Genomic DNA, 57,671 nt, shown 5'->3' with positions numbered 1-57,671 from the left:
ATTTTTTCAAAATGGGTTGGAGAAAGTGAAAAAGCCATTAGAGAAATCTTTAGAAAAGCTCGACTTTCAGCCCCCTCGATTATATACTTTGATGAGATTGATGCAATTGCCGCCAATAGGGGAGGCGGGATGGGCTCATCTGGTTCTAATGTTGGTATGCAAGTAGTCAACCAAATATTGGTAGAAATGGATGGAATTGAAGATCGTAAGGGTGTTATTGTTGTTGCCAGTACAAATCGACCAGACATACTAGATCCTGCATTACTTCGACCGGGACGCTTTGATCGTTTAATTTATGTTCCAGCTCCTGATCTAAAATCTCGAATAAAGATTTTAGATGTTCATACAAAGAATATGCCACTTTCAAAAGAAGCTAAAGCGAATCTTCACTCTATTGCTGAACGAACTGAGTTATATAGTGGTGCAGATTTGGAAAATGTTATCAGAGAAGCGGGTATGCAAGCAATTCGGGAAAAATTGGAGGATTTTGAGACAATTGAATATTCTCACCTTGAATTTGCACTTTCAAAAATTGCTGCTTCATTAACACCAGATTTGATTCAAAAATATAATGAAATCTCCGAAACTCTTTCACGACAACGAATTCGTGCTGCCGCACCATTCAAAGAACCAGGATTATTTTCATAGTTTGATTAATTTAGTAGTAATGATCAGACCTGTTCATCAATATTGATCAAATTTTGAATATTATCCAATATTATCTTTTTTTTGGAGGATAACTGTTTTATGAATTTTTCTACTTGGACCAACCACTTAATTGATGCCGGAAAAAAAGCATTTTATGCATTAACTGATATTTACGGAACTGAATTGGCTCGACGTAAACTTTCAGTGGGTGCTGGAGGAGATATAACTGCATATATCGATAAAGTTGCTGAAAATATAATTATTTCTTCGTTGGAGTCATTAAAAAAGCCATTTGTAATGATTTCTGAAGAGATAGGTATATATTTTTGGGATGGTAATAATCGACATACAATCTCTTCTTTAGATAAAATTAATTTAGATGATTACCCGCCATTATATATTATTTTAGATCCAGTTGATGGTTCAAGTAATGCAATGCGGGGAATTCCTTTTTCATGTGTATCAATTGCAATAGCCACTCAACCGCGTATCTCAGCAATAGAAATTGGCGTATTGATCAGTCTTCAAACAGGGGATGAGTATGTTGCTGAAAAGGGAAAAGGTGCGTATCTTAATGGCAAAAAGATTTTTAGCTCACTTATTACTGATATTCATAAAGCTGTACTAGGAACTGACTTAGATTCATCTGAAATGTGTAAAGATTTAATTATTCAAAATGAGAATCTCTTTCGATCTGTTTCAAAACGACGAATTCTAGGATCATGTGCTTTAGAACTTGGTTTTATCTCAGCTGGATTCATGGATTTATATTTTGATGTGCGGGGAGTTCTTCGGATTGTTGATATTGCAGCTGGAATTTTAATACTTTCAGAAGCAGGTGGATTTATCATGAATTCAAAAGGTGAATCAATATCAGATGAAATATTTACATTAAAATCTAAATATAATCTTATTGCAGGTTGTCCAGGATTATATTCAATCATGGTCAAAATATTGAAAAATTCTTAATATTTACCATTTTTAACAATTTAATTTTACAAAAAATTATTAAAAAATTAAAAATAATCAAAATTCTATCGACCAGCTAATGCTATAGCAATGATTACAGAGATTAATACAACTAATATTATACTGTAGGCAATCCACTGTCTTTTTGCTATAACTTTTTGATTTCGATTTCTTTTTCGTGGACGTCGAGTTGGTGCTGGGCTCATATTCAAATATCTCCAAATTTTTTAATTATTTTAAGTTTTAGGTATATTTTTTGATGTCTTTTTTAATCAGATCTTTTTGTTATTTTACTGAGAATTAATTTTTTCAGAAATTGTAGAATCTGATTCTGCAAAAGGTTTTTCTGCTTGCTTAATTTCGAGAAATTTCTTCTCTTCCTTTTTGACTTCTTCAATTTCTTCTGCTGTCATATTCCTAAATAACTCTATTAAAACTACTCGGTTGTGGCTCATGAGAATTCTTGGATATAAATCTTCTTTTCTGTACATACCATCGGGTATGGATTCTTCTAAAGTATATAATTTTCGTTCTTTAATCAATTCCCCAAAATATTTTTTGTAAGTTTCATGATAACCATATATTTCATTTCCGACAATGACCATTTCACGAATAGAGTTTTCTGGTACCTCTAATTTTTCTAATGTTAGCAATATTTTTTCAAGAGACATTTCTTCTAGTAAAGCTTCATCTTCTACTCGACCTTCATATGCTGGCCCAGTCTGTTCTTCTTCATAATCTATCGCTTCTTCCAATCCAATCAAGATTTTAAACGCTTTAGGTTCATCATCTTCTTCAATAGTAGAAATTTTAATTGCAGGACCGATTTTGTCTCTAATTCTTGTAGCGGCATTTGCCGCGATAAATTTCATTCTAGTACTTGCTTGAGAACCTGCCCAAATAAAAGATCTAAATGTTTTAGGTTGAATAAAATAAAGAACTACATCTGATTTTAATAATTGTGATATTTCTACATTTTCATCTAAGTCAAGTTCTTCAAATTCCGCTTTTTCGTCATTTAACTGGAATATTCGGATTTTATTTTTGTTATCATCAGAATTTGGGTCTTCCACAGTCGTTCTTCTTCTTTTTATTTTTCTTTCTTAATAAATTTTGTTAGTTCCTTTAGTGATTAAAAAATCATTTCATTATTCTTAGCGAACGCATTTTAAAAAGATTTAAAATTATCAATAACGAATTTAAAATATCTTTAGGAAAAAAATGATCCATTTAATTAATAATTGGATTAATTATGATCCTTTTACTTAATATTTAGAAAATTTGTGATCATTTTCCAACATTAAGAAGGAATACTCATGACACTAGTTATAGATTATAATCTTAGAGAGAAATTTCTCAGATTTAATGTCTCATTAAATTCTTGTTATCAATGTGCGACTTGCAGTGGTATTTGCCCTGTTGCTCGAATTACAGATGGTAAATTTAATCCTAGGAAAATAATTGAAGCTGCTTTATTAGGATTAAAAGAACAGCTAATTGAGTTGCAACAACCGAATGTGTGGTATTGTCTAACATGTCAAAAATGTGTGGAAAGTTGTCCTCAGAAAGTAGAACTAGTTGAAATTTTTGATGTAATTAAAAACACCATTGTTAGGAACGGAAAAATACCTGAAGCATATAATTCTCAAGCTAAAACCATATTCCAAACAGGAGTTGCTTTACCTTTTTCTGATGCAATTTTGAAACGTAGAAAGAAGTTAGGACTTGAAAAATATAAAACTGCAGATATAAACGAAATTCAGACTCTATTAACCAATATTGGATTCAAGAAATTAATAAGATTTGAAGATATTGATTCAGACATGTCAAAGGAGAATGAAGAAGGGGATAAATAATGTTAAATTCAAGTGAGAAAATAGAAAAAAAAGTAGATTTGCAAAAAATTTCAAATATTGAGAAAAACAGTCCCAAAGTAAATGAGCACAAGTTATTTTTAGGGTGTGTTATTCCTGCTCGTCTTCCATTTATTGAAAGTTCTGCAAAGAAAGTATTTGATAAATTAGATATTCCTATGTCAAATATAGAAAATGCGTCATGTTGCCCTGATCCTACTGGAATTTCTGCTGTTGATCAAACTACTTGGTTAACATTAGGTGCAAGAAATTTGACCTTAGTAGATAACCAGAAAAACGATATTGTCAGTTTGTGTTCCGGATGTGTTGAGACATTAAAGATGGTTGATCATATTTTAGCTAAAGAACCAAAGAAAAGAGAAGAAATAAATTTAAATTTAGCAAAGATAGATAGAAGATTAGATGGAAGGGTAGATGTAAAGCATGCTGCTCAAATTATGTATGAAAATCTTGATTTAATCAAATCTAAAATTACTAATCCGCTAAAAGGATTAAAAGTTGCAGTACATTACGGTTGTCACTTTTTAAGTCCATCTGATGTTATTCAATGGGATGATCCTTTTGAACCAACCACAGTTGATGAAATAATTAATACTTTAGGTGCAGAAAGTTTAGACTATGATAGAAAACTGCAATGTTGTGGAAATCCTTTATTAAAAACTGATAAAGATCTCAGTTATGAATTGCTTTATCAAAAGCTATTAGAAATGAAAAAAGCAGGAGTCCATGTAATTACAGTTGTTTGTCCTTCTTGTTTCTTGCAATTTGATTATCAACAAAAGACAGTAAATAAAATATATGGAACTGACTTTAAAATTCCTGTATTATATTTGACAGAATTAGTTGCTCTCGCTTTAGGATTTAGTGATAAGGAAATTAGCTTAAAATTTCATGGTATTAAACCAAAGAAAATTTTGGAAGAACTAAATTTAATTGAAAATCAATAAGATAGGAACAGAAGTGAGTAAAATTGGAAGAGCACACAAAAAGAGTGATGATCATCGGAGGTGGAATTGCAGGAATTCAAGCATCTCTCGATTTAGGTGATATGGATTATCAAGTTGATCTGATTGAACAAAAACCGTGCATTGGGGGTAGAATGGCTCAGTTAGATAAGACTTTACCAACCAATGACTGTTCAATTTGTATACTTGCCCCAAAACTCTCTGATTGCTTTCGTCACCCCAAAATTAAAATTCATTCTTTAACTCAAATTGAAGATGTGAAAAAGATTGGAAAAATATTTGATGTAACATTAAAGCGACAAGCGAGATTTGTTGATGAGGGTGCATGCATTAATTGTGGGCAATGTGTTGCAAAATGTCCTGTTAAAGTCGATGATCAATTCGATATGGAAATGAGAAAACGGAAAGCTATTTACTTGTATTATCTACAAGGAATTCCAGCAGTTATGGCAATTGATAAGGAACACTGCTTACGCTTGAAAAATTTGGATAAAAATAAAGAAGTCTGTGGTCTTTGCCAAAAGGTTTGCCCAAAAGATGCTATAGATTTTATGCAAACTGATCAGTTATATCATTTAAAGACTGATGCAATTATCGTTGCAACTGGATCAAATCAATATGATCCAAGTCCTTTGCATCTTTATGGTTATAAAAATTACAAGAATGTAATTACTGGTTTAGAATATGAACGAATGATTAGTGCCTCTGGTCCAACTAGTGGTCACATACGAAGATTATCGGATAATATGCCTCCAAAGACGATTGCATTTATACAATGTGTAGGATCACGGGATATACGTACAAATTCATATTGTTCATCAATTTGTTGTACATATTCAACAAAACACGCAATTTTATCAAAAGAACATGACTCTGAATTACAATCATATATTTTTTACATAGATCTTAGAGCTGGTGGGAAAAACTTTCAAAAATATGTAGAACGAGCGAAAAATGAATATAATGTCAAGTATATTCGAGGTAAAGTGGCTGAAATTAAAATTGATGAAAATGATAATCCTATTCTGTATTATGAAGATTTGAATACATTTGAAATAAAAACAAAAAAAGTCAATTTGGTTATATTGGCTTCAGCTATGATCCCAACAAAAAATTCGGATAAAATAGCAAGTATATTAGATTTAGAATTAGATGAATTTAATTTTATAAAAACTAATATCGAAACTCCTGTTAGCACTAATGTTACTGGAATATTTGCGTGCGGAACTTGCCTTGGCCCTATGGATATTCCTCATTCTGTTGTGAATGCTTCAGGGGCAGCTGCAAAAGCCTCAGAATATTTATATAAATTGAATCGGTGATAATTATGAATGAAAAAGAAGAAATTCGTATCGGTGTTTTCATTTGTCATTGTGGGACAAATATCGGCGGCATTTTAGATGTTCCCTCTTTAATTGAATATGCTAAAACCTTGGATAATGTGGTTTTCACCCAAAGAAATTTATATACATGTTCTGAAACCGGATTATCAGCAATTAAAAAAGGAATTAAGGAAAATAAATTAAATCGCGTGGTAGTTGCAGCTTGTACTCCGCGCACTCATGAACCTTTATTTCAAGGTATTTGCAAAGAAATGGGACTAAACCCTTATTTCTTTGAATTTGTTAATATTCGCGAGCAATGTTCTTGGGTTCATCAAATGGATCACGAAAAGGCGACTTCAAAAGCCCGCGATTTAATTCGAATGGGTGTAGCCAGAGCAAGTTTATTAGAAGCACTCGAAAAACATCAAATCGATGTTAAACCATCTGCCTTAGTTATTGGTGGAGGAATTAGTGGAATGAGTGCTGCTGAAGTATTAGCAAATCAAGGATTTCAAACAATTATTGTAGAAAAAAAAACGCAATTAGGCGGTCAATTACTTACCCTTCATAAATTATTTCCGAATAACATGGATCCCCAACAAATATTAAGAAAAAGGGATGAAATACTTTCCAATCCTTTGATTAAAGTATACACCTCTTCAGAAATTTCATCTATTGAGGGATATATTGGAAATTTTGATATTAAAATTCAATCTACTGAAAAGAAAATAGGAGAGGAGTCAAAACAAGAGAGACATGTGAAGGTTGGAGCTATTATTGTCGCTACAGGGGCGGATGTATTAAAACCTAAAGGCTATTTTAATTATAATGGCAAACGGGTTATTACACAGAAAGAATTAGAAGAATTACTAAAACAAGATCAATTTTCTTATCGGAAAGTAGTAATGATTCAATGTGTAGGGTCTAGAATACCTGAACGACCATATTGTTCTACAATTTGTTGTATGACTGCTATGAAAAACGCACGAATTATTAAAAAGAATAATCCAGATACAGAGATCTTTATTTTAAACCGTGATATTTATACTTCTGGAACATATCAAGAAGAATTTTATCGAGACACTCGAAAGGAAGGAATTATTTTTTCTCGATACGATGAAACACATCCTCCAGATGTTACTGATCATAGCGTTATTTACTACAACTCCTCCCAAAATGGTAATATTGAGATTGAATGTGATTTAGTGGTGTTATCCACTCCTTTAATTCCATATCCAGAGAGCGAATCACTTTCTAAAATGCTAAAAGTTCCAATCGATGAGTATGGATTTTTCCTTGAAGCTCACATAAAATTACGACCTGTAGATTTTTCAAATGATGGAATATTCGTATGTGGTACTTGTAGATGGCCCGGTAATATTCCAGAATCTATTTCACAAGGTTATGCTGCAGCTTCCAGAGCCAGTCGGATACTAAGAAAAGGGAAATTTAGTGTTGAAGGAGGAACTGCATGGATTGATCAAGATAAATGTATTCAATGTGAAGTTTGTCTGAAAAAATGTAATTATAAAGCGATTTCAAGAGATGAAGATGATAAGGTGGTCGTTACTGCAGTATTGTGTAAAGGATGTGGTGCATGCGCTACGACATGTCCCGAACATGCTATTGTAATGCGACATTTTACCGATAATCAAATTGAATCTCAGATTGCAGCACTATTGGAGGGGGCAACAAGTGACTGAAAGTAAGGATAACATTGAGCCAAATAATAAATCTGAAGTTAAAAAAGACTTTGAGCCTAAAATATTAGGATTTTTATGTAATTGGTGCTCTTATGCTGGAGCAGATTTAGCTGGAGTCAGTAGACTTCAATATCCTCCAAATATTCGTGTAATTAGAGTTATGTGTAGCGGTCGGGTTGATCCTGTTTTCGTTGCTGATGCTCTTTTGAAGGGAATTGATGGGATTCTAATACTTGGTTGTCATTTAGGTGATTGTCACTATGGTGAAGGAAATTACGAAGCTAAAGCAAATTATGAAATGCTTCAAATTTTATTAAAAAATATCGAGTTAGAAAAGAGGGTTGAATTAAATTGGGTTTCAGCTGCTGAAGGCACATATTTTAGCCAAATTGTATCCGATTTTACTGAAAACATAAGGACAATGGGACCTTCCCCACTTTCACCCAAAAATATAGATTTTCCAGATAAATCTCTGATTTTAAAGATGGAAGCAATTAAGCGAGTCGTATCAGATGGAAGAATTCGGAAATTGGTTGGAAGGGAACGAAGTATTTTAAATTTAGGAAATGCTTATGAAGAAAATGTCGATGAAGATAAATATGCTAAAATATTGGGAGAGGCAGTTCAAACTGAATACATCCGTAATTATATTTACGTAACTCTTAAAAATAATCCCAGTTCTGTACGAGAGCTCTCAATAAAACTTAAACTCGAATCAAGCGAAGTTTTAAGCCATATATTAGTTTTACGGCAGAGGGGCTTGGTTAATTTAACAACAATTAAGGATTTGAGTCCAATATATATTGCAATTGAATAAGGTGAAGTAATGTGGAAAAAATTGGTGCAGTTTTAGTTGTCGGAGGTGGAATTGCTGGAATTCAATCATCATTGGATCTAGCAGAATCCGGATTTAAAGTCTATTTACTTGAAAAAAGCGCAGGTATTGGAGGTGTTATGTCTCAATTAGACAAGACATTTCCAACCAATGATTGTTCGATGTGTATACTTTCACCAAAACTCGTAGAGACTGGGCGCAATCCAAATATAAATCTTATAATTAACTCACAAATTCTTGGTTTAGAGGGCGAAGCGGGGAATTTTCAAGTTCGTTTATTAAAAAATCCACTATATATTAACCAAGATGCTTGTACTGGATGTGGAGTTTGTGCTCAAGAATGTCCCATGGAAAGTATCGATGTATATAATGAAAAAATGGTCATCAATCATGCAATATCTGTAAAGTATCCCCAATCTGTTCCTTTGATTTTTTCTATCGATAAGGAAAAATGTATCGGTTGTGGAATATGCCAAAGTGTTTGTAAGGCACATGCAGTAGAATACACTCAAGAAAAGATTGAAGAAGTAATTAATGTTGGTGCAATTATCTTAGCTCCTGGTTTTGACGAATTTGATCCTACTCCATTAAAAATGTATGGATATGGAAAGTATAAAAATGTTGTATCAAGTATTGAATTTGAACGAATTTTAAGTGCTAGTGGCCCTTATTCAGGAATGGTTTTACGGCCTTCTGATGGAGAAATTCCTGAAAAGGTTGCATTTATTCAGTGCATCGGATCAAGAGATGTTCATCATGCTCATCCGTACTGTTCTTCTGTTTGCTGTATGTACACAGCAAAAGAAGCTGTAATCGCCAAAGAACATCAACACCAAGTTAATCCTACAATTTTCACAATGGACATAAGAGCCTACGGTAAAGATTTTGATAAGTATATTGATAGAGCTAAAGATGAATATGGAATCAAATATATACGCTCCCGGATTTCTTCCATTGTTGAAAATCCTGATAATGATAATTTGTTCTTAAATTATGAAGCTGAAGATGGCACAATAAAAACTGAAGAATATAACATGGTTGTTCTTAGTGTTGGTTTAACTCCTCCATCTGATGCGATAGAATTAAGCAAAGTATTAGGTATTGAACTTAATGAATATAATTTCTGTCAAACAGATAATTTCGAACAATCTAAAACATCAAAACCAGGAATTTTTGTATGTGGAGCATTTAGTGCACCAAAAGATATTCCTGAAAGTGTTATTCAAGCAAGTGCAAGTGCTGCACATGTAAATATGTTATTAAACTCTGTTCGAAATACGCTTATCACAAAGAAAGAATTACCTCTTGAAAAAAATGTTCAAGGAGATCCCCCAAAAATCGGTGTATTCATTTGTCACTGTGGGATCAACATCGGAGGGGTCGTTGATGTGCCTGGAGTGGTTGAATATGCGAGTAAACTGGAGAATGTAGAATATTCTGAAGATAATCTTTATACATGTTCTGCAGATACTCAACAAAAAATAGTCGAAAGTGTTCAAACTCATGATTTAAATAGAGTCATTGTAGCGTCTTGCACTCCTCGAACACATGAACCGCTTTTCCAGCAAACACTACAAGAAGCTGGGTTAAATCCATATCTTTTTGAAATGGCAAACATCAGAGATCAATGTAGTTGGGTACATATGCATGAACCTGAAGCAGCTACTCAGAAAGCAAAAGATTTGGTTAGAATGGCTGTGGCTAAGGCGAATAAAATTGAACCGCTCAAAAGAACTATTTTAAAAATGTCACATAAGGTTTTAGTAATTGGCGGTGGAATTTCTGGCTTAACTGCTGCCTTAGGATTTGCAAAACAAGGATTTCATACTTATATCCTTGAGAAAACTAATGAATTGGGAGGATTTGCAAAAAATATTCATGAAATGCTAACACATGAGAGTGTTCAAGATTATATTTCAAATCTGATTAATCAAACAAATTCAAATCCTAAATTGGATGTATACTTGGGAACCGAAATTGAATCGATCGATGGATTCATTGGAAATTTTAAAACAACCATCCATTATATTGATAACGGTGAACGAAAAGAAACAACTTTGGAGCATGGTATTATCATAGTTGCTACTGGTGGTGTACCTTATGAACCTACAGAATATTTATATTCTAAAGATCCAAGAGTAATTACTCAAATCGAGTTTGAAAAACAATTATTCAAGAAAGATATTGGATCAGATGTTCAGAAAATTGTGATGATTCAATGTATCGGCTCTCGAAATGATGAATATCCATATTGTAGTCGAGTTTGTTGCTCTGAAGCCATTAAAAATGCATTAAAACTTAAAGAATTATATCCAAAAAAGGAAGTAATTATCCTTTATCGTGATATACGCACTTATGGTCTTAAGGAAAAATTCTATCGGGAAGCTCGAATTAAAGGTGTTTTATTTATCCGCTTTGAACCTGAATCCCTTCCTGAGCTTGAAAATATAAATAACAAATTAATTCTTCATGTAAGCTCACCCAATATTGGCTCACTTGACTTATTTCCAGATCTTTTAGTATTAAGTGTAGGAATCAGGCCTCCTTATGAATCTAATGAAAAATTGGCACCCATGTTGAAAGTTCCACTTAATGATGATAAATTTTTCTTAGAAGCACATGTTAAACTTCGACCTGTAGATTTTGCAACAGAGGGAATTTTTCTATGTGGTTTAGCTCATTCTCCCCGAACCATTGATGAATCAATTATGCAAGCTAATGCAACTGTTTCCCGTGCTTTAACATATTTGAGTAAAGATGAAATTGAAACAGAAGGTATTGTAGCATCAATTAATGCTGTAAAGTGTTCTGGTTGCGGTTTATGCATAGAAATTTGTGCATATAATGCTATAACGATGAATGAGGATCGAAATATTGCTGAGATAAATTCTGCCTTATGTAAAGGATGTGGTGCTTGTGCAGCTAGTTGTCGAGGTTCAGCCATAGATTTATTCGGATTTACCAATGAGGAAATATATCTCGTTATTAACGAGCTAAAATAGTGGAGGGCCATAGATTATGAATTCAAATAATATAAAAAATCAAGAAAACATGCATAATAATATAAAAAATAAAGAAAAGCAAGCCGTAGATATCAAGAATATTGGGCAAGCATCTATTTTGGAAGAAGAGGAAATTAATAAGATTAAAAATAATAACGAATTGAGCACACTTAATGAAATTGAAATTACTAATACTTCAGATGAATCGTGGGAACCAAAAATTCTGGCTTTTCTATGCAATTGGTGCAGTTATGCAGGTGCTGATCTCGCAGGGGTAAGCAGAATTCAATATCCCCCTAATGTTCGAATTGTTCGAGTACCATGCTCAGGTCGAATTAATCCACTTTTTATTTTGAAAAGTTTGCAAGTCGGATGGGATGGGGTCCTTGTTAGTGGTTGTCATCCAGGCGATTGTCATTACATATCTGGAAATTATTATGCACGCCGAAAATTTTCCATAATCGAAGATCTTTTAGAATTCATGGGAATTGAGAAAGGACGTGTTAATTTTTCATGGGTATCTGCTGCTGAAGGAGTCGCTTTTGCAAAATTTATTAAAAAGGTTACTGAACAAGTAAAGAAATTGGGTCCCAATCGACTTTTTACCCAAATGAAGAGTGGGGGTGATTAAAATGGAACAAAAAGAAGAGAATAAAGAAATAGAAAAAATTGGAAAAATGGAAGAAATACAAAATTCACTGAAAAGAATTGTAAAGCAGATTCTACTAGAAGAAGAAGTGGAGTATATTTTAGGATTTGAACCCGGGCCTTTACCATTAACTGCAGCACCTCTATTTATTGAATCAGAAGATGATATTGAGCGCTTAATTTGGACAGAATACTGTAATTTAAATCTTGTAAAATTTCTTTTAGAACAACCTCATACCAAAAAAGTAGGAATTATTTTAAAAAACTGTGAGATTCATTCATTAATTGTTTTAATAAATGAGAAGCAAATTAAACGAGAAGATGTTATTATCATCGGTGTACCTTGTGATTATGGAATTATTGATTTAAATAAAATTAAGAAAATAATTGGAAATCCTGAAATAGTTAAGGGAAGTATTAAAGGAACTAAGATTAAAATATTGACTCATAAAGAAGAACAAATCATAAATTTTGATAAAATTCTATCTGATTCTTGCTTATTCTGTAAAAACAAAATACCTGATGAATTTGATTACCAAATTGAAGTTTCTGCCAATAAACTAACAGTTAATTCTGAAGAATTAATTAAGTATCAAGATATTGATGAGTATCAAGATGTTATTGAATTTGAAGCAAAATCTTCCCAAGAAAGATGGAATTATTTTACGAATGAATTGGAAAAATGTACTTTATGTATGGCTTGTAGGAATGCTTGTCCTCTATGTTATTGCAAAATATGTTTCATAGATCAAAACCAACCTCAATGGTTTGATAAAAATGACGATCTTTCTGAAAAGGTTTTATTTCATATGACACGAGCACTCCACTTAGCAGGGCGTTGTGCAGGATGTGATGCTTGTTCCCGTGCTTGTCCAGAAGGAGTAGATATTCAGTTAATTTATAAAAAACTACGAAAATCTGTACGAGATCGTTGGAACATTGAAAAGGTAGAATTAGGAAGTAAATCCGTACTGGGATCTTATAATAATGAAGATCCTCAAGAATTTATTATGAGTGAGGAATAGGTAGGTGTGAAAAGATACATGGAAGGGACAAGAAATCAGAATCAAAATAATCAAGATTGCTTAAAAGTTATTCCAAAAGAAGAACTAAAAATATTCTTGGAAAGATTAAGTAAAGAATATAGACTCATACTTCCGACTCATAAAAATAAAGAAAAAAGTAAAGAAAAAAGTAAAGAAAAGAGTAAAGAAAAGACAAAAAAACAAAACAAAAACTATGAGTTAATTTTTGATTATGTTGATATTTTAAATGAAGAATATGAATTTCCAGAATATCAAAATATTCGTATAGCTCCAAAAAAGTTTCTATTCCCACAACATGAAGTGCTTTTTTCCTATGAAATAGAAGGTAACAATGTTAAGATTACAGAAAAAGAAGCAGAGATTAATAATCAAATCATTTTTGGGATAAGAAACTGTGATGCACGGGCCTTTAAAATATTGGATATATTTTTCTCTTCTGGAAAATATAGTGATCCTTATTATTTCAATAAACGAAATCATACATTGCTGATTGGATTTGCATGTAATGAGCCAATGACTACATGTTTCTGTACATCTGTAAATGGTGGACCATACTCAGTAGAGGGTTTCGATGCAGTTTTATATGAACTGCCTGAAAAGTATCTTTTTCAGATTATTTCTCCTAATGGTGAAAAATTTAAGCCTTATGTTGAATCTTTCTCAAATGCTTCATTAGAAGATTTAAAATTAAAAGATCAAAATGCTTCTCACGCCTATAAGCAAATTCGAGTTTCTCTTAATTTAGATAACATTGAAATGGAACTTGAAAGTCTTTACAACCATGAAATATGGCAAAAAATCGCCCGTACATGTTTAAAATGTGGCGCATGTAGCTACATTTGTCCAACATGTCATTGTTTTGATGTGCAGGAAAAAATTGAAAAAACTGATATAGCTGGGAAATCTATAGGAAAAAGAGTTAGAATTTGGGATACATGTCAAATTCCTTTGTTTACATTGGAAGCATCAGGGCATAATCCCCGGGCTGCTGGAGAAAAAAGAACTCGGCAAAGAATTTATCATAAATTCAATTATTATCTTAAAAATTATGAAATTTTGGGTTGTGTGGGCTGTGGTAGATGTATTCAAGTTTGCCCAGTAAATCAAGATATTAGAAAAACTTTAATTAACGTTCAAGAAATTGCAAAAAAAGTTCAAAAAGGTGAGTAATAGTGCTAAAAGAACAACAAAATCATCAGCCAATTCAAAATCCCTATATTCCAGAAATTGTTACAATAGAAAGTATTACTACTGAAAATGATGAAAAAGATTTAAAGACATTTAAGTTAATCTTTGATGATCCAACTGCTAAAGAAAGATTTTACAAGTTTTTCATTCCAGGTCAATTTGCAGAGTTAAATATTTTTGGTGTAGGAGAATCTCCCATAGGAATTGCCAGTTCTCCAACTGAGGAAAATTATTTATTATTTACTGTGAAGAAAACAGGAAAAGTTACAAGCCATCTTCATTCTGCTAAAATAGGTAAAAAAATCGGAATAAGAGGCCCATTTGGTAATGGGTGGCCAATGAAAGAAGCTGAAGGAAAAAATCTTGTTATAATTGGAGGTGGTTTTGCTTTTACTACCTTGCGCTCTTTGATTGTTTTTATTTTAAGTTCAGAAAACCGAAAGAACTTTCAAAATATCACAATTATTTATGGATGTCGAAATCCGGGAGAATTCTGCTATAAATCAGAGTTATCTGAATGGGAAAAAATGAATGATATTAAAGTTCATCTGACTATTGACAGATTTCATCCAAATTGGGATAAAAAAGTAGGCTTTGTGCCAACAATTACTAAAGAAGTTGCGCCTTCACCTCAAAATGCTCTTGTTTTTGTGTGTGGGCCACCAATCATGATTAAATATACTCTTCCTATTCTTCGAGAATTAGGGTTCACAGATCCACAAATCTATCTCTCGCTTGAGCGAAGGATGAAATGTGGGATTGGAAAGTGCGGACGTTGTAATATAGGTAGTAAATTCGTCTGCATCGATGGACCTGTTTTTTCTCAAGCAGAATTAAACACACTTTTAAGTGATGAATAAAATGCTCAAAATTTTTTTTTTGCATTACAATTATATATTTGGGGTCTATTTCATAATGTGGTATCGTTCCATCAATATGGAAATAATGAATCAGAAAAAAAAAGGAGATTTCCATGCAAATCGAAAATCAGCCAGATAATTCAGCTGGTAATTCAGCTGAGAAGTCAAATAAAAAATTAAGATGTGAAGAATGTTATTATTTCTTTAATTGCCAAGTAGAAGGTAATGATATTCATGAATATTGCTCTGCTAATCCCGAGGCGTTGGGATATTGTGAATTATGGTCTGGTCCGCTTTTCAATTATAATGCGTGCCATGGTTTTACTCCAAAAAAGCATGCAGACCAAAATTCTATTTAATATCTTAAAATATTAAAAAGATCATATCAGATCTAAAGATAATTTAATATTTTACGCTTATTCAAGAATCGCTACAGCATCAATTTCAATGTTCCATTCTTCATACATGAGTTTCCCTACTTGAACAGCTGATCGAGCAGGAAGCTCTTTCTCAATTCCATTTTTCTTAAAAAAATCGATGTAAGCACTATTCATTTTAGCATAATTTCTAATATCTGTTAAAAAAACTGTAATTTTAACGATATCAGAAACATGACCGCCTGCTTTTTCTAAAATTATTTTAATATTTTCCAAACATTGAGTAGTTTGACCTTCTATTTTCGGATCCCATGCTCCTGTTTGAGGATTCTTTGGAATTTGTCCAGAAATATATACAACGTTCCCTATTTTTACCGCATCACTAAACGGGGCTCTTCCATTAATCACTTCCTTTTTATTCATATGATCATCTCTCTTTACATAATTTGGAGTTTTATCTTAATATAATTAACCCTCTTAAATTTTGAATTAATAATTTAAATTTTTTTCATCTTTATTAGGTTATTCTCTTTTTTTATTGAAATATGGACTTTTCTTTTGATAAAGTTCTTGATAAATAGAGTTTCAAATAAATAATTTATTTAAATGATAAAATCAGAGTTAAAAATTCACTTTTTATTTATCTAGACGAAGAATTCTAAAATTATCAATTAAAATATTAATTTAAATTTCTAATGCGGGGAGAGAGCTTCGAACTCTCGCGGCGCTATGCACTGGATTCTGAGTCCAGCATCGTGGACCAGACTTGATTATCCCCGCTTTTTTTTTCCAAGATGAATATGAAAAATGTTCTTCAATAGATAATGCTACTGGAATCAAGAATATAAGCAAGCCATTTCATAAAAAATTGCTGGTTCCTATGATGCAATAAATTAAATTAGAATAGAATAAAGTCCATTTGTGAATAATTTAAAGAAGTATACTTAAATTGAAAGTATTATAATAATATCTAATTATTTAACTAAATATTCTAAAAGAAAAATTTCTTAAATGTCTATTATTGATGTGTAAAAATTTTGATGATTTAAACCCATTTAAATGGGAAAAATCTTAAAATATTGCTAATTCAGTCAAAAATAATAAAGATAACAATCTTTACGAATAGGATTTGTTGGAAATAACTTTATATGTTGTTTGTTCTACAATGTTTACTTGACAATTATATAAATAATTGTTTGATTGATTAGATATTTGTTTAATGTGATTACAAAAAATACTGAAAATACTTTTTAAAGAAGAATTGACTGACAATGAATCAAAAATTACTTTTAACTGCTGTCTTTGGTCCTTATGGTGTAAAAAATCAATATGTTGAAGGTCTTGGGATGCAGATGGAATTATTAAATAATCAAATTACACGCCAACAAGGGATTCACTCTCCCCGACAGCACTATTGGACTTTCGCCTTATATCTATTAGCTGAAAATATTTCCATTCCAACTACCATTTTAGATTTTCCTAGATGGAAAGATTTTACAAAAGAATTAGCTAAAAATGAATATACACATGTTGGAATCAATTTTATTGTGCCAAATGTCTTAAAAGCCAAACGAATGACAGAATACATTCGGGAAAATTACCCTAACATTAAAATTATATTAGGTGGTTATGGTACAACTATTCCTGAATTGGATAAAATCCTTCCATTTGATGAAAAATGTATAGGTGAAGGAGTGCGCTGGTTACAGCAATATTTTGGAGAAAATGACAGATTATCACAACCAATAATTCATCCGGTTATTCAAAATCCAATATCTCAAAAAGTATACGGCTATCAAACTATCCCTCACGCTTCAGTTCTTTTACCTGGTTTAGGGTGCGAAAATGGTTGTGAATTTTGTGCAACTTCACATATGTTTAATAAACATTATGAACCGCTGCTTACAGATGGAAATGCTTGCTTTGAAGCTTGTCTTAAATCAGAAAAAGAAATAAGAGCGACAGGTTTTTCTATTATGGATGAGAATTTTCTTAAGCAACCAAATACTGCCAGAGATTTATTAAAAGCCATGGAAAAAAATATGAAAAATTATGCTTTTGAAATCTTTTCTTCTGCTGAAACAATAACTAGAATGGGTATTGATTTTCTTGTTCGTTTAGGTGTAAAAATGGTTTGGATTGGAGTTGAATCAAAAAAATGGTCTCATAAAAAGGTTAAAAATGTTGATTTTAAGAAATTATTCAAAGAACTTCAACAGAAAGGAATTTCTGTTAATTCATCTGCAATTCTATTTTTAGAACATCATGATGAAGCTGAGTTGCAGGCAGATATAGATTGGGTAATTAGTTTAGGTGCAGATTTAACCCAATTTATGAATTATACACCAATGCCACGGACAACACTTTATAATCGATTAAAAAGCAATGGTTTGCTTAAAAGTTTAAATCAAGTACCTTATACTCGATATACAGGAGCTGAAGAATTAAATTGGATACATCCATACATTACAGATCCAAAAAAACACTTTTTATACTTGAAACGCGCATTTAGAAAAAAATATCTACATACTGGAGCAGGACTCCTCAATATGACAATAACTGCTTTGATGGGATTGAAAACAGCCAGAAATGATTTCAAATTTAGAGAAAAAAATGGATATAATTGGAATCATGAAACATTAAGATACGAAAAAGTCGAAAATCCTCATCATGATGCTTATTTCAAATATCGTATTAGAAAAATTGAAAGAGTGGCTATGTTGGCTCGACCTACACTTTTAACTTTATACATCTTCGCTCCAAATAGAAGAATTCGAAAAAAAACAAAACAAGCAATTCAATTAGCAAGGGAAGTATTAGGTAAACCCACATACTCAGATAGATTAAAATCAATTTTCCTTTTTATCTCTGCATTAATTGAAGAAATAAAGTATATTTTTATGCGAATCACAGGTAGAGAAACGATTATTTATCAACCAAGGATGCAAAGACTGGAATACAATCAAGGAACTCACACTATTTTAATAATCGTGAAGAGTATGATTCAAGACTGGATTAAGCAAAATAAATCATATCAATGGGTCCGTTCACAACTAAAAAAAATCCCTAGTAAAGAAATGCTCTTAGCAAAAATTCAAGAAAACTCAAGGTTACGCCATTTAAAATTATCAATAACTGAAGTGCAAATGGCTTGGCGCCAAACCTTTTCGAAATCCAGAAATATTAAGATGTATTGGAAAAAAGCTGGAGGGAAAATCTAAATTTCTACTGAATTAAAAAAAAAAATATTTTTGTTCTTTTTTCTATTTTTCTGTCTCAGAATCTCAGAATCTATGCATTTCAATAGTCAAATTTTCAAGATAACATGTACTAATAAGTGCGAATTAGTTTTCAATGATTTTTGAATAGTCAATATTTTCTGTAAGAAATTGTTTAGCTAACAAGATTCTAGGTTGAAATATAGGATTAATATAGAAGTTGAAAAAAAATTTGTGTGATGTAATTTACTTTCGATTAAGAACCTTCATCCGCTGAATTAAAACTTTAGTTGCATAAGCAGCTTCATGAGGTGTTGAATAAATAGGAACTCCTTCATGGGTCGCTACTTCCTTGACCTTTTCATATCCACTTCCGAATACTAATAATGGAATTAATGGTTTTTTACGACCAGTTTCATCCCAAGCACGTATCATTCCTTCAAGATTCTTTTCAAATTTCATTCCTAAGAATGGCGGATAGACACCACAAGGCACCACAATATCAATTCCAGAGTCTTCTTCCAACATTGCTTTAGTAACACGATAATAATTTTCTTCATTGGCACCAGCGATCATATCTAAAGGATTTACCATTTGAACTAAATCGATTACTAAAGGTTTCAATTTTTCTTTAAGATGCTCAGAAAATGGTGCTAATTTTAGACCTAATTCTTCAGCGCTATCAGAATATAAAACCCCAGCACCTCCGCTATTTGTTAATACTCCAATATTAGCACCTTTCGGAATAGGAAGCAAAGAAAATGTTTTCAAAGCAGTGATATAATCTTCAATATTTTCACACATAATACCCCCTGCTTGATCAACAGCTGCTTTAAGAACAGTATAATTTGATGCAAGAGAACCAGTATGACTTCCTGCAGCTGCCATTCCTGCTTGAGTTCTCCCTCCCTTCAAAACAACTGCAGGTTTATTTGGGGCAATTTTTTTCATTACTTGATAAAATGCGGCTCCGTCTTTAACTGCTTCCAAGTATATTGCGATTACATGTGTATTTGGATCGATATTAAAGAATTCTAGAATTTCATCGAAGGATACATCCATTGCATTACCGATATTGGCAAACTTCGACATTCCCAAATCATTCCACTTTAGACCATCCATGATCGCACAACCAAATGAACCACTTTGGGAGACCATGCTAATTGTCCCAGGAAGAGGGTCTTGAATAAATGATGCATTCATACCAATATCAATATTTTGGATTCCTACACAATTTGGACCAATAACTCTAATTCCAGCATTGCGACATTTTTGTGCCATTTTTTGTTCAATTTCTTTACCCTTGGGGCTGATTTCACCAAAACCTGCTGTAACAATAATAATACGCTTAACTTTTTTTTCAATGCAATCATCGACTACACTGGGGACAAATTTTGCAGGAACAAGAATAATGGCTAAATCCACTGACTCTGGAACATCTAAAATGCTACGGTAGGCAGTTAATCCAAGAATTGTTGAGCTGGATCGAGAGATAGGAAAAATCTTCGCAGATAGTTTTGGATTTTTAACAATATTTGAAGTAACTGCGTTTCCAAATTTTTTAGGATCTTCAGTTGCGCCAATAATGGCGATTGAATTTGGTGAAAAGAATAAATTAGTCATTTTTTTATCACGATTCCATAATGAAAGAAATAAAAAACAAATTATTAATCATTTTCTTGTGTTCTAAAAATTAAATAATAGAGAATGATTGAATAATTATTTTTCTACATAAAATGCTTGCTGAGGGCAGATATAGATACATGTTTTACATGATCGGCATTGAGACTGATCAATATAGGCTTTTTTGGTCTCAAAATTGAAATTAATTGCAGGACAACCAAATTGCCGAACACAAATTTGACATCCTATACATTTTTCAGGATCAACTTTTACAACTGGAAGAACTACTTTTTGCTTTTTAAATACCCGTAATTCTTGTAAAGCGCACATATGACGATTGATAAACACCCTAACTCCACTTGCCTTAGCTGCTTCTTCAAATTTTTTCATTAATCCTTCCATATCATAAGCTTCATGGATCCATATCTTATCTGCTGGAACACCACATCCTTTTACTACTTCTTCAATGGGAATTTGCGTTCCAACTTCTTCAGTTAATAATATTCCATTTGATGGATTATTCTGACCACCTGTCATGCTCGTAAAACTATTATCACTAATTACTATTAAAATATCATTTTTATTATACACTGCATTAAGTAGAGGTGCCACACCAGAATGATAAAAGGTTGAATCTCCTAAAAATGCAGTAACAATGACATCTTCTGGAAGAACTTTAGCCATTCCATTTGCCATACCAATACTTGCACCCATACATAGTGCAGTATCTGCCATTTCCAAAGGTTTGTAAACACCGAGTGAATAACAGCCAATATCATTATTATTTGCGAATTTCTTTTTTAATTTCTTAGCAACCTTTTTCATTACCCAATAAATATTCCTATGGGAACAAGCAGGACACATTTGGGGTAATCTTGGTGGTGCTGAAATTTCTAATGATGGAATTTCTGAAATAGAATAATCAATTTTACAGAGTTTTGCGATTGCGGCTGTAATTGTTTCTGGATGCAATTCTCCTTGTTGTGGTAGTAAGTCTTTTCCATGAATTTCAACCGAATTGCTTAATCCAAATTCATATGCACGTGCTTTGCACTGTTCTTCAAAAATAGGCTCTAATTCTTCAACAACAAATAGAACATCAACATGTTTTAACATCTTTTCTAAAGATTTAGGTGGTAGAGGATTTACCAAACCTAATTTCAATATTGAAACAGAGTTTTCTATTTGTAATTCAACTAAAGCATCTTTTAAATGTGAATAGGCTATTCCTGCTGCTACAAATCCAATTTTCTTTCCATTAACTGTTTTATCTGATAAAATTAATTTATTAAAAGGGAATTCATCAGCATCATTTGTCATTCGAGCCATTCGATGAAGCAGATCAGCTCTTTGAGGACGTGTATTTGAAGGAACACAAACCCATCGATTTCGATCCCAATCAAATTCAGCTGTTTGCTCTTTTTTATCTATAGTTCCAAAGACTACATCAGCTCTACCATGATTTAATCGGGTTGTAGTGCGGAAAACTACGACGATGTTATATTTTTCAGAATATTCAAAGGCAAATTTCATCATATCTTTTGCTTCTTGTGGTGTGGATGGTTCGAATACAGGTGCCAGTGCATGAAGTCCATAGTATCTGTTATCTTGCTCATTCTGACTGGAAAATTGACTTGGATCATCTGCTGAGATTAATACCATTCCACCACGAACACCATGATATACTGCAGTCATAAAAGCATCAGATGCAACATTGACTCCTACGTGTTTCATAGCAGCTACAGCCCGTACATTACACATTGATCCTGCATATGCAATTTCAAAGGCAACCTTTTCATTAACACTCCATTCTACTTTCATTTCAGGATGATATTTAGCACATTGAGCAACAACAGGCATTATTTCAGAAGATGGTGTTCCAGGGTATGCAGCAGCAACAATGGCATTTCCTTCAAAAATTCCTCGTGCGATTGCTTCATTGCCCAACATTATCATTTTATAGCCCGGATCGTCCTGTACTATTTTAGGTATTGGTTTCTCACTCATGGATTTTTCCTCCTTCATCAAATCCTAATTGAAATGCTGTTTTATTAATTTGTAATGCTTTTTTTGGAACGAATTTTTGAATAGATTTTTCAATAGTCTCGCTTTTTAAAGGAATGATTCCAGAACCTACAGCAAATCCAAGCATTACAACATTTAGGGATTTACTTGTTCCTGCTTGTTCAGCTAATTCCAATGCGTCAATAATATATACATGGGGAGTTATTTTTGATAATTCCTCTTTTATAGTTTCCAAATTTGGATACGAAATTTTCCGGTTTTGATATATTGAAAGTGGCAATATTGGACTGGAATTAATGAAATAATATGTTTCTTGGTTTGCATATTGAACCGATCGAAGAGCTTCACTTGGTTCTAACGCAATTACCACATGAGCACCATGTTTTGGAATTAAAGGTCCGTGAACATCTTTGCCAAAACGCAGATATCCTGAGACAGACCCTCCTCGCTGTGCCATTCCATGGGTTTCTGCAGTTCTAACTGGATTTTGTTCAGCCATAGCAGCATCCGCCAAAATATGAGTTGCCCGAATAACTCCTTGACCTCCCACACCAATTGTAAAACAATTAAATTTTGATAGTGTCATAAAAATCAACTTTTTTAATTACAAACTCCACGCTAGCAATTCTTGAGTGTATTAAGTTGAGTCGAAAAAAAAGGCTTTCCTTTACGGGATCGAATTCCCATTATGCAAGTTCGTGCTTGCTTTTTTTAAAATTTCGAATTTTTGCTTTTGTTAAGTAATATTTTTAATGTATTAAAGAAAACAACGAGAAATGTTAAGAGAACTATTCTCAAATTTATCCTATATTTAGAAATAAAAAGAATCGCTGAATTTTTGAAATTAATATTAGTTGATCTGTATTATTATTCGATTCATTTGTCGAAGAATCAAACAAGAAAGAATTGTCGTATTGAGGACTAATCGACACTGAATAATAATTCTCTAAATTAATTTCAACTAAATCGAATAACTCATACTTTTAGCACTATAGATTGGAACAGAGATTTTAAAGCGTAGTGCAAAACCTGTAGTTATTATTAAGTAGAAAAATGGAATCTTGTTAGAATAGGAAATTTGAGCTGTAAACAGAAATGCTACTATTATAATCAATGTAAAAAATAAAATATGAAGCGCTGTATAACTAGCAATAGAAAAAGTGGCACGCTTAAAGAAAATTTGAAAAAGAACTTCAAATAATACAATTGAAAGTGCAATTGTCATGAGATATCCATATATATGTTGGATAGTACTGAATTCATATGAACGCCAGAGAAGTAATCCTACTATTATTACCGAAATATTTGAAATTATTGCAGCAAAATTAAAAAAACTTCTAATTCTTTGATTATTCTTCGATTTTATATGAAAAAACCTTTCAAAACCAATCATTTCATATAAAAAAGGATAAACAATAAAAATTGAAGGCCATTCTAATCTAAACTGATCAAAATAAACAAAATATAAGAAAATTAAGTAGCTAATTATATAAAAAATAAAAATCCAACCAATAATCGAGAAAAATTTTGATCGTTTTAAGTTTGGTCGAAATAATTCTTTAATACTAATTATATTCCCAAAAACTACCAAAAATACAATAATACTATAAAATACAAAAGAAATATCGATATTTTTTGAAAAATCAATATAATTAATCCAAATTTCAGCAAAATAAAGAAAAAAGCTAAGATAACTAAACAAAATAAGAGAAATATAATGCTTATACTGAGTATTGTGAAGATTTTCCATATAATCGATCCTTTTTAGCTTCGTTATTCTATTACTTTTCTATTTTTTAAATGTTTACCTATAAACTACAAATGGAAACGCAGAACATATTAATTTATCAGCATCATCAAATTCGGATAAATCAATATAATCCATATTAATTGCTTTTTGGAATTTTTCGATAAATTCTTCTCTGAATAATTTTAATCCTTGTCTCATAATCGCATTTGAACTGGATGTAATTAGCAAAAATACAAGTGGATATTCTGAATCATATTCAAATATTAATCTCCCTTTATCAAATAAAATTTCACTCATTTCCCATTTTCCTAAGGATTCTTTTAAGACTGAAGAAACACCTTTAATCGCTCCAGAAAATAATGCATTATTGCTCAATTTTAACGAATTCCATGTAAATTCATAAATAGGTAATCCAGAATCAGCTCGAATAACATGTAATCGATAAACAACAAAAGGTAATACATAGCCTAATTTTGGTTCTTTATAAAAACTATAAGCACACAAAAGAGCTCCTATCCCGATTAATATATAATCAGTTCCAGGAATAATCCAAACAAATCCAGAACCAAACGCAATAATTGAACCTGGTCCTGCAATTATCGCTCCTATCATATTGATAAAAGCAATTTTTTTTAATGCTTGAGGTGCATTTAAATAGATTTTTATAGAATAAATCAACCAAAGCATCCCGGCAAATAAGAATACAAGGGAACCAAAGATTTGGAACCAACCATTCATTGCTGGTGTACGTTCACCTAATTTTGTTATATTTTCTCTAACTGAATCACTTTCTAGTCCCAATATAATTAGTGCTGTAGAAAGAATACTCATTATTATTAATTTTATTGTACTTAACTGATCTTTCGATATTGAATCAAAAAGAACAATAATAGCAAAACCTAGTGGAATAGAAAGTATAATTCCTATTCTGTATGTCATGAAATCCATAAATAAATAGCTAAAAGCCAAAATAATATTACCTAACCCCATAAAACCCCAAGAAAAAATCATAAATAGAAAGGATTTATATCTATATTGAATATAACCTCTAATACTCATGATTGTTGCAAGAATTTGGGGTATAGTTGCAAAAAACATTACAATAGTTGCAATTGTCCAATGTAATTCCATTTTAAGTCATCTATTATATTCTTAGTTATTTTATTATATAGTAACTTATTTGATTTTGCCATTATAATTATTAATGATTATGAAAATCACTCAATATTGTCACAATGTTAACAATAAATCAAATAATGATGAAAATTTTTTTAAAAAATCTTATCACTTTTCACAGTTACAACCATTTACACAATTAGTTTTAAAAATAATTCAATCAATTCCTTATGGAAAGGTGCAAACTTATGGTGGCATCGCACGTTTGGCTGGAAATCCACATGGAGCAAGGCAAGTTTCTCGAATTCTTCATTCTCTTTCTGAAAAATACCATCTGCCTTGGCATCGTGTGATTAATTCTAAAGGAAAAATCAGCTTTAAAAATGATTATGATATTCAGAAAGCTTATTTAGAATCGGAGAGTATTTGCTTTCAATTTAACGATTCTGTGAATTTAGATCAATATTTATGGGATGGAAGCATAAATTCTTAAGATTAAATAGTTAAAGTAATAATAGTGTGAACGAATATGACTGATAATCTACCCTTTATTAATATTAATCAATCCGCTATCTGTGTACCATTAACTCAGCAATTGGCGATGACATTGGAAATTAAAATTCTTCCTGAACGTGATACTCCTTCTCGTCCTTTCTTTGGGGTATGGTTGCTGGATGTTTCTGGATCAATGAGTGGAAATCGTATTAAAAAAGCGAAAGAGTCATTAATCAAGCAAATTGAGCAGTTACCCGTTGAAACGAATTTTAACTTAGTTCTTTTTCAATCAGAAGTTAAAGTAATTATCCGAAATGAGACAATTACTAATAAAACAAGACAAAAAATTATTGATCATATCAATCAAATCTCAGCATTTGGTGGAACTGCTTTATATGAAGCTCTAAAGAAAGGAATCAAAATGGTAAAGAATTATAAGGGATCTTTGACCAAAAAGATAATTCTGATCACAGATGGAGAACCAGGAGACGTTCGTGTTAAATTGGGTGATAACACTGATCCAAATTATCAAGAATACTTCAATTTAGCTCGTGAAGCCCTTGAATATAAAGCTTCAATTGATACAGTGGGCGCATTAGGAGAGCATAATGTTTATCTACTTTATGAAATTGCAAAACATTCTACAGGAAAATATATCTTTGCAAAAGATGCAGATGAACTTAAAACAAAGATGTTAATTGCTACTGAACAAACAACCCGAATTATTTTCAGTCAACCAAGCATTGAACTTATACCTGTTGCAGGAACTATTACTGTAGATGATGCTGTACAATATAAACCAACAATTATCCGGATGCCTTTTGAAAAAGTTCGAGGAAAATTAAAAGAATTTAACTATAAAACTTGGTTGCGATCTTTTGAAGCTGGAGATACATATCAATTCTTAGTGAAGTTAAGACTGGATTTAGACATGAAAAAACTGAAACCTACGGGGAATCAACATATTTTAACGATAAAATTTGATCTTGGTAAAAAGGAATTAAGTGAATCTAAAGATATATTTGTTAAATTCAGTGATGATGCTAGTGAGCATCGAATTAATATGCAGATCAACAAAAAATTCGCTCAATATTATAATACTGCCCAAGAAATCACAGAACAAACTATTAAAAACGATGCTGAAGGCACACAACGAATCCAAGGGGATGAAACTAAAAAAATTAATTAATAATTTTTTCTATGTAGTTTTAACAAGAATAAAGATTGATGCTCATTCCTTTCCAATTTTTCTCATTTTGTTTGCATGGCAAAAATTTTCTCTGTTAATGGAATTTCGATAGATTTATTAAATTATAAAACAAACTTTTGATTAAAGAGCAATTCACCTATATAAAGGTGAATTATTTTAAAAAATATCAACATTAAATTTGTGAGAAAAAATGGGCCGTTATGATGGAACAAAAATAAAATTGCCTCCATTCAAGCGAATTGAAGCACATCTTATGCAGCGTCGTTGTGATTCGCTTGTATACTATACTGCACAATACGACTTATCTAAAACACTTCCTTATATTGAAGAGTATAATAAGAAACATAATTTAGATAAATCTGAGCGATTAACTCTATTTCAATTATTTCTTTTAGCATGTTCACGTGCGATTGCTCAACATCCAAAGGTGAATCGCTTTATTACTGGTAGGAATTATTACCAAAGAAATCGAATTAATATTGCTTTTGTTGTGAAAAAGAAATTAACTCTTGAAGGTAAAAGCACTATGATGAAGATGGATTTTCATCCTTTTGACACTATTGAAAGTGTTAGACATCGATTTCATCATTTGGTTCATAGAGCTCGCAGTGATAAAGGTAATGATACTGAAGGATTGATCAATTTCTTTGGAAAACTACCAAGAGGAATTTTGATGTTTTTAGTAAAAATTCTTAAATTTATCGATTTTCTCGGTTTAATGCCAAAGGATTTAATTGAAGGTGATCCACTTTTCTCAAGTGCTATTGTAGCCAATTTGGGTTCAGTCGGATTATCTGGAACAATTATTCACCATCTTTATGAATGGGGGAATGCTTCTGTCTTTTTAACTTTAAATAGAATTCGTAAAATACCTGTTGTAAATGAAGAAACTGATCAAATAGAAATCCATAAGGTAGTAGATGTGGGTGTTGCTATCGATGAACGTATCGCTGAAGGAATATATTTCCACTATACTTTAAGTGATTTAAAGACATTCATAGAGAATCCAAAACAGCTTGAGATTCCTTCATCAATATCTCCTGAAACATTGGCAGAATTAAAATTACGTGATTTTAGCAGTTTACCTCACATTGATCTGGCTCGAGAGAGAAGTATTGGAGCAATGTTTGCAGAAGATTTAACAAGCACAACAATTGAACACCTTTCATGATCTAATTTTTTCTAAACATTTATTTACCAGGAATTTTTTGAGATATACAACCAGCAGTGATACTGGTTGATCAAATATGATCACTAAAAAAATTTATCACAATTTAAAGTAAAAAATTATAAGATAAAAAGGATAATAGAGAATTCTATACTCTTAAATCCTTCTTTTTCTTTTCGCTTTTTTTTTAGTTTTTGTTTTCATATTCTTTTTCATATTTTCTGGAAGTTTGCAGCAAAATTATACCTACTATTACTAAAGCACTAAGAAGAAAAACAAAATCGTACAAAATATCTTTCTCTAATAAAAGACCAGCAATCATTGGCATTATACCAAACGATATTCCCATAAACATTTCATTCAACATAGAATATTTGGTCGTATTGTGAAATTTAGTATAATCCATTACAATCCGCTGAGTAACTCCCTGCATTAATCCAATTGAAAATCCACTGAATATAATTAATATCGCTATGAAAATCACATTGGGAGAAAATAGAAATATTATCGAAATAATGATGAGCGATGAAAGCCCGGTGAAAAAAGCATATTTTTTGGTGGAAATACGGCTCATAATGTTCAAAGCCGTAATCTGCATGATCTGCTGCAGCAGAACAACAAAATACACCCATGATGATTCAATATTATGATTCTTAAAAAAATAGGGTAGAGTAAATTTGAAAATTGATTTTGAAGAAGCATAAATAAAAATACCACCATATGCCATAATTATTGGGATATGTGCTAATTTATAGATATTTTGAGGGCTTTGCGTTATTATATCGGATTTTTCTTCTAAGTTATTTTCTTTTTTTTCTTTAATACTTGATTTATCACATTTTGTTCTTTCATTAGCTGAATCTGGATGAGTAGTTTGTCGAAGCTTAAAGTCTTGAATAACAACTGCTCGATTATTAATAATTAAAAAATTATTGCATCGTTCTAAAGCAACAGCTGATGGAATCATAAGAAAAGCGAAGAAAGCAGAGATAATAAGCACTAAAAAATCGCTTCCAAGAAATTGAACAAATGTATATCCAAAAATAAATCCTAAAATTAACCCAAAATTCCAAGAATTATTAAAAATTCTTAAGAAATCGACAGATTTTGAATTTTCATGACGTTTTTCCCATGTAGATACCAAATTGATTGCATTTGGCCAAAAAAATCCATTTACAAAGCCATCAATTGCTCGTGCTAATATCAAAACCCAAGGAATCACAAAAAGAATTGAAATAACAATAGAAATAAAGCTTAGAGTCGTTGAAATAATTAATGTATCTTTTATACCAATTTTATTTGTAAGTTTTCTTCCAACTAATGGACCAATTATGTAAGCAATACTGGATATTGAACTTATCAAGCCAATGATACTGGGTATTATATCTTTTTCATATATTAAGTAATTTGGTAAAGCTAGAGAGTATAAAGAGAAGAAGAATGTGCGCAAAAAACTCATAATAAAAACAGGCCAAAATTTAAATTTCCGCACATTTTTGGCTTTATTTTCAGCATTCAACCCAAGAGATGATTGTTTAAGATTTTTATTTAGGTTATTTTTCTGATGTGAAAATTCTGACGTATGAATTTTTTTACAAGACACATCTGAAAAGAATAATTTCTATGATTAAAATGTGGTTATATAGCATTTTTCTTGAAGATATTTTTTAATTTTTCACTTCTTTTTTATCTATAAATAATTCACAAATAAAATTTATATGTTCTTTTAAGAATATGACAAGACAATTGAAAATATAAAAAATACTTCTAATTGTGAGGAGATAATAAAAAATCGTAGAATAAAAAAATTTTCATTATATCATAATAAGAAAAGATAATATAAGTAATTATCTCAACAATTTTTATCAAATTAAGTGATTAAACTTTGATTTTTGATTAATCTTCCATTTCTTCTCGAACTAATTCTGTTAAAGTTCGGAATTTGACAGCATCAGGAAGTGGTCCAATAATCTTTAAATCGCCACTCATATATGCGCTTGTTGCATCGATCTCACCAGTAAAAACGCCAGCAGCAGTTTCTCCATTCATTTCTAAGGTGACATCAGGTTCTTCAATTTCTCCCATTCCGTAATCAAATTTTCCATCTTCAATTTTAAACCAGAAATTATCTGCATCAGAAAGTGTAATCTGGAACTTTCGATCCCATTCTTCAACTTCTTCAGCAACATCTTCCGATTCATTACAAATTTCCTTGAAGACTGCAAGGAATTCAGGTAAATCATCGATAGAAAATTCTCCATCTTCAATTTTTTCCATTAACTTTTCTTTATCTGCCATATTACAAATCACTTCGATTTTTCTGAAAAATCTTATTTTTATTATGGAATCACATCATATAAACCTAATGATTCAATTTTCTCTTCAAAAAATCATCATAATCTATATATTGTCTTTAAATCAAACCCACTTTAACTCTATAGTAAAAAAAATAGAAAAGATAGTTTAATTTCTTATTACTCTTCGAGATCAAGAATTTCAACTCGATAAGAAGGAAGCAAATCACGAAGTTCAAATCGAGCATCTAAACTACCAATACCTCGACCCACATGCATGGGAATAACAATTTCTGGATTAATCATTTTTACTGCTTCTGCACATTCTTGTGCATCCATTACATATGTTCCACTAACAGGTAAAAGTGCTATTGTTGGTTTTAGATTTTTCATTTCTGAAATTTTATCAGTATCTCCAGCATGATATATTGTGATATCTCCAAGATGTAGTATTGTTCCAATATGTCCTGAATCTTTTGGATGGAAAGGTTTCCCTGGTGCACGAAATCGGTGCGTATTATAGGCAGGAATTGCAGAAATCTTAATTCCTTTGATATCTATCGTCTCACTAGGCGATAAAGAGACAATTTTCTCCTTAGTTTTTATTTTACTTCTTAAAGTTTCGTGTGTAATAGGAGGACCTACAAGAACAGTAGAAGATGTACTTATAAGATTTATAGAATCTGGATGACAGTGATCAAAATGCTCATGAGAAGTTATCACAAGATCTGCTTTTGGAAAATCTTTCCTTGAAATTTCATAAGGATCTAAATATATGGCCATTTCATGATTTTCATTTGATTTATTGGCTTGAATTAGAAAGCTATCATGTCCTAACCAACGAATTTTGATATTTTTATATTCAAACATTATGATCAGTATTATATGAGTGGTACGTAATATTAAAGATCTAGCTTTGTAATACAAGAGAAAAAAGGTGATGAGTAAAAAATTATCATATAATTTGGTAAATAAGAAAATAAGCATTTAAGAAGAGTGTAAAAGATTTCGATAAATTAAATTTGAGCAAATGATTTGCAAAATTAATCATGGATTTTTTTGAAGTAATATCAAAACGGCGTAGCATCCGAAAATATCTCAATCAACCGATTCCGAAAAATATTCTTTCTCGAATTCTTTTCGCTGCACAAGTTGCGCCTTCTTGGGCTCATAAACAAGGTTCTCGTATTATTATTGTTTCACAATCTGATAAAGTTGAACGATTAATTGATGCTATTGGTCAGAAGTGGACTGAATCAGCGGTTACTTTCCTGGTAGTGTGCATTGATCCTGAACAATCTGGAATTGCTCGAAATAAAATGAATTATTTTCCAGTTGATGCGGCTATTATAATGGAACATCTTATTTTAGCTGCCACCAATGAAGGTTTGGGCACTTGTTGGATAGGATGGTTTGATGAAGATGCAGTAAAAAGTGCTCTTTCAATCCCACCTAAATATCGTGTTATTGGAATTACACCTATTGGATATTTTGAAGAAGATCCTCCTGCTAAAGAACGTTTATCATTATCTAAATTTTGTTTTAAGAATGAGTATGGCGAACCTTGGGATGAATAAATCGAAATTCAGAAGATAGAAGATAGAAGATAAGAATAATTATAAAAAACTAAAAAAAATAGATTACATGAATTCCTTAAAAGATTCTTCCAAAATATCTCTATCACCTGAAAAAATCGAGACATCACCAGACCAGTTTACTAAAATATGCCCATGTCTGTTCCCAAAGCGAGTAAGAAAATCTTTTAAAGCTCTTCGTACCTGACCAGTTTCTCGATCAGCAAAGATCGCCCCGAAAATTGGAAGACTTTGACTATATTCTAAAAGCACTTTTTTATCTCCAGAATCAATACTGCGTAATAAGTCTGCAGAATTAGTTACTTCTTTCACGAAACTTGTGATTGCTGAAAACATTCCAGAAACTAATGAAGGGGCGAATTTTTCTTTGGTTTTTTCTTTTTCAGTTTGAGAAGTTTGAAATCGATGGAAAAATAAATTTCTACCATCTTGATATAAAATATAAACAGAATCAATTTGTGCGCGTTCAAAAATGCAAGAAAATTCTGGTATCCAGATTGAAATATGTTTTAATGTAATCTCATGTTTTAACCATGCTTCAAATCGTTCATCAGTTAACGTGGATTTAGATATTTCAGATAATTTTATCTCTCCATTTTCTATTAGTTTTGATGCAATTTCATTCCATTCTGAAAGATTATATTCAAATTCAGATAAACTTTGCCCACTTTTTTTCATAATCAAAGCACCAGGGTGAATGTTGAAAAATGTGAGAAGGTCGGTGATATTTTCAGATGAAACTATTGAGAAAGTTGTTCTTTCAACATATTTATGCTGTTTATCAAATGATTTTGCCATAAATTGTTTATTACCAAAACAAAATAAATATCCCCATAAGATAAAAGTAGAAAATGGGCTACAAATATAAAAAGGAATTGTTAAGCCACGCAGAACCATATTTCCTGAAAAACTAGCCGTCAAAAACCCTGTCCTAACAGTAACAAACGAAAATGATAAATTTTCAATTGTAACTGGCACACCTGTTAACCAACTAGTCTCTTCAGCAAAATTTAAAGGAATTATTAAAGATGATCTAAGTAAAATTGAATAAACAATTGTCAAAGCTAACAAAGTTCCTCCATATATTAAAATAACAGTTGCGTTATGCAATTTTGTGCGGAGAGCGTAGTTAAAAAAATATGATAGTATGATTACACGAAACATTAATTCTATTGAATGTAAAGAAACTGATGTCTCGGTAATTAAAGCAACTAAATAAGTTGGGGTGGCACTTGCAGCTGAGAGAACAGTAATATCTGAACCAGGGGGAAGGAAAGGAGTAAAAAGATAACCAATATAAGAGATAATAAAGAAGACAATTACACTGAGAGAAGCAGCTATAATTCCATACAATATGATAATTATTAAGTATTTTGATTGATGTTGAGTATATTGCTGTTTGGTTGTTTTGACATTTTGTAAAGAGAGATCTAATGATTCATCTTTTTCTGAATTGTCTCTTTTTTCTTTAATTCTTTGAATCAAGTGCTTAAATTTCCCAATTTGTTTCCATTTTCTTGCATTAATAATTTTTAATAAAATTAAAATGCTTATTGGTTCAAAAATGCGTAAAAAGAGAATAAAAATAAATGCAGCCATCAAGAAATATCCAAAAATATAAATAAATAATAGGAGACTGTCTGTTTTCTGCAAAATAAATAAAATAATACTTAAGATTGCAATTGGTGTTCCTACTTGCTTCAAACTTGAAAAAAATCGTGCTTCTATTTGTTCACCTATGAATTTTCCTCGAAATGAAAGTTTTGATGCTTTTATTAGCTGATAACCATATAAAAATGTAGCAATATAAACAAAAAATATTTCTATCAACATTCCTATAGCAGTAGTGCTTTTATTCAAATTTACTGGCTCTAAACCTGAAATATCTAAAATTACAGCTAGGAGATATATCGCAATTGGCATAATTATTAAAAATGCTTTGAACATTTCCTTTTCTTTTGACCAATCATTTTTACGAAGGGCGTTTCTTATCATTTCTTTAGGTGATGTCATGTATTCATAGTGAATTTCTTGAAAAATATCTAAATTTTCATTTTTTTTCTCTTTTCGAATTCTCAGATAAAGAATTAATAATGAGACAAATGGAGAAAAAACAAAAATAAGAGGTAAAAGGATAAATGGATATTGAGCGTATGAAGTAATTAAGCTAAAAAATCGAACAACTATATATAAGGTAATCAAACTGGGTTGTTTTAACTGTAAATCTTCTATTGATAATGATTTGATTTCCAATTGAAGGAGAGCAGGTAAAAACCAATATACTGCAAAGAAAAAACATAAACCATAATAAAATCGTAAATAAAATGAACGTTTAGCCGATTTACGTTTTAGAAATATAATAGGAAAAAGTAGTACAATTAATGGGATAATATTTAATAGAAAACTTACGACTATATCTCCAAAATGCATGATAGTATTATAGAATTTAAGTTTTATTTGCTTTTGGGTATCTTCACAATCTTACAAAAATAGACACTTATCTGTATCTATAAATTTCTTAACTTATTCGCACTTAAAAGACAGAATCAATCTTCATCTGATTAAAAATTTTTTGAATAAGTAATAAAATTAAAATTGTTAGTGTGAATAAGTTTGAATTGCAAAGAAAAATGAATTTGTAAAAGCTTATCAATATTGACTTTTTGTAGTGCATAAATAGATCAACGTTGAAAAGGAGGATTAATTCCATCCCCAAAAGTCTGATAAATTTGGAACCTCCTTATTAATTCTGCAAAAACAGGATAAATATTTTGCTGAATATCATATAAAGCTATTGTCTCATATATTATTGGGTTCCATAAACTCCAAGGATTTTCTGTTGGAAAAAATAAAGATTCTTCTTCGAGAATTTTTTGAACTTCATCCTTTTGAATTGCATCAGGTAAATCTTGTTTATTTACCATTACAAGCATTGGGATTTCTTTGATTAATTTATGTTCTGAGACATTTTTTAATTCTTTTAAAGAATCGATATTTGCCTGCAATCGTTCAGGTTGCGCATCAAAAACAAAGACAACAGCATTTGTTCCTTCAAATACTTTTTTTCGAATTGGAGCAAAATGAATTTGACCTGCAACAGTATAAACATGATATTGAAGTGATCTCTCTTTTTTTGAACGAAAAATCCCTCTATCAAAATATAAAGTAGCACCATCACTTTGAGCAATCTTTTTAATAGTTCCTTCGGGTTCAAATTGATCTGTAAATTTTTCTTTAGTAAGCTTGTATAAACTATCAATTATAGTTGTTTTTCCTGAAAGTGCACAACCCCAATATACAACCTTAGCTAGTATCAAACTTTTTCTTTTTGAATTTTCCATAATATGTTCTACTTTAATTTTTTATTTTAATGGTATATCTTTGCTGTCAAAAAATTTAAGCCTACTTCTTTCATCTTGTATGAAATTAAGTATATGTGTACATTTTGCGAATGTGCTTATGATTTTGTTAATTAACATCAATTTTTTTAAAAGCATTTTTTTTTATTTAATGGGGATGATTAAAATTTCAACGACAAATTTCCCCAAAAATATCCCAAAAACAAATAATTTTAATACAATCGATTTTATGTTTAAAAACAGAGAAACCCATTATTTGAATCAAACATTTAGAGTCCTCTTTATCAAAGCTCTTTATTTTAATGGGTAAAATAACCGGTATTGAGTATTATGACCTTGAAAGAAATTAAATCTCACCCTATACTAAAATATCCTTCCCGTAAATCTGTAAACTTTACATTTAATGGGCAAGAACTAACTGGTTACGAAGATATGGTAATTTCATCGATATTATTTCTTCATGGAATTAAAACATTTGGACATCATCCGAAAGACAACTCTCCACAAGGAATTTTTTGTGCTAATGGACAATGTGCACAATGTACAGTTTTAGTCGATGGAAAGCCAATGAAAGCATGTATGACACCATTAAAAGAAAACATGAAAATTGAAAGTTGTGAAGGTCTTCCATCTTTACCAGCAGATGACTCACCTCTTCATATAGGTGATCCATCAATTATTTCTACACAAGTATTGATAATTGGAGCAGGTCCGGCTGGGCTATCTGCAGCAAGAATACTTGGTTCAAAGAAAATTCAAGTTCTGCTAATCGATGATAAAGATCGAACTGGAGGTAAATTAGTGCTCCAAACTCATAAATTCTTCGGTTCGCAGAAAGATGTATACGCAGGAAAGCGTGGTATAGAAATTGGACAAATTTTAGGCGAAGAAGTTCGATCTTTAGAATCTGTAGAAATCTGGTTAAATACTACGGCTCTAGCGGTGTTTCGAGATGGATTAATTGGTGTATTGAAAGACAATAAAGAGTATGTTTTAATTAAACCAGAACGTTTGCTTGTAGCTACAGGTGCAAGAGAAAAGATGCTAATTTTCCCAGGAGATACCTTACCTGGAGTATATGGCGCCGGGGCTTTTCAAACTTTAGTTAATCGAGATATGATAAAAGCTTCTGAACGAATATTTATTGTTGGTGGTGGAAATGTCGGATTAATTGCAGGATATCATGCAATTCAAGCTGGTATTGAAGTGGTGGGTTTAATTGAAGCACTTCCAAGTTGTGGAGGTTATCATGTTCACGAAACCAAGCTTCGTAGATTGGGTGTTCCTATCTTTACTCGTCATACTATCGTTTCTGCAAATGGTAAAGAACAAGTTGAATCCATTACCATCGCTAAACTTGATGAAAATTGGAATATTATATCAGGAACAGAAAAAACTTTTGAGTGTGATACGATTTTAATTGCTGTGGGTTTGAATCCAGTAGATGAATTTTATCAAAAAGCTCTTCAATACAATATTCCTGTATGGGTGGCAGGAGATGCTCAAGAAATTGCAGAAGCTTCAGCAGCAATTTTTACAGGAAGAATCGAAGCTATTAAAATACTTCAAGATATGAAAATAGATATTGCTCCTGATTTTGAGAAATATGGAAATTTAGAACAATTGAAGAAAAAGGCACAGATAATGAAAGCTCGTCCTCCAAAACCAGTTGAACGTGATGTTCCAGAAAAAATGGAGGGTATTTTCCCCGTTTTTCATTGTAACCAAGAGATACCATGTAATCCTTGTACAACAGTTTGTCCTCAAGAGCAGATTGAGACAGAAAATCAAGAAATCACCACTCTTCCATATTTTAAAGGTGAAAAAAATTGCACTGGTTGTGGGCGCTGTGTTGCAGTTTGTCCTGGCTTAGCGATTACATTAGTGGATTTTCGAAAAGACCCTCAAATGCCAAGAGTCACTTTACCCTATGAAATCGCTACTGAAAAGTTATCTAAAGGTGAAATTGTTACGATATTAGATAATTTTGGTGTTCTTGGACAGTTTGAAGTCAAAAGAGCAAGAATGATCCCCGAATTTCCACATACACAGTTGATTACTGTAGAACTACCAAAAGATATCGCTAAACAGGCAATTGGAGTGAGAACTTGGAAGGATCATAAGGTTGAGCCTCTTGAAACATATATCAAGGCACCTTTGCCTGATACAGCTATAGTTTGCCGCTGTGAACGAGTTACTGCAGGTGAAATTCGTGAATTGATTAGAAAAGGAATTACTGATATGAACCAACTTAAAGCAATCACACGAGCTGGAATGGGTGCATGTGGTGGAAAAACATGCACTTCTTTAATCGAACGGTTATTTCGTGAAGAAGGCATAGAGAATGAGAAAATTGTAAATAATACTAAACGGCCATTATTTATAGAAGTTCCCTTAGGATATTTTGCTCAAGGTAAATCAAAGGAGGAATAAAATTGACAAAAAAACATGATGTTATTATTATTGGAGCCGGTAGTGTTGGAATTCCAATTGCTCAATATTGTGCTCGCGATGGCTTAAGTGTGCTTGTCATTGAAAAAGAAGCTTCAGTTTCTCAAGGGGATAACAAGCATGCAATTGGTGGAATTCGAGCTACACATACTCAACGCGCTAAAATTTTGCTTGGACTTCGCAGTATTGAAATATTTTCGAATTGGAAGGAAGAGTGTGGTGATGATATCGGTTGGGTTCAAGGTGGTTATTGTTATGTTGCATATACCAAAGAACATGTTCAATTATTTCAAAATAATGTGAAACTTCAGAAATCTTTAGGTTTAAATATTGATTTTTATGGACCTGAAAAAATAAAAGAATTAGTTCCAGGTATTAATTCTGATGGTCTATTAGGTGGAACTTTCAGTCCTGGTGATGGAAATGCATCTCCATTATTAGCAGCGAATGCTTTTTATCGTGATGCTTTACGAAATGGTGCAGAATTTCATTTTAATGAAAAGGTAATTGCAATTAAACGAAATGGAGCAAAAATTGAAAAAATTATTACTGATAAAGCAGAATATAATGCAAAATGGGTCATAAATGCCGCTGGAGGATATGCCAAAGAAATTGGTGAATTGATTGGTTTAGATCTTCCTGTAGCACCTACTAGCCATGAAGCAGGAATTACTGAACCTGTAAAATATTTTCTAAAACCAATGGTTGTTGATATACGTCCATGTACTGACTCAATATTTGGTAATTCTAAGAATTTTTACTTTTACCAAAATAATGAAGGTCAAATTATTTTCTGTATTACCCCAGATCCTCCTTATTTTGGCCATGATCGTGAAGAAACGAGTCAATTTCTTCCTCAAATTGCTAAGCGAATGATTAAGTTGCTTCCTCGATTGAAAAATATCAAAGTTCGTCGGACTTGGAGAGGATTATATCCTGATACTCCAGATGGAGCACCAATAGTTGGTCTTGTAAAAGAAATTGAAAACTACATCAATGCAATTGGTATGTGTGGGCAAGGTTATATGTTGGGTCCTGGAATCGGTGAATTAATATCTAGGTTGATTCAAGATAAACTAACTGATAACGATCATATAATTTTGAATGAATTAACATTATATCGAGATTTTGGAGTAATTGAACAATTAAAATAAATAAAACGGATTTTTTTTTTCACTTTTTTATAATTAAGGTAATTTAATTAATAAAATCACATAAATATTAAGGTCAATCTAAATATTATTCATATAGTAATGAATATTCAAGATCTTGAGTTTTTATTAATTTTAAGTCAACAAGGAGAGATCTATGTTCATAGAGTATTTGATAGATCACTTCTACATATGGATAAAGAAACATTTTCAAGTTTATTTACATCCTTATCAATTTTCTCTAAGCAATTTTTTGGTTCTCATTTTGAAGAAATAACAATTGGAAATAAGTATGTATATATCAAATCATATCCTGAATTTCAAATTGCTTTAAGTTCAAAAAAACCTTTAAAAAAGAAAAATAGCCAAAATTTACTGGAAGAGGTAGGCGAAGCATTTAAAATTCAATATTTAGATTATATTAAAAATGAAAAAGTTGATATTAGCAAATTTGATGAATTTGGAGCAATTATCGGACAGATATTTGGTATTGAAACATATATTTACTTAGAAGAACAAGAAAAGATTTTAAATTTACTAGATGACGCTATTGCGGGACGTTATAATGAAAGACAAACTATACGACTTATTTTAAGTTTTTTAGACCAGCTGACAAATTATAAATTAGAAATTTTACTGGATAACATAGGTGATAATCTCAAATTAATAATGAAAGATGCAAAAGATTTAACAAAATTACAGAAAAAAAGATATGCAAGAATACTTTAAATTCAAAATTGAAAAATCAAAATTTCAAATTTTATTTTTTAATTCAAATCTTCATTTGTGTAATCTTTTATTGTAATATATACTAAAGTTTGGTTCAGAAGTTGGTACCCAATTTCACCGAAAGTTATAGGACCAGTAATTCCTTCTGTCTTCTTTCCTTCTAATTCAGAATAAAGATAATTTAAGATACAATTACAACTAAATGCAATATATTTAATATCTTCTTTTGGCATTTCATGTTCAAATTTTGAAACATAATCTTGCAGTTTTTCTGCGTTTTTATATATTTGTCCTTTAAATACTGGTGCATAGAAATTTACTTCCTTATTTTCTTCATCTATGGATTGATAACTGATATTTATCATTGCACCCAAATAATCAGCAACTAAAGGAAACCTGGTATCATGATTAATTTGTTTGAGATACTCTGCGAAATTTTGTTTCTCTCCATTTATTAAAGCATCTTGTACTTTGAAACTATCTTCTAAAAATTGAATTTCATCACCAGAACCTTGAGTAAAAATATTAACTATATCAATTTCTGCGTATTTTGTTTCAGGAAGTGAACCATGTATGACAACTGCAAATTCATTTCTAAGTTCTCCAGTTAATCCTGTTGAGGTTTTTGCTGTTGTATTATTAATATCATCTAAATGAACTCCTGCGATCCATCCAATTAGTGGATTAAAACCGAAGTTTTTGAATTTTGGTGCATTTAAAGCAAATTTGAAATGAACTTCACTCATTGCTGGAATAATTATAAAACTTATCCCATTATCTTTACTATCTACGAAAATATCTTTAATATCATCTTTATTATATGTTTTTATCTCTAAATCAATAATAAAATCTGGTAACACAGTAACAAAACATTTATTTCTTGTAGAAACACCTCCTTTAACATCCATGAAGTATGGAATTGTTCCTGCAATCCAGTTTCCTTTTTTTAATTGCAATAGAAGTTTTTCGTCTCCTGCAATCATCAAAAATTTACCACTCTCAATAAGCAAATTTGTTTGATCGAGTGTCATTAACTGATTATTCATCTTTATTTCTGTCATTTTTTATCTTCTCCTTCTTAAAAATCTTTTAAGACTAAATTTCTTTTTGAAAATTTTATCTAGATCCCTTTTTGCTTTTGGAATGTGTTGGTTTTTTACAAATAACTGTCTTAATTCATCGGCACATTGTAAAACATTGTTTTCACTTGGGTCTTGTTTTACTTTCAATTGCAATCTCGCTAAAAGCAATTTTACAGGAAAGAACTCAAAATTTTTATAATCCAGTCCAAGAATTAAAGCTTGCCATTTTTCATTAGTTGCTGGAGGTATTTGTTCGCTCATTTTTTTTGTTTCTCCTACAAATTTTACCATTTTACAAAAATAAAAAATTTTTTTTTAATAATTCTTAATAAATATATATTTTATTATCGTAAATAATTAACACTGTGATCGTTTTGGAATAATTATAAAAAATTGTCATACATAATTGATCACTTCTATTTTGCAAATCTTATTATTTTATCATAATTTTTTTATCTCGTATTTATTTAAATATTCAAGACAACGTCATAGATCGCAGGATTTTAAAAGTATTGATGTTACAAAGCATTTGATGGAATATCTTGGATTGTTTATGACATACGAAACAAACGAACGAGATTTCTACATTTTGCTCCATGAACTTTTAAGTAGAAATCCAGTGGATTTAAGGGAGTTTTTGTTCGGAAAATCTACAAATTACTAAAATTGAGATCAATTTTTAACTCATTATTCACGTCATCTTGATCTTTCGGTATAAAAACTTATTCGCACCATTTATAGGAAGAATTTCTAATAAAAAATCGATCAAAAAACTTATTCGCACTTAGGTTCTACAATATTTTTAATTTATAATTTAAAAAATCTTTACGCTCAACTCTCTTATTAACTGTTTGTTCTTTGGATTTTCTTAGATAGACTTTATGGAAATAAGTAATATGCGTAATTTATGAGTGCTATTGGAATGTCCGACAAAAAAAATATTAAGATAAATCGGAAATTATTAAATGTAGATCTTATCGATCAACGGGAGTATCAACTAAACATTGCTCAAATTGCATCCTGTAAAAATACATTGGTTGTTTTGCCTACAAGTTTAGGAAAAACAATTATAGCAATGTTAGCAATTGCTCATACACTTGAAAATGCACCCCATTCAAAGATTTTGTTTCTTGCTCCAACGCGTCCGCTAGTTCAGCAACATTACGATACATTTCATCGATTTTTTAAATCTAATGTACGTCTTTGTATTTTTTCCAGTGGTTTATCTCCAACTAAACGGGCTTTAAGTTTAAATGAAGCAGATATCTTCTTTTCTACCCCTCAAATAATTAAAAACGATTTAGAAGCAGGGCTTTATTCTTTGGAAGGTTTTGGCCATATTATATTTGATGAAGTTCACAAAGCAAGGAAACGTTATAGTTATACTCATGTGGCTGAAATTTATCTTTCTCAGTGCTCTTGTCCTTTAATTTTAGGTTTAACAGCCAGTCCAGGTAGAGATTTATTCCGGATTAACGAATTATGCCAAAATCTCCAAATTGAACAAATTATTTTTAGAAATCAAAATAGTCTTGATGTGAAAGATTATGTATTCCCAATTAACACAATAATTCAACGTATTGAATTGCCGAACGAAATTCTAAAAGCCCAGATGATTTTAGATACTGCTATTCGGAAAATACTCGAATATCTTTATGAACAAGATATTCTTCCCCGTCGTCGATTTAGTTCTAAATTTCAATTTATTCAATTGATTCAAGATCTGAAAATGGTCGATATTCTTTGTGATTCGCACATGACTGAAGATGAAAAGCAAAATATACTTCAAAAACAAGGTTTTCGTGGCTTAAACTTCCCACATCTTGCAGAACTATTTGATGTTTCACAATCTAGACAAATTCCAAATAAAGCTACAGCCATGGGTTATGCTGTAAATGGAATATATCTTGAACATCTAAAAGAAATTCTTACCACTCAAGATGTTCGTATGTTTTGGACATATTTACAGAAACTCCAAGATCGGTCCGATTCTGGAAATAAGCACTTAAAGCGGTTTTTACATTCAAAATATATTAATGGTGTGAGGCAAATACTTCGTTCGTGTAATAAATCACCGAAAATGGATCCCTTAATTAAAATTATTCAAGATGAATTAGCACAAGATCCTGAAGCTAAACTTATTGTATTTACTCAATACAGAGAAATGGGCACTTATATTGAAGAAGAATTGAATCGAAATTTTGCTATTTTATTTCCTGAAAAAATTGCATATCGATTTATTGGTCAAGCTTCACGACTTAATGATCCAGGGTTATCACAAAACGATCAAAAAAAATTACTAAATCATTTTTCTAATGGAAAATATCGTATTTTAATCGCAACATCAGTGGCTGAAGAAGGTCTAGATATCCCTAATGTGAATGCAGTAATTTTTTATGATTCAGTACCAAGTGAAATAAGATTGATCCAACGACGTGGCCGTACAGGACGCCATTCTATCGGAAAATGTTATTGTTTGGTGAGCCCTAATACACTCGATGAAATCTATCATCAAGTTTCACATTATAAAGAGCAAAAGATGCAATCACTTCTTATTCATCCAGAAAAAATTCAAACAATTGAAAAATTTCCCAGAACAATTGAAAGACCAAAATATCGTGTACAAACTCCCACCCAAATTGAAAATAAAAGGCAGAAATATAAGGAAAATCAAGAATTAATTAAGATTAACCAAATTATAGAAAATGTTAATGTTAATTTTTCACAAAAAAAAAAACTAACAAAAAGAAACAAAAAGCAAAGTGGTAAAAAAGAGGCTTATAATTTGATTTCAGATATAACTAAAGAGCTAACTTTTTTAGGAAAAAATAGAATTCTGCAAAATAAGCGACATCATTCAGAAATAAAATCAAAACACACTTTACTTTCAAAACACGGCATTACTAAGAAATATTATGATTGGATTCTATCTACAATGGAATTAGGTGGTGAATTGAAAGGTAACTGTCTATATTTTGAATTAGATGCATTATATTCAGAAGCACGAAATGAAGAGATCGACTCTATCAAAATTGAAATTACTATTGATAGATGTCTTAAAGCGGGTATTTTTCAAACTGCTGGAGCATATTTAACCTATGTCTATGGATAAAGATTAGATGTTCTATATTTTCAAATTTGTATTCGTAATTCTAATTACCTATTCACTCGATTCTGGTTCTAATTGAGCAAATTGTTCCCTTCCTTTTCGAATCCACAAATAGATAAACAATATAATAAGAACTGCAATAGGAATAGCAATAAAGACTAAATTTGAGGCTAAGCGGATCAAATACCATAATATTGTTAAGAAAGAAGCAAACCCTGTTAAAATCGGACCGAGAATTGCAAATACATTCACCAACCGCCTGATTCTCAAATATGTTTTAACATTTGTTTTCTTTATGATTTCTAATCGAGCAATACTTTTATCATCAAAACTTATTGTTCCTTCAAAATAAACGTCATGTTCTAAATCAATTTTTCCTGAAAGCATTCCTTCGCTTATTAAACTCATTAGGATGTGTTGTACTTGATCATGGCTTAAAAAAAGATTCTCAGCGATAAGTTTTAATGGGACAAAAGGTTCTTTAAAGGATTTTATCGAGAAAATAGTAAAGTTCAACACAAGTTCTCTTGCATATACTTTATTTAAAGTAGAAATTACAGATTCCTCAAATTGTTTTTGAAAGTTTGTCCATTCTTCTAATATATATGGTGAGTATTTTATACCAAACACCTTTGATTTTGCATTAAATTCTTTATTTGCTAGTTTTATTTCTTTTTCAGCATTTTTCAAGATTTTAAATAGATTTTTTGCTCGTTGATTTAATTTTTTGGCAGCTGTGATATATTCTTTTGCTCTAATTTTATTTTTTATCTCTAAATCAATTTTTCTTTGATTTTGTCCAACGAGGTTTTGCTTTTCAATAACTAATTCGTCCATTTTTTGGCGAAGGTTTTTTATTTCATTTATTTTTAATTCTTCTTCATAATTCTGAAAAGTTGTCTTAAAATCTTGCATGATATTTTGAATTCTAATTTTGAAATCATCTTCAATATCTAAGAAAATTTCTCCAAAATTTCCACTTTTTTGAAAAATTTCTTTTTTATGGTTTTTTTCTTGTAAAAGAATATCATCTAAGAAATTTTGAATAAAACTCCATTGATTTTGCAAGTATTTTGTGTGATTTTTATGCGATAATTTCGATGTAGTCTGAAATTCCTGTTCAATTTTGTTAATTATTGAATTTCCAAAATCTTCTAAACGTGAAGTAAAATCCTTAAGCATTTGTTCAAATTCTTTTGCTTGATTTGTTGTATTCTGTAATGAGTTTACTTGCTCTTTCATCTTATTTATTTTTTGATAAAAATGCAAGTATTCTTCATATATCAGATTGTTTTTCGTATTTATTTGATTATCTTGTATAAAAGTTTCAAATTCATTAGATTTGGTTTCTATATATTCATTAAACTCTTCAATAAGTGTATCGAGTTGTTCGCTTTTTTCCAAAAATTCATGATTGATTACTGCTTTGTTAAAATAATTTTGACTTAAATTTGCTTTTGCTTGTAATTCCCGACAACGAATTTCGCTTTCTTGTTTTAATTTGAGATAATTTCTCCAATTCTTATTGTGTATTTCAATTTTTCTTGTTTTATTATATATTCGTGCGTTAAGTAAGTTTTGAGATACTAACTGTTTTAGTAAAGAATCTGCTTCAGATATGCTCATTTTTAATATTTGAGCGATCTCAGCAATTTCAAACAAGTTTTGATTTTTATCTTCAGCATATTTAAGAATTTTTCGAATTTTTTCTTTTCGATTATAATGATCAATTATTTCTTGAATTTCATGATTATAATGCTGCTCAAATTCTTGAAATTGCTTAAAAGATAGAGATAAATCTATATTTAATTTAAGTTTTTTAATTTTATTGTATTCATCTTTTATTTGAGCTTGTATTTTTAAAAAATCCTTTTTTAATTTTTCAGCTTCATGATTATAATTATATTGGGATATGTTTTCATCATGTTTAATAAGGGATGAATATCTTTTTTTAAATTCAATAAGCTTTTGATTCAGAATGGTGATTTGGGATTCTACAATAAGTTGAAAATTCTCAGTATGAAATGAAATTTGATCCATAGTAATAGATTTTTGAAACGAACGCTTCTTTTGTTGAATTAGGGCTTCTAGTGAATATTGAAGCGAATTCCATTCTGTTATCAGTGCTTGATATAGGGGATTTAATTTGCGCGTTCCTTTGCGTTTTTTATTAAATTCCTTTTCAAAATTGTTGGTTAACAAATTCATATCATTAAAAATTTCAGCAAATTTTCTTCTATTCATTTCAAATGCGACTGAATAATTATTTTTAGATATTTCTTTTTTGATTTCTTCTTCAACTTTATTAATTTTTTGAAGAAAATTACTTTGTAATAATTCAAATTTTGATAGAGATTTATCCCAATAATCAAAGCCATCTTGATAAAAAACAAGTAATTGAGTAATATCTTGTTTATGTGAAATCCACTTATTAATAAGTTTATTACGCATTTGAGTGATTTTTGGTTTTTTACTTGTAATTCTCAAAGATCGATTTTTAATCCGTTTATCAAGCATATTTAAATTATCTTGTGTTAGTTTCAATTGTTCTTTTAGTTGATCTATTAATTTTCGATGATATTCTTGGTCAAATGTTTGTCTGAAATTTTCTTCAAAGTTTATTGCATTTTCAGTAATTTGGTTTATGCATGTATTTATTTCCTTTTCTAAAGAAAAGAGAAAATCTCTTTGTTGAATTTCATCTTTTAAGTTATCTAATTTTATATTCAGTATTTTTCTAATATTTCGAAAATCTGATTGAAGATTTGAATATAGGAGTTCCCACTCTTTAATTCGTGAATTAAGAGCATAATTTGGATTTAAATAAACAAATTCACTCGTAAAAGTTTCAATTGTTTTTCGGAAAAATGTAGCATCAATCAGGGTATTTTTAATTAAAAATTTCATATGCCCTTCTATTTTTTCTGGATTCATTCCAACTAAAATCATAGATTCAATATCATTTAAAATTCGAGTTTTTGCTTCTTTAATCTCATTTATCATATTGAATATGTCTATAAGGATTTCTTCCATCCGTTTTTTTTCATGTTGAATATCTTGCCAATTCAGTTGTTTGTCACAAACAATGATTTTTTCGATGAAATTTTCCCGAATATATAAATAGGAATGGAAAAAGAAAAAACGATTACGAGATTTAAGACTACCTGTAAAGAAAAATTCTTGTTCCATTTCTTGGATTAAATCACATATAAATTCAACTTTAATTCGATTTGTTCGACTTTTTGCCCGGTTATAATTTTTTACAAATTCATTAATATCGAATTGCAGAGAATTTCTTATTTCTTTCCTAATTTGAACGGCTAATTTTTCTTTAAATGGATTTAAACGATTTAAATATCGCCGAAAAACTATGTTATTATCTAATATTTCTAATTTGAATTGAAATTTTTGATTTAATAAAGAGATAATTTCATTTTCTGCTCCTGCAAATCCTCCTTCATTCGAAAGTGTGTCTGCATTTAACATACCTCTCTTAGATATATTAGTAAAAATTAAGTTTTCTACATCATTCAATAGAGAATCGAAAATACATGCATATAAGACAATTAACTGAAAAATAGACTTAATTGTATTCTTGGAGAAAAGATATTGTAAATCATTTTGCGTATGTTGATATTCGTGTCGAAGAAAAGACAAGAGATATGAATATATTGGCCCTGGTCGATAGGGTAAAAACCAACTATAAGTTTCTAAGGTGAAAACGATCCAAAAAGTATTCGATGGATCTGCAATAGTAGAATTTTTAAAATTAAAACCACCATTTGCTTTTTGAAGTTGGTGTAAAGAAATTAAATCACTTTCTTTTAAAGGATCTTGCATATTAAAAATTCGAAACAAAAGTAACTTAAAAACAATATTAGGTCCTTTGGATTGCTTGAGATTTGGTTTTAATTGCTGTATTATTTGATGTTGAATAGTTCGTGGGGAATTTCCTAATAATAGATAGAGTGTGGTAATGTAAAAAAGAATTTCTGCTTGGGATTTCCGAGTATTCTTTTTTAAATGAAATTGCAGGTCTAAAATATAGTTTTCCAAATATTTCTTTCGATTTCCATTCAAAGTCGCTAAATATTCAGTTAATTTTCCTGTTAAGGCGAATATATTTAAGATGTAATATGTACTTAAGATATCTGAATCAGTAATCGAAAAAGTTGTATTTTTCTTTTTTTTTGAGTTTTTCAATTGAGGATTTAAAAAACCAGATTTTTCATCTTCTGTAACTTCAAATTTAATCAAAGTTTGATAATATATTTCAAATTCACTAGTTTTTAATAATTTTAGATATTTTAAAGTGAGAATTTGCCAAAATAAAGTCTCTATATCTGATGTTTGGGAAAAATTATCACATTTTTGGAGTAATTCATTAATAAAACTTGGATAGAATATTTGCGGGATTGAATCTATAAATGTGAATGGTTTCCACTGGGGAAATTTAAATTCAGCCATGAAAAATTCAGTTCCACTGGGTTTTAGTGCTTTATTGGAAAGTGAATTGATTTTTTTTTTTTTTATTTTAGATCCGCCCTATCATTTTCAATTTTTAAATTCTAATAAAAAAATATCATCTGTCTATAAAATATCTTGCACGCCTAATAATTATCAGATAACCATTAATTAACATTGGATATTTTATTTCAAGCCATAAAAAGAAAAAAACAATAAAATAGGGTAGTTTTCCAATATAATAGGGATATACGCGCTTTATTCTTATGGATCATCAAAAAATTCTGCTAATGAACGAATTAAATCCTTTGTTACTACAATTCCAATTACATGATATGTTTCATCTACAATAGGTACTCGTTCAATATTGTATTGATTCATTTTTTTAATAATTTGAGGTAAACTTTCATCTGGTTTTCCCACTACAGGATTTTTCGAATAAATATCATCAACATGAAATATATCAGTTCCGATTAATGTTTTCGAAATTTGAATATCCCGTTGTGTAAGAATACCAATTAGTTTTTTAGTTTCTGGAGAAACAACAGGTAATCCACCAATATTCTTTTTAATCATTAAAATTTCAGCAGTTGAAAGCTTTTCCATTGGTTCAACTACTGTAACATCCCTGCTCATTATATTTTCCGCTTTGATTTCATGTAATTCCTTACAAGCTTTATTTTGGTCGCACATGCAAGATCAGTAAATCATTTTAACTTTAAGAAATTTCTACTTTTGATTTATTGAATGAATTTACAGCGAAAATTTCCACCTGATGAAATAAAAATTCAAAGAAGTTCATCAAATCAAACTGAAAACATAAAAAATTTTTTGATATCTCCTGAAATCGATTTGTATATCAGTTTAACTTGTAAGGATAAAGATGAGAGATCCAAATTACTACAAAATTTGATGAAAACTCCCAAAGAATATTTCATTCGAGTTAATCTTACTCGAATTTCAAGAAATAATTTAATTAATCACCTTAGTGAAGCATATCCATCTTATAATTTTTCTTTAACTTCTTTGGAAAATATGATTTCAATTCAAATTAAACAAGCACCAGAAATGGAAATACACACTCCAATTATATATTGTGATAAATTTGCAGCAGAATCTGTTATGATGGGGGCTAATCTTTATGTTCCTGGTGTATGTGAAATTGGCGGTAGATTTTCCAATAATATCTTGGTTTCTGTAATGTTGGATCCTCAAAAATTACCAAAATCAATTCATTATGATGAAAAACATTTTCATGTCGCAAATGGAATCACTCAGATCGCCTCAAAAAATTATCCAAAAACAATTTCAGGGATTATGGTTAAGACCCAACAATCGAAATTTAGTCTCCCACCTTATCGTCAAAGTGAATTTTATGAAAGAGGATTGATATCAGATCAAAATTTTCAGGCAAATCTCGCTACTCGAATTTTCGCTTATTTTATTTTAGAGTATTATTTCAAAAATAAGAAGATTCCTGTGATTTTTGATACGTGCTCAGCACCAGGACATAAAACATGTGCATTAGCAGAGTGGATACAATATTTAACCAAAAAAAGGGGAAATCCAAAATGGTTTCCAATTATTTCAATCGATCGATCAAAAAATCGACTTTTACATTTAAAACATGATATTAATCGACTGGGATTGGAAAATATTGAAGTGATTGCTTGTAAATTAGAAAAAATTGATAAAAAACACCCACAATTTGTTGGAACTGGTGATTTTGTTATTTTTGATCCACCATGCAGTGCACTTGGACCAAGACCAAAACTTTTCATTCAAAAATCAAAAGAAGATTTAGAAGCATACGCTATGAATCAAAGAAGATTACTTAAAATTGTACATAGACTTGTCAAACCTGGAGGATATTTAATGTATAATACTTGTACTTTTGCTATTCAAGAAAATGAAGGTATTATGGCCTATGCTATTAATAAATTAAATTATGAATTGGTTTCACTTCCACCAGAATTTGGATCTTTTGGTCATTCAGGATTAGATTATTCTGGGATTCCATCAGAAACTAAGTCCTTTATGCGCCGATTCTATCCAACTGAAGAAGACGGACAAGGTTATTTCATCGCATTATTAAAGCGAAAAAATTTTGATACTTAAAGCAAAATTATACGCTGCTGATGGGATAATATTAGGTACTCCAGTTCATGGACTATCTGTTAATGCAGTAATGAAGAATTTCTTAGATCGAATAGGAATGTGCGAATTAGTTTAATGCATATACATCAATTTATGGAAATAAATATATTGTTGGAATTGCAACTACAGGGCGTTTTGGAGCAAGAAAAGTTACAAAACAATTAGTGTCTCTCGTTCAAGGTGTTTTTCAATATGGATATATATCTGGTCGTTTAGGAATAGCACGTGATACGAAACCAATTAAAGAAATTCCAAATGCTTTAAATCGAGCTGAAAAAATCGGTAAAAAATTAGTTAAAGATATTGAATTAAATCGAAAATTTCCAGTTCAAAATTTATTTGGGAAAATGTTCGAAGATTTTTTATGCGTCCACTCTTCTTAAAAAATATTTTAGCACATAAAGATGATCTGATGGCAGGTGTGTATAAAAATCTAATACAAAGGGGAATTATTCAAGCTTAATTATTGATTTCTCCAATATAGCAAGGATAAATGTTTTCAGCATGAAATATCGCTATACCTTGAGAAAATTTAGTGTTTACCTTAAAAGATTGATTAATTTCTTTTTGCTTAATTAAATCAAGTAGAGGCTTAATTACACCTGAATCGTACCCCAATTGCCATAAGGGTATCTGTATTTGTTTTTCTACTTTTTTTTTTTGTAATATAATAATTAAACAGCGAGATTTCGAAAAACGTGCAAAAGCAAGAATTTCAGAATAAGAGTCTTCGTTTTCTGATGAATCATTTGTGTCAAATTGAAAATTAAAAAAAGATCCAATTTGTAATTCAGAATATTCTTTTCGTAAAAATATCATTTTCTTATAAAATTGCCGTAAATTGGAATTCCATCTGGATTTCTCCCAAATCATTGGCTGTCGATTGGCAGGATCAGAAATACCCTCCATTCCATTTTCATCTCCATAATAGATCATCGGTATTCCAATGTAAGTGAATAAAAAACACACCGCCATTTTCATTATTGATTCATTTTTTCCTATTGCCGAAAATAATCTTGGAACATCGTGGCTGTCTAATAAATTAATTTGGATAAGTTGAAATTGAAAAGGTAGCTTATTACGATAAATTTTCATCTGTGTAATCATATCTGAAAGTGAAAAATAATATGAAAATGAAAAACAACGAAATTCTTTATTACTTAATGCTTGAATTCCATCATTTTGGGTTAGCCATCGAATAAGAGGAGAATAAAATCCACAATAATTAGTGATTGCATCAAGTTTATGATGATTCACTAATTCAGCTCCATCATAAAAGCTTTCACCAATAATAAAAGAATTAGGATTAACTTCTTTTAATTGAACACGAATTTCTTCCCATATATTGATCTTTTTTCCTAATGAATCATATTTCCCAACCATATTTGCACAATCAAATCGCCAACCATCAATGTTATATGGTGCTTTCATCCAAAATTTAAGAACTGAGTCTGATTTTCGATAGATTTGATCTTTAAGTTTATCAGAATTATAATTTAGGCGAGGAAGGAGTTTATAATTCTTCCACGCATCAAAACTTTCTGGATCTTCATTATAAAACCGATAAAAACTTCTATGTGGATCATTTGGTGATGTATATGCACCTCCTTTGTTGGGGTCACCATTTCTATTAAACCATGGGTGTTTATCTCCCGTATGGTTGATTACAGCATCTAAAATAATTTGAATTCCTTGATCATGCAAATCTTGTACCAATTGAGCAAATTCTTCATTGGTGCCAATGTGTGGATCAATCCTATAGTAGTCAATTGTGTCATAACGATGATTGGAATTAGCCATAAAAATTGGATTTAAATAAATACCATTTATTCCCAAATCTTGAAGATAAGATATTTTTTCTTTAATTCCTGCTAAATCGCCGCCATAAAAATGTAGACTAGTATAATTTTTTCCATATTCTCCAGGAATCTCATTCCATTCACAATGAACTGATTTTTCATTTCCTCTACAGATTTCGTTATCTTTTACATCAATATAAGGATTTCCATTGCAAAATCGATCAGGAAAAATTTGATAAAATACTGTTTTAGTTACCCATGATGGGATTTGAGCATCTGCAATTATGGTGAAGCTATATTCATCTGGAGGTGATATTCGAGTTATTCCTAATCCCGAATACCAAAAATGTTCTTGTTTTGTTAAAATCCTAAATCTATACTTTAGTTCACAACATTGTAATTCTATATTTGTAGAATATATTTGTAGATTTTGCGAGTGATTATTTATTAATGAATTATTTCTTTTTAAAATGGTTTTTTTTTGCATTTCAATATTAATTTCTTCACCATCTTGAAAAAAACTGAAGAATATTTGAACGATGGGAGAATTTTTTAGCATTTGGATATGAATATGAATGTTTTCTCCCTTTTTTGGGTTAGCTGGGAAGACAAAATTTCGACTACCATCGTGAAATACACTTTTCTTCCAATCATATTTTCCTATATCCATAAACTCAAACTCATTCTTAATTAAGGTTTCAAAATTGAAATATTTTTGTAATTAAAGAAAAAAAATGTTTGATTCTTTAATACTTCAAATTCTTCTGAATAAATTATTTTCATTTATTTAACCATATAAAAAACGTAAAAAATATCAGTAAAAAAGCAGTTTTAAATATCTTGAAACAGAAATTTGTTTCTATTTGGTGTAAATTTCAGTAATACGAGATTTTTTGATTTAGGACCTTCAGGCCAAAACATTTGTAATGCCTCTCGCCATAAATCTTCTTTAATATTTACATCGTCAATTATTTTCATCGTTCCAAATAAAATTACCTTTTCTCTGCGGAAAGGATCTTTATAATTAAGAATTACATTACTATTCTCCATAATATCTTTTATCTTTCGTGTATTTTTACTCGTTCCAAACCATATTGCATCTTCATCTTGAGGTCGCGTTAACACTGTCATTTCACGCCCACGAATTTTATGATTTGATGAATAAGTATAAAGAATGACTACTTGTCCATAAATAAAAATTTGAGAAATTGGCTTCATTTTAATTCAGTAACAATCTTAGGAAAATGATTGACAAAAATATATCTCTTTGAAAAAATCATTATTCAATGGATTTTAATTATTTTTTATAATTATATTTAAATTTCCAGCCAAATTTTAGGATCTTCTAATCCTAAATACCAATAGCATGCACCTGAAAAGGGATAATTGCTGAAAAGTTCAAGTTTTTTCATAATTGTTGCTGAATCGCTGTAATATGCAATATGATTTCCATCTCCTATAGAATATGTAAGCTTTAATTCGTAGGCATCTTCAGTTCTCTCAATCTTTGTTCCTCCTTGTTTTGCTATTAAATCAAATGTAGAAAAACCATCAGAAAACGATGAACCTGAATCTATTCCCCAATCATAGCCATATAAAGGAATTCCCATAAAAATTTTTGAGTAATTTGTTTTATTTGGATCAATTTGTGATAAATATTTCTCCACATTCATAATCCATGATAGTGGCGATATTTCCCCAGGTGTCGACCAAGGTCCATGATAATCATAAGTCATAATCATCATCCAATCTACAATTTGTAATATTTTTTTATAATTAAATGCACCGCCCCAGCCATTTAAATCATCCCAAGTTTTTGCTGGTACATCAATAGATATAATCCATTCTTTGGGTAGATTATTTCGAACATATTTTAAAAAATTCGTGTAATTTGCTCGGAGTGTTGAAGGAATATTTTCAAAATCTAAATTAAATCCTTTAAATCTTAAATTATATGAAATCATTTGCTGATCTTGAATATTTATGATTGATTGTATAAAATTTTCTTGTGAACTTGGTGATGAAAGAAGATTTGAAATTAAAGTTGCATTAAATCCATCATTATAATTTGATATAAGTGGGTGAATTTCAATTCTATATTGCTTACAAAGTTGGATAGTTTGGTTAATTTGTGAATTATCTAAATAAGAATTCCATATAACAGTTCCGTTATTGTAAATTCTAAACCATACTGGAGAGATATAATCAATTTTTTCTGCATGCTCCTGCAAAGCAGTAAATGATAGATTATTCCATGAAGCAAACCAAAAGAAGGATTTTTGATGAATATACTCTCCAGATTCGATGAAATAAACTTGAATATGTGGATAAAGCAAAAATCCTCCAATAATTCCCGTCGTTAGTAAAAATACAATAAAACTAATGAAACAAATTTTCTGATTTCTACTTTTTTTTTTTTTGAAGTATTTTTTTCTCACAATAATTATTACGAAATTAGTTGCATATACTTTTTTATATTTTGTCTGTTCCATTATAGCTATGGGAATTAGTACAATTATTTTAATGAATCCTTCAGGTGTGCCATATTTTTCCGGAAATTACATTTGTCCAAATGGAAACAATTGTCATGTATATTCAAAAGATGCTGTTGTTCAAAAAAACCCCTCATTAGTTAGTGGGTTCTTTTCTGCAATATTTTCTATGTCTACTTTCTCTGGTGGTGATTTACGTCAGATTAGTTTTGAAAAATTCCAATATCTCGCTGCTTCTGCACCTAATGTAATTATAATAATGGCTATTACGATTGAAGATGAAATAAGTGATTATGAGAACCGTGTTCGTTTGTGTTTAGAAATTTTTACTAAAGAATTTGGTCATATTTTAGAAGATTGGAGGGGAGATCAGCAAATCTTTAATCAATATCAAACATTGTTAGAGGAATCTAATGTTTTCGATAACGAGCCTATGTATCGTAAAAATTGTATTGAATGTGAACACGATCAAGATTGTATTTTTAGAATGGTTACAGGAAAACAAGGTATGGATATTAAGGAAAAAATGGCGCAATACCCTCATCGTAATTTTTTCCAAAAATTACCTATCCTAATCCGGGAAGTTATGAAATATCGAAAGCAGTTAAAGAGATTTCACAATTTCCGATCTGCTTATGAACAGAAAAAAAAAATTCAACCTGATTTACATATCGCGGATTTTAAGCCTAAATTTAACTCTTTTGATTGAACAATTTCCAAAAACTAATTTACACTTTACTAGAAGAAATCTTTTTGTAAAAATCCATCTTATTATCAAATGATTTATAATGATACTCTTTTTTATTCTCACACCCATTGAAGGCTCGCCAATTCTGCATTATCAAGATGACAGAGCATTCCAAAAGATTATAGGAGAAGCAGTTCCTGATCCTTTCATAATCATTCAAATGGCTAAATCATTATATCTTATGGGAAAAGAAATGCAGACAGGTGGGCTCCAAAAAATGGATATGACATCCTATAAATTATTTACCCATTTAAATGAGAATTTGTTGCTTATAATTGGTGTTCATTTCAACCGACGCAACCAAAAGAAATTTGAGACATTAAAAGAAGCTCTTCCTGAAATCCACTCTCAATGCTTAAGAATAGTTAAAAAAGCAGAAAAAAAAATGGATAAAAATATAACCGAATTACTTGATAACATCGAAATAAATGAGATTATCAAACCTTTTCCATTATTACGAAAAGAATTCAGACATTTATCTTCAAAACTCTAAGCAGTTAAAATTTCGTAAAATTCGCAATGTGTTTAGGGTTAAAATTCCCGCCCAATTTTGTTTAGCTGTGTTCCAGAAAGCGTCATATTGATCCCACTGCCAACTCGGCTCGATCTGAGTGTTTTCTTCAAGTTTTTCGATACACCATTTAATATTTTCATTTAGTAATTCAATTGGTATTCTAAATGGATTTTTATCTGGATGATTTACGAAATCTAAAGGTTTAGGTACATAATCTTCCCATTTGGCTAAATCTGTTTCAATAAGGGAATTAATTGCTTTTTTAAGTGTAGAAAGTAGAATTTTTTGATACGGCTCATCAACTAACCAATAGAGACGAATTGCACAATAAATTTCGTGTTCTGAAGGGAATACCTTTTTTTCTGATAGATATTTGATTACAAATTTGGTTGTGGCTTCAATAAAATCTTGATACTGCTTTTCGGGGAGTAGATTTCTATAATGATAAAAATAACCTGTTAATTCAGCACTTGGATTTGCCCAAGATTTGTCAATTATGGTCATTTGAGTTAATTCATCCCAATGCCACCATGGAGCATGTGGGAAATCATTGATCTCAGGACGAACAGCATACCAACCCCTGCGATTAATATCAAAACTAGTTATCAAAGAGTGAAGTGCAAGAGCTATTTTTTGATCTATTTGATTCTCTACTCTAGTGAATAAATCATTACTGATGAGAGTTCCACCATTGCTCATTTTTTGATTAATTTCATATTTAAGTTCATGGAGTAATCGCAAGCCTACAGAAGTTGCCATAGGAGTAGACTGTGGTAGATGGAAATCTGGTTCAATTCCCATCCCAAATCCCCCATCTCTATTTTGATATCGTGTAATTTCTTCTAAAACAAGTTCGGGAGATCCATTTTCAAAAAGAAAAGAAAAGAATTTTTTTTCCAAATTACGTGCATTTTTAAATAAGGTAATTCGCACTTTTTCAAGCGTGTCTTTAGAAAGAATAAGGGAATAATGCATTATAGGGGAAATAATACAAAGAAGTATTAAAAAAATATTATTTTTGATTAATTTTTCCCTTTTTCATGTATCTTGTGACAATTTTTTACTGATCAGAAGTGCTAAATGCTTTAACCAGATGGAATATTAATCTCGAATTATTATTATAAATAGGCCATTGAATTTGAACACTTTCTCAGATGTTTTATGCCCGAGAAGGAGCAATTCGCATTGAAATTCCGCAACGAACAAACAGTACACCACCTTTTACTAAAGATCAGTTAAAGTATAAATATATCGATTTGAAACCGTTAGCCCAAGATAATTATGAGAATTTGGGTTATGAAAGAGATAGAATTCCAAAGAAATCAATAAAAAGGTAATCCTTTTACAGAGAGATTAAAAAATCCCTAAAATTTATTTGAAATTAAAGTATAACGCTTTGATAGAGTTATTTCGTTCGGTTTGGAGCCAAAAGATGTCTTTCAACAATGCAACAATAAAATAACTCTGCTTGTTATCCAGCCCTAAGTTGTATCGAATAGAATGTTCACAAATGAGTTATTATTTCCAATTCTTGATTTTGTCCATTACTCTTCATGTTAAAACGAAGAAAAGTCAATTCCAGCAATACTTTTTATTTTTTCAAAATCTTGTTTGTCCCGAGTAATAATTCTCGAAATCCCCATAGATAATGCAGATCCAGCAATCAAACAATCATTTTGCTT

Annotated in this window: 48 protein-coding genes, 1 tRNA gene and 1 pseudogene (1 of these 50 running past the window's edge); 28 read left to right on the top strand and 22 right to left on the bottom strand. The window is 30.7% G+C overall.

Translation table 11 applies throughout. The features are described from left to right. Together ACXLDF_RS03180 and ACXLDF_RS03175 are read left to right on the top strand one after the other, a co-directional pair. Window positions 1-648 carry the final stretch of a CDC48 family AAA ATPase gene (locus ACXLDF_RS03180; RefSeq protein WP_457557044.1) on the top strand. Its footprint begins 1,653 nt before the window's first position, so the window shows 648 of its 2,301 coding nt (coding positions 1,654-2,301); the start codon falls outside the window, past its left edge; it ends in the stop codon at window positions 646-648. Between the two features lie 99 nt (window positions 649-747). Then, the gene (locus tag ACXLDF_RS03175; RefSeq protein WP_457557043.1) at window positions 748-1,617 is read left to right on the top strand and encodes an inositol monophosphatase family protein; all 870 of its coding nucleotides are present in this window, start codon (window positions 748-750) and stop codon (window positions 1,615-1,617) included. A 65-nt stretch (window positions 1,618-1,682) separates the two neighbouring features. On the opposite strand, the gene ACXLDF_RS03170 is transcribed toward ACXLDF_RS03175, so the two are convergent. Next, entirely contained in the window at window positions 1,683-1,823 is a 141-nt protein-coding gene (locus tag ACXLDF_RS03170; protein ID WP_457557042.1) for a hypothetical protein, read from the bottom strand. Between the two features lie 84 nt (window positions 1,824-1,907). Beyond that, the gene (locus ACXLDF_RS03165) at window positions 1,908-2,690 is read right to left on the bottom strand and encodes a hypothetical protein (protein WP_457557041.1); all 783 of its coding nucleotides are present in this window, start codon (window positions 2,688-2,690) and stop codon (window positions 1,908-1,910) included. A 243-nt stretch (window positions 2,691-2,933) separates the two neighbouring features. Between ACXLDF_RS03165 and ACXLDF_RS03160 the strand changes: the two genes are divergently transcribed. From ACXLDF_RS03160 to ACXLDF_RS03110, 11 genes are all read left to right on the top strand, one after another. Continuing rightward, window positions 2,934-3,473, top strand: coding sequence for a 4Fe-4S dicluster domain-containing protein (locus ACXLDF_RS03160; protein ID WP_457557040.1), 540 nt, complete (start codon window positions 2,934-2,936; stop codon window positions 3,471-3,473). Then, window positions 3,473-4,438, top strand: a complete 966-nt coding sequence (locus ACXLDF_RS03155) for a CoB--CoM heterodisulfide reductase iron-sulfur subunit B family protein (RefSeq protein WP_457557039.1) — start codon at window positions 3,473-3,475, stop codon at window positions 4,436-4,438. Before ACXLDF_RS03160 ends, ACXLDF_RS03155 begins: the two co-directional genes overlap by 1 nt. A gap of 23 nt (window positions 4,439-4,461) precedes the next feature. Continuing rightward, the gene (locus ACXLDF_RS03150; RefSeq protein WP_457557038.1) at window positions 4,462-5,778 is read left to right on the top strand and encodes an FAD-dependent oxidoreductase; all 1,317 of its coding nucleotides are present in this window, start codon (window positions 4,462-4,464) and stop codon (window positions 5,776-5,778) included. A gap of 5 nt (window positions 5,779-5,783) precedes the next feature. After that, window positions 5,784-7,484: a CoB--CoM heterodisulfide reductase iron-sulfur subunit A family protein gene (locus ACXLDF_RS03145; protein WP_457557037.1), complete on the top strand. Its 1,701-nt coding sequence runs from the start codon at window positions 5,784-5,786 to the stop codon at window positions 7,482-7,484. After that, on the top strand, window positions 7,477-8,301 hold the full coding sequence (locus tag ACXLDF_RS03140) for a hydrogenase iron-sulfur subunit (protein ID WP_457557036.1): 825 nt from the start codon (window positions 7,477-7,479) through the stop codon (window positions 8,299-8,301). The genes ACXLDF_RS03145 and ACXLDF_RS03140 overlap by 8 nt, the downstream gene beginning before the upstream one ends. Before the next feature lie 11 nt (window positions 8,302-8,312). Then, window positions 8,313-11,321 carry an FAD-dependent oxidoreductase gene (locus tag ACXLDF_RS03135; protein WP_457557035.1) on the top strand — a complete coding sequence of 1,003 codons (3,009 nt, stop codon included), beginning with the start codon at window positions 8,313-8,315 and terminating at the stop codon, window positions 11,319-11,321. Between the two features lie 184 nt (window positions 11,322-11,505). Next, entirely contained in the window at window positions 11,506-11,952 is a 447-nt protein-coding gene (locus ACXLDF_RS03130) for a hydrogenase iron-sulfur subunit (protein ID WP_457557060.1), read from the top strand. Window position 11,953: 1 nt separating this feature from the next. Then, window positions 11,954-12,994, top strand: coding sequence for a ferredoxin family protein (locus tag ACXLDF_RS03125; protein ID WP_457557034.1), 1,041 nt, complete (start codon window positions 11,954-11,956; stop codon window positions 12,992-12,994). 18 nt (window positions 12,995-13,012) lie between these two features. After that, window positions 13,013-14,185 (top strand): 4Fe-4S dicluster domain-containing protein, encoded by a 1,173-nt coding sequence (locus ACXLDF_RS03120; RefSeq protein WP_457557033.1) that lies wholly within the window; start codon window positions 13,013-13,015, stop codon window positions 14,183-14,185. A 2-nt stretch (window positions 14,186-14,187) separates the two neighbouring features. Continuing rightward, complete coding sequence (locus ACXLDF_RS03115) at window positions 14,188-15,063, top strand: FAD/NAD(P)-binding protein (RefSeq protein ID WP_457557032.1); 876 nt, start codon at window positions 14,188-14,190, stop codon at window positions 15,061-15,063. Window positions 15,064-15,176: 113 nt separating this feature from the next. Next, window positions 15,177-15,422, top strand: coding sequence for a hypothetical protein (locus ACXLDF_RS03110; protein ID WP_457557031.1), 246 nt, complete (start codon window positions 15,177-15,179; stop codon window positions 15,420-15,422). 57 nt (window positions 15,423-15,479) lie between these two features. On the opposite strand, the gene ACXLDF_RS03105 is transcribed toward ACXLDF_RS03110, so the two are convergent. Both ACXLDF_RS03105 and ACXLDF_RS03100 read right to left on the bottom strand, forming a co-directional pair. Beyond that, complete coding sequence (locus tag ACXLDF_RS03105; RefSeq protein WP_457557030.1) at window positions 15,480-15,863, bottom strand: RidA family protein; 384 nt, start codon at window positions 15,861-15,863, stop codon at window positions 15,480-15,482. Window positions 15,864-16,136: 273 nt separating this feature from the next. After that, a tRNA-Leu gene (locus tag ACXLDF_RS03100) sits at window positions 16,137-16,220 on the bottom strand. Between the two features lie 491 nt (window positions 16,221-16,711). Here ACXLDF_RS03100 and ACXLDF_RS03095 point away from each other — a divergent pair. Then, window positions 16,712-18,661, top strand: a complete 1,950-nt coding sequence (locus ACXLDF_RS03095; protein ID WP_457557029.1) for a B12-binding domain-containing radical SAM protein — start codon at window positions 16,712-16,714, stop codon at window positions 18,659-18,661. Window positions 18,662-18,904: 243 nt separating this feature from the next. Here the strand turns inward: ACXLDF_RS03095 and ACXLDF_RS03090 are convergent, their stop codons facing one another. The 5 genes from ACXLDF_RS03090 to ACXLDF_RS03070 all read right to left on the bottom strand — a co-directional run bounded on the left by ACXLDF_RS03090 (window position 18,905) and on the right by ACXLDF_RS03070 (window position 25,187). Then, the gene (locus tag ACXLDF_RS03090) at window positions 18,905-20,281 is read right to left on the bottom strand and encodes an acetate--CoA ligase family protein (RefSeq protein ID WP_457557028.1); all 1,377 of its coding nucleotides are present in this window, start codon (window positions 20,279-20,281) and stop codon (window positions 18,905-18,907) included. A gap of 96 nt (window positions 20,282-20,377) precedes the next feature. Beyond that, entirely contained in the window at window positions 20,378-22,288 is a 1,911-nt protein-coding gene (iorA, locus tag ACXLDF_RS03085; protein ID WP_457557027.1) for an indolepyruvate ferredoxin oxidoreductase subunit alpha, read from the bottom strand. Beyond that, on the bottom strand, window positions 22,281-22,892 hold the full coding sequence (locus tag ACXLDF_RS03080) for an indolepyruvate oxidoreductase subunit beta (RefSeq protein ID WP_457557026.1): 612 nt from the start codon (window positions 22,890-22,892) through the stop codon (window positions 22,281-22,283). The genes iorA and ACXLDF_RS03080 overlap by 8 nt, the downstream gene beginning before the upstream one ends. Window positions 22,893-23,267: 375 nt before the next feature. Beyond that, window positions 23,268-24,056 carry a hypothetical protein gene (locus ACXLDF_RS03075; RefSeq protein WP_457557025.1) on the bottom strand — a complete coding sequence of 263 codons (789 nt, stop codon included), beginning with the start codon at window positions 24,054-24,056 and terminating at the stop codon, window positions 23,268-23,270. Window positions 24,057-24,110: 54 nt separating this feature from the next. Beyond that, window positions 24,111-25,187 (bottom strand): hypothetical protein, encoded by a 1,077-nt coding sequence (locus ACXLDF_RS03070; RefSeq protein ID WP_457557024.1) that lies wholly within the window; start codon window positions 25,185-25,187, stop codon window positions 24,111-24,113. 166 nt (window positions 25,188-25,353) lie between these two features. Here ACXLDF_RS03070 and ACXLDF_RS03065 point away from each other — a divergent pair. The 3 genes and pseudogenes from ACXLDF_RS03065 to ACXLDF_RS03055 form a co-directional block, all read left to right on the top strand. Next, a pseudogene (locus tag ACXLDF_RS03065) lies at window positions 25,354-25,665 on the top strand (MGMT family protein); the annotation flags it as partial. 36 nt (window positions 25,666-25,701) lie between these two features. Next, window positions 25,702-26,856: a vWA domain-containing protein gene (locus tag ACXLDF_RS03060; RefSeq protein ID WP_457557023.1), complete on the top strand. Its 1,155-nt coding sequence runs from the start codon at window positions 25,702-25,704 to the stop codon at window positions 26,854-26,856. A gap of 211 nt (window positions 26,857-27,067) precedes the next feature. Beyond that, on the top strand, window positions 27,068-28,048 hold the full coding sequence (locus ACXLDF_RS03055) for a 2-oxo acid dehydrogenase subunit E2 (protein ID WP_457557022.1): 981 nt from the start codon (window positions 27,068-27,070) through the stop codon (window positions 28,046-28,048). Between the two features lie 184 nt (window positions 28,049-28,232). Here ACXLDF_RS03055 and ACXLDF_RS03050 read toward each other — a convergent pair whose 3' ends face one another. From ACXLDF_RS03050 to ACXLDF_RS03040, 3 genes are all read right to left on the bottom strand, one after another. Next, window positions 28,233-29,504 (bottom strand): MFS transporter, encoded by a 1,272-nt coding sequence (locus tag ACXLDF_RS03050; RefSeq protein ID WP_457557021.1) that lies wholly within the window; start codon window positions 29,502-29,504, stop codon window positions 28,233-28,235. 437 nt (window positions 29,505-29,941) lie between these two features. Next, window positions 29,942-30,343, bottom strand: coding sequence for an SCP2 sterol-binding domain-containing protein (locus ACXLDF_RS03045; RefSeq protein ID WP_457557020.1), 402 nt, complete (start codon window positions 30,341-30,343; stop codon window positions 29,942-29,944). 176 nt (window positions 30,344-30,519) lie between these two features. Continuing rightward, window positions 30,520-31,209 (bottom strand): MBL fold metallo-hydrolase, encoded by a 690-nt coding sequence (locus ACXLDF_RS03040; RefSeq protein ID WP_457557019.1) that lies wholly within the window; start codon window positions 31,207-31,209, stop codon window positions 30,520-30,522. 179 nt (window positions 31,210-31,388) lie between these two features. Here ACXLDF_RS03040 and ACXLDF_RS03035 point away from each other — a divergent pair, with 179 nt between their 5' ends. Then, the gene (locus tag ACXLDF_RS03035) at window positions 31,389-31,916 is read left to right on the top strand and encodes a nitroreductase family protein (protein WP_457557018.1); all 528 of its coding nucleotides are present in this window, start codon (window positions 31,389-31,391) and stop codon (window positions 31,914-31,916) included. Between the two features lie 63 nt (window positions 31,917-31,979). Here ACXLDF_RS03035 and ACXLDF_RS03030 read toward each other — a convergent pair whose 3' ends face one another. Next, window positions 31,980-34,364, bottom strand: a complete 2,385-nt coding sequence (locus ACXLDF_RS03030; RefSeq protein ID WP_457557017.1) for a hypothetical protein — start codon at window positions 34,362-34,364, stop codon at window positions 31,980-31,982. 251 nt (window positions 34,365-34,615) lie between these two features. Then, complete coding sequence (locus ACXLDF_RS03025) at window positions 34,616-35,275, bottom strand: ADP-ribosylation factor-like protein (RefSeq protein ID WP_457557016.1); 660 nt, start codon at window positions 35,273-35,275, stop codon at window positions 34,616-34,618. A gap of 348 nt (window positions 35,276-35,623) precedes the next feature. On the opposite strand from ACXLDF_RS03025, the gene ACXLDF_RS03020 reads away from it, so the two are divergent. The 3 genes from ACXLDF_RS03020 (at window position 35,624) to ACXLDF_RS03010 (ending at window position 39,624) form a co-directional block, all read left to right on the top strand. Beyond that, window positions 35,624-37,726, top strand: a complete 2,103-nt coding sequence (locus ACXLDF_RS03020; protein ID WP_457557015.1) for an FAD-dependent oxidoreductase — start codon at window positions 35,624-35,626, stop codon at window positions 37,724-37,726. Between the two features lie 2 nt (window positions 37,727-37,728). Then, on the top strand, window positions 37,729-38,898 hold the full coding sequence (locus ACXLDF_RS03015; protein ID WP_457557014.1) for an NAD(P)/FAD-dependent oxidoreductase: 1,170 nt from the start codon (window positions 37,729-37,731) through the stop codon (window positions 38,896-38,898). 99 nt (window positions 38,899-38,997) lie between these two features. Next, on the top strand, window positions 38,998-39,624 hold the full coding sequence (locus ACXLDF_RS03010) for a hypothetical protein (RefSeq protein WP_457557013.1): 627 nt from the start codon (window positions 38,998-39,000) through the stop codon (window positions 39,622-39,624). Window positions 39,625-39,662: 38 nt separating this feature from the next. Here ACXLDF_RS03010 and ACXLDF_RS03005 read toward each other — a convergent pair whose 3' ends face one another. Then, a complete protein-coding gene (locus ACXLDF_RS03005; protein ID WP_457557012.1) occupies window positions 39,663-40,685 on the bottom strand; it encodes a DUF6976 family protein in 1,023 nt (340 codons plus the stop codon). 3 nt (window positions 40,686-40,688) lie between these two features. Then, a complete protein-coding gene (locus tag ACXLDF_RS03000; RefSeq protein WP_457557011.1) occupies window positions 40,689-40,967 on the bottom strand; it encodes a hypothetical protein in 279 nt (92 codons plus the stop codon). A 661-nt stretch (window positions 40,968-41,628) separates the two neighbouring features. On the opposite strand from ACXLDF_RS03000, the gene ACXLDF_RS02995 reads away from it, so the two are divergent. Beyond that, window positions 41,629-43,818: a DEAD/DEAH box helicase gene (locus ACXLDF_RS02995; protein WP_457557010.1), complete on the top strand. Its 2,190-nt coding sequence runs from the start codon at window positions 41,629-41,631 to the stop codon at window positions 43,816-43,818. 48 nt (window positions 43,819-43,866) lie between these two features. Here the strand turns inward: ACXLDF_RS02995 and ACXLDF_RS02990 are convergent, their stop codons facing one another. Further along, window positions 43,867-48,282, bottom strand: a complete 4,416-nt coding sequence (locus tag ACXLDF_RS02990; RefSeq protein ID WP_457557009.1) for a PCI domain-containing protein — start codon at window positions 48,280-48,282, stop codon at window positions 43,867-43,869. Window positions 48,283-48,543: 261 nt separating this feature from the next. Next, window positions 48,544-48,972 (bottom strand): CBS domain-containing protein, encoded by a 429-nt coding sequence (locus ACXLDF_RS02985; RefSeq protein WP_457557008.1) that lies wholly within the window; start codon window positions 48,970-48,972, stop codon window positions 48,544-48,546. Between the two features lie 54 nt (window positions 48,973-49,026). Between ACXLDF_RS02985 and ACXLDF_RS02980 the strand changes: the two genes are divergently transcribed. The 3 genes from ACXLDF_RS02980 (at window position 49,027) to ACXLDF_RS02970 (ending at window position 50,819) form a co-directional block, all read left to right on the top strand. Next, complete coding sequence (locus tag ACXLDF_RS02980; protein ID WP_457557007.1) at window positions 49,027-50,397, top strand: methyltransferase domain-containing protein; 1,371 nt, start codon at window positions 49,027-49,029, stop codon at window positions 50,395-50,397. Continuing rightward, window positions 50,387-50,512 carry an NAD(P)H-dependent oxidoreductase gene (locus ACXLDF_RS02975; protein ID WP_457557006.1) on the top strand — a complete coding sequence of 42 codons (126 nt, stop codon included), beginning with the start codon at window positions 50,387-50,389 and terminating at the stop codon, window positions 50,510-50,512. Before ACXLDF_RS02980 ends, ACXLDF_RS02975 begins: the two co-directional genes overlap by 11 nt. An 88-nt stretch (window positions 50,513-50,600) precedes the next feature. Continuing rightward, entirely contained in the window at window positions 50,601-50,819 is a 219-nt protein-coding gene (locus ACXLDF_RS02970) for a hypothetical protein (protein WP_457557005.1), read from the top strand. Between the two features lie 76 nt (window positions 50,820-50,895). On the opposite strand, the gene ACXLDF_RS02965 is transcribed toward ACXLDF_RS02970, so the two are convergent. The 3 genes from ACXLDF_RS02965 to ACXLDF_RS02955 form a co-directional block, all read right to left on the bottom strand. Then, window positions 50,896-52,905, bottom strand: coding sequence for an alpha-amylase family glycosyl hydrolase (locus ACXLDF_RS02965; RefSeq protein ID WP_457557004.1), 2,010 nt, complete (start codon window positions 52,903-52,905; stop codon window positions 50,896-50,898). A 161-nt stretch (window positions 52,906-53,066) separates the two neighbouring features. After that, a complete protein-coding gene (locus ACXLDF_RS02960) occupies window positions 53,067-53,453 on the bottom strand; it encodes a pyridoxamine 5'-phosphate oxidase family protein (protein ID WP_457557003.1) in 387 nt (128 codons plus the stop codon). A 98-nt stretch (window positions 53,454-53,551) separates the two neighbouring features. Continuing rightward, a complete protein-coding gene (locus ACXLDF_RS02955; protein ID WP_457557002.1) occupies window positions 53,552-54,727 on the bottom strand; it encodes a glycosyl hydrolase family 18 protein in 1,176 nt (391 codons plus the stop codon). Window positions 54,728-54,734: 7 nt separating this feature from the next. Between ACXLDF_RS02955 and ACXLDF_RS02950 the strand changes: the two genes are divergently transcribed. After that, the gene (locus ACXLDF_RS02950) at window positions 54,735-55,436 is read left to right on the top strand and encodes a hypothetical protein (RefSeq protein ID WP_457557001.1); all 702 of its coding nucleotides are present in this window, start codon (window positions 54,735-54,737) and stop codon (window positions 55,434-55,436) included. A 79-nt stretch (window positions 55,437-55,515) separates the two neighbouring features. Further along, on the top strand, window positions 55,516-55,968 hold the full coding sequence (locus ACXLDF_RS02945) for a hypothetical protein (RefSeq protein ID WP_457557000.1): 453 nt from the start codon (window positions 55,516-55,518) through the stop codon (window positions 55,966-55,968). Here ACXLDF_RS02945 and ACXLDF_RS02940 read toward each other — a convergent pair. Then, complete coding sequence (locus ACXLDF_RS02940; protein ID WP_457556999.1) at window positions 55,957-56,964, bottom strand: hypothetical protein; 1,008 nt, start codon at window positions 56,962-56,964, stop codon at window positions 55,957-55,959. The genes ACXLDF_RS02945 and ACXLDF_RS02940 overlap by 12 nt on opposite strands. A 179-nt stretch (window positions 56,965-57,143) precedes the next feature. Between ACXLDF_RS02940 and ACXLDF_RS02935 the strand changes: the two genes are divergently transcribed. Continuing rightward, window positions 57,144-57,326, top strand: coding sequence for a hypothetical protein (locus tag ACXLDF_RS02935; RefSeq protein WP_457556998.1), 183 nt, complete (start codon window positions 57,144-57,146; stop codon window positions 57,324-57,326). Window positions 57,327-57,671 lie beyond the last annotated feature (345 nt).

The organism is Candidatus Harpocratesius sp. (assembly GCF_054039255.1).
This window is presented reverse-complemented; position numbering and strand designations above follow the sequence as displayed.

Bases quoted from the DNA above. Each gene is read 5' to 3' on its own strand.
- ACXLDF_RS03025 (WP_457557016.1), bottom strand. From the start codon at position 35,275: ATGGAAAATTCAAAAAGAAAAAGTTTGATACTAGCTAAGGTTGTATAT.
- ACXLDF_RS03020 (WP_457557015.1), top strand. From the start codon at position 35,624: ATGACCTTGAAAGAAATTAAATCTCACCCTATACTAAAATATCCTTCC.
- ACXLDF_RS02935 (WP_457556998.1), top strand. From the start codon at position 57,144: ATGTTTTATGCCCGAGAAGGAGCAATTCGCATTGAAATTCCGCAACGA.
- ACXLDF_RS03055 (WP_457557022.1), top strand. From the start codon at position 27,068: ATGGGCCGTTATGATGGAACAAAAATAAAATTGCCTCCATTCAAGCGA.
- ACXLDF_RS03075 (WP_457557025.1), bottom strand. From the start codon at position 24,056: ATGGAAAATCTTCACAATACTCAGTATAAGCATTATATTTCTCTTATT.
- ACXLDF_RS03080 (WP_457557026.1), bottom strand. From the start codon at position 22,892: ATGACACTATCAAAATTTAATTGTTTTACAATTGGTGTGGGAGGTCAA.
- ACXLDF_RS02945 (WP_457557000.1), top strand. From the start codon at position 55,516: ATGATACTCTTTTTTATTCTCACACCCATTGAAGGCTCGCCAATTCTG.
- ACXLDF_RS03110 (WP_457557031.1), top strand. From the start codon at position 15,177: ATGCAAATCGAAAATCAGCCAGATAATTCAGCTGGTAATTCAGCTGAG.
- ACXLDF_RS03090 (WP_457557028.1), bottom strand. From the start codon at position 20,281: ATGACTAATTTATTCTTTTCACCAAATTCAATCGCCATTATTGGCGCA.
- ACXLDF_RS03040 (WP_457557019.1), bottom strand. From the start codon at position 31,209: ATGTTTGAATATAAAAATATCAAAATTCGTTGGTTAGGACATGATAGC.
- ACXLDF_RS03010 (WP_457557013.1), top strand. From the start codon at position 38,998: ATGAATATTCAAGATCTTGAGTTTTTATTAATTTTAAGTCAACAAGGA.
- ACXLDF_RS03005 (WP_457557012.1), bottom strand. From the start codon at position 40,685: ATGACAGAAATAAAGATGAATAATCAGTTAATGACACTCGATCAAACA.
- ACXLDF_RS02940 (WP_457556999.1), bottom strand. From the start codon at position 56,964: ATGCATTATTCCCTTATTCTTTCTAAAGACACGCTTGAAAAAGTGCGA.
- ACXLDF_RS02985 (WP_457557008.1), bottom strand. From the start codon at position 48,972: ATGTGCGACCAAAATAAAGCTTGTAAGGAATTACATGAAATCAAAGCG.
- iorA (WP_457557027.1), bottom strand. From the start codon at position 22,288: ATGAGTGAGAAACCAATACCTAAAATAGTACAGGACGATCCGGGCTAT.
- ACXLDF_RS03030 (WP_457557017.1), bottom strand. From the start codon at position 34,364: ATGCATTTTGGAGATATAGTCGTAAGTTTTCTATTAAATATTATCCCA.
- ACXLDF_RS03160 (WP_457557040.1), top strand. From the start codon at position 2,934: ATGACACTAGTTATAGATTATAATCTTAGAGAGAAATTTCTCAGATTT.
- ACXLDF_RS03125 (WP_457557034.1), top strand. From the start codon at position 11,954: ATGGAACAAAAAGAAGAGAATAAAGAAATAGAAAAAATTGGAAAAATG.
- ACXLDF_RS02960 (WP_457557003.1), bottom strand. From the start codon at position 53,453: ATGAAGCCAATTTCTCAAATTTTTATTTATGGACAAGTAGTCATTCTT.
- ACXLDF_RS03070 (WP_457557024.1), bottom strand. From the start codon at position 25,187: ATGGAATTACATTGGACAATTGCAACTATTGTAATGTTTTTTGCAACT.
- ACXLDF_RS03175 (WP_457557043.1), top strand. From the start codon at position 748: ATGAATTTTTCTACTTGGACCAACCACTTAATTGATGCCGGAAAAAAA.
- ACXLDF_RS03035 (WP_457557018.1), top strand. From the start codon at position 31,389: ATGGATTTTTTTGAAGTAATATCAAAACGGCGTAGCATCCGAAAATAT.
- ACXLDF_RS03120 (WP_457557033.1), top strand. From the start codon at position 13,013: ATGGAAGGGACAAGAAATCAGAATCAAAATAATCAAGATTGCTTAAAA.
- ACXLDF_RS03000 (WP_457557011.1), bottom strand. From the start codon at position 40,967: ATGAGCGAACAAATACCTCCAGCAACTAATGAAAAATGGCAAGCTTTA.
- ACXLDF_RS03095 (WP_457557029.1), top strand. From the start codon at position 16,712: ATGAATCAAAAATTACTTTTAACTGCTGTCTTTGGTCCTTATGGTGTA.
- ACXLDF_RS02955 (WP_457557002.1), bottom strand. From the start codon at position 54,727: ATGGAACAGACAAAATATAAAAAAGTATATGCAACTAATTTCGTAATA.
- ACXLDF_RS03155 (WP_457557039.1), top strand. From the start codon at position 3,473: ATGTTAAATTCAAGTGAGAAAATAGAAAAAAAAGTAGATTTGCAAAAA.
- ACXLDF_RS03060 (WP_457557023.1), top strand. From the start codon at position 25,702: ATGACTGATAATCTACCCTTTATTAATATTAATCAATCCGCTATCTGT.
- ACXLDF_RS03105 (WP_457557030.1), bottom strand. From the start codon at position 15,863: ATGAATAAAAAGGAAGTGATTAATGGAAGAGCCCCGTTTAGTGATGCG.
- ACXLDF_RS03045 (WP_457557020.1), bottom strand. From the start codon at position 30,343: ATGGCAGATAAAGAAAAGTTAATGGAAAAAATTGAAGATGGAGAATTT.
- ACXLDF_RS03050 (WP_457557021.1), bottom strand. From the start codon at position 29,504: ATGAGTTTTTTGCGCACATTCTTCTTCTCTTTATACTCTCTAGCTTTA.
- ACXLDF_RS02980 (WP_457557007.1), top strand. From the start codon at position 49,027: ATGAATTTACAGCGAAAATTTCCACCTGATGAAATAAAAATTCAAAGA.
- ACXLDF_RS02950 (WP_457557001.1), top strand. From the start codon at position 54,735: ATGGGAATTAGTACAATTATTTTAATGAATCCTTCAGGTGTGCCATAT.
- ACXLDF_RS03145 (WP_457557037.1), top strand. From the start codon at position 5,784: ATGAATGAAAAAGAAGAAATTCGTATCGGTGTTTTCATTTGTCATTGT.
- ACXLDF_RS02995 (WP_457557010.1), top strand. From the start codon at position 41,629: ATGTCCGACAAAAAAAATATTAAGATAAATCGGAAATTATTAAATGTA.
- ACXLDF_RS03170 (WP_457557042.1), bottom strand. From the start codon at position 1,823: ATGAGCCCAGCACCAACTCGACGTCCACGAAAAAGAAATCGAAATCAA.
- ACXLDF_RS02965 (WP_457557004.1), bottom strand. From the start codon at position 52,905: ATGGATATAGGAAAATATGATTGGAAGAAAAGTGTATTTCACGATGGT.
- ACXLDF_RS02990 (WP_457557009.1), bottom strand. From the start codon at position 48,282: ATGGCTGAATTTAAATTTCCCCAGTGGAAACCATTCACATTTATAGAT.